Genomic DNA, 57,671 nt, shown 5'->3' on the forward strand with positions numbered 1-57,671 from the left:
TGCTCAACGACCAGTCGATCCAGATCGACAACCAGCGCAGCGTCCTGGTCACCGGGCTGTCCAGCCACGAACTGCAAGGCGAAGAACATCACCTGACCCTCGGCGCGCGCAAGACGCAGATCCTGGCGGATGACTCACTAACGGTCGTCGGCAATCAGCACATCAGCGCGGCGAATCATTTGGTCAGTGCGGCCGGGCAGGTGCATCTCAATTCGAAGATGCACATCGTCACTGATGCGGGCATGACGGCGACGATCAAAGGCGGCGGGCACTGGATCAATATCACACCCGCAGGAATCTTCACCAGCGTACCGATCCTGCTGGGTGGTGTGCCGATGCCGGGAATGCCCGCGGTACCGGGTTTACCTACGGCCTTGATGGCAAAGGCAGCATTGCCCGCAATCCCGTCCGCGCCGCTCGCCATGATCCCTTCCAAACAGCAAACAGCTATTGCGGGAGGTGCCCCATTTTGTCGTCGCTGCGCCGAAGCAAGGCAGGAGTCGGTATGAACAAGCCATCGATGTCGCCTGTCACTCAACTGCCCGACGATTTTCCCTGGGATCAAACTGTCGGGCTTCTGCTGGATGCGCTCCAAGTCGACAATTTACTTCAGCGGCTATATGAGTGGTCCGGCGCACCTCATGTGCACTTGCTTTATCACGGCACACAGTGGGATGAACTCAGTCGAATCTCTCCGTGCCTGATCCGTATGCGCGATCAAGATGATCCGGTTCTTTTGCAGTTTCTCGCCAATACAGCAAAGCTCTGGGGTTACTTGTTGGTCAGTGATGGCCCGTGGGAGGAACTATTGGCCCACATGCGCTGGCTGACCAGTTTTCAACCGCCGCAGGACGAAGAGATGTTCCTGCGCATTTCCGATCCTGCCGTGGCTCAGGCGCTGTTTGCCGCCGAGCACTATCCCGCCTCGGAGTTGTTTGGCCCCTGTCAGCAGATCATCGCCGCCAATGCGCCGCTTGAAGGGTGGACGCAATTCAGGCGAATCGGCGAAAAAACTATCGCCAAGTACGACAAGCCATATATGGCGAGCGAGGCGCAATGGACGGCCCTTAAAGTAACGACTTTTGCCAAGTCCATGAGAGCGCTTTATCAGCATATGCAACGCTTTTTCCCCGGATACCGTGCAGATTTAACTCCCGCACAACGCCTCGACCAAATCCATCAACTGGCTGGATCGGCTATCGCAGCCGGATTTGAAAGCGAACGGGAAATCTGGTTGTACGCCAATGTGTTCGGCTTTCTGGGAGATGAAGCTTTGGAACAGCATCCGGATATTCTCGAGTTGCTGACAGTCAGGTCTGAACTGACCACCCATCAACGCGTTCACCGCGCCGCCACCTTGGCTGCGGAGCGCGCTAGCCTCGTGAAATAGCATCTTTCTCTGTAGGAGCCAACGTGTTGGCGAGGCGATTTCAGCTGTGACAACCTGCGCGCCCGCTGGATTTCCGGTCAGCCTTCTGCACCTCACAAAACCGCGTGAAAATGTTCAGCTCCGGCCTTTGTTGTCTCAGGATTTTGACAGCCTCGCTGAGTCGTTGCAGTTCAGCGCTGGGTTTGGCCCATTGTTCTGGCGGCAAGGGTGCGGACCAGTTTTGCATTGCTTCGGGCACAACGGCGCGGCCGATGCTTTTGATGCGGCGGATTTCCCATTCGGTGAGGTAGTTGGGCAAGGTCCACAGCGTCAGCACGTGATACGTGTACCACCAGAACGGATAGAAAAACCCCACTTCACGGTTTTTGCGCCTGCGCCGCATACGTTCCCGAGCGTTGTAAAAGGTGTGCAAACCTTCATGAGGTGGATCGCCGGGGTTTTGCAGGTCCAGCGGGTCCTGAATTTCCTTGAGCGTATGCACCTCGTATTCCATGTACGCGCGAAGCGCCTCCCAGTTGCACACCGCCAGATCGAACCCGCTGCAAAAAAACTCCAGGCTGTAATGCTCATCGTGCGGCGCATGATAAAATCCGACGCCCATGGCGTAGCGGATATCCAGGCCGTATTGGGTGATGGAACGTGCCTGCACGACCCAGGCCGATAGCGATTCCCAGGGGACGAAAATGGGTTCGGTCTGGCCTGCGGGCACAAAGCAGACTTCGCGGCGTTGGCGGTTGAAGCGGGTGGGGACGATGTGTCTGTACTTGGCGAGGTGGTGGAAGGTGATGGAGAGGTAGATAAATAAAGCGAAGGCGGCGAGCCAGCCACCGATTTCCAGTCCTTCCGGGATAACCTGAAGCGCAAACTTGGTAGCTGGCTCAATTCCTCCTCCGTCCAGGACGGTCAGCAGCCAAGCGAGTGCAGGTGCAAAAAGACCAAAAAACCAGATAGCCCAGAAAGGCGCGCCCAACGTCATCTGCCAACCAAAGACAGACGGTAGGCCAACACCAAAATCCAGGTAGGTGCCGTTTACTTCGCCTACGGCATGGCCATAATCCTGCGCAGGCAAATCGGTAGGCAGTGGCAGCGGCGCCAGATACACCACCTGACCGGTCGGGAAGCGCTCGACCATGCCTGCATGGGGAGCATGATGAATCGGCGGTGGTGCGCCGGGGATGTCAGTCGTCATAAAATATCCGCCTGATCCATCATCGCCGGATCGACCCGGAAGAAGCGGCACTCCTCGCCCTGGCGGCTAATCGTACGCACGGGAAAATTTCCACTCTCACCGATGACGGGAAAGCTCAGGTCATAGAGGTTGGCTTCGTAGGTGCCGTCCTTGAATGTGTGGCCCAACTGGATAGACAGGACGATATCGGTATGACCGGGATAGTCTGATCGGAGCAACCCGCGAAGATCAGAAAATTCAAGTATCAACGGGCTTTGTTGTTTGATCTGCACACGCTCTTCCAGCGATTCATCCAGTCGGCTCCATTGCGCTGGCATGCCCATGCGTCCGGGGATTTCGCGTATCACCTGATAGCCACCAATATTCAGCAGGACGCTGCTGGTACTGCTGGCCAACTGCTTGGTCAGGTCAGCAGCTGACAGCGTTGGGAAGTGCAACAGGAAGCGCTGAGGTTCAGCTACTCCTGAATCATCCGTGGCAGGCAGGATTTCTATGTGCGGCGCCTGAATATGGCCGCGCAAAGTTTTTTGAAACTCGGAAAGGGCTAGTGACTCGCGTCGATCCGGGTCTGTCCCCCAAGGCGTGCTGAGCAACCAGCGATCATGGGCGCTCAGGTTATAGCGGTTATAGAGCCAGGTGCCGGACAGCTCCAGCGCGGTGAATAGAATCCCCACCACGTTGAAACGTAAAAACACCGTGGACAGCCGAACCCCCGCCACCGCCCAGGCGGCGGCGCGAGCAGGCGAGTGACGAGCAGTAGCTAATACATGTTTGAATGCAAGCCCGGACTGGATTGCTCCGTAGCTATTGCTGGCGATAAAACCGCTATTGCCCAGCATGCTCAGCGTTGCCCCGGCCTGGGCTTCGCGGTTGCCGTTGCGCCCCGCGTCCTGCCAATTGTTATAGGAACTGGCCAGGCTCATGCCAGCTGCGGCAATACCTGCAAGGTAACCGACAATCCCGAGGCTGATGTGCAACTTGCCCATCTGCACATGCACGCCCATCAATTCAGCTTTTTTGAGGTTTTTCCCGAGTTCTGTGGCATGGGCGTTAAGAGCTGTATCGGCAATGCCTTGCGCCGCGCCGAAGCCTGCCGCGACAGTCGCAGCCGATGCACTCAAGAACGGCCCTATATCTCTAGCGTGTTCCGGTTGCGAGAACACCACCCTCCGCACCTGCAAAAAATTCACCACCTGCGCCACAAACACCAACATCCCTGCCCCATCCCCCAGCAACCCGGCCTTCGGCGCGACCGTCACTCCGTGCCGATAGTTTTCCAGCAGCGAGCGCACTTCGGCGTGCTGTGGCGATGGAAATACCAGGGTCAATCCCGGCTTGCCCGACGAGGCCGCTTGCAGGTGCGTTGCATCCTCGGGCAGCGCGCCGATGGGGCTGATGAAACGCGCGAGTTGCGCTTCCTGCTCTTGCAGGCTGAGTTTGAGTACGTGCTCGCGGTCTTTGAATGATTGCGCCTGCGGGGTCAAATGCCAGAATTTGTCCTGGGCCTTGCGTTGCTTCGCGACGCTTTTTGTCGACGTCAGTTGCCTGCGTAAGCCCAGCACTTCTTGCAGGGTGTTGCTCGCGTGTTTGGCATCTTCTGCGTTGCCGACTACGAAGGTCACGCCCTCGCGCCTGGCGGCATCCAGAATCGCGACACCCGCACCTTTGGGCATGCGCCGGAATAGGTCCTCGATGTCTGGCATCTGGCCTTTATCCATGTCTTGCATAAAGTCCTGCACGGCTTGCTGCATGCCCATTTGCAGCGCCGGTGCCAGCGTGCCCCAGGCTGCGGCGGCATTGACTTGCGTGGTTGCCGACAGGTTTTCGGTGTTCAGTACCAGGCCCGCGCCCCATTGTTTGAGGCGCTCCGTCCATTCGGGTGCGTCCTTGATCAGCAGCCAGCCGGCGTTGGTGATGTAGGCAAATTGCACGCCCAGTTCGGTTTGCGCACTGCGCGGCGCGGCGTAGAACATCTGCCGAGTCATGGCGGGGTTGGCATTGAGCCAATCCAGGGTTTGCTGGATCGCGCTGTCGCTGCGGCAGATGTCTTTGAGGCAGTCGTATTCGGTGAGCAGCGCGTGGTCGACCTGCTCGCTGTTCTCGATGTCGTAATACCAGATGGCCCGATGCAGGCGGTCCTTGATCAACAGGTCGACGCGGTCCTGGGTGATCTTTTCCAACAGCTCATTCAGCGGTCGCAGCACCTCGCGTTGCCGCTGCAAAAACGCGTCCATGGCCGGGCGATCAATCAGTTCGTTGATGCCGCGCTGGCCGAATTTGGCGCCGTACAGCAACTCTTTGGTGGGCTTGTCCATCTGGCGATAGAGCTTCCAGAGGAGGCTGCGATGGCCGGCGATGAACTCAGGGCTAGTGCCGACGAAACGTTGCTCAAGGTAGTACTGCTGAAGCGTATATAGCCGGGCTGAATACCCGGCATAGATGTTTTGTCGATCTGTGTTTGGCGGAATCTTGTCGAGCCGCGCCCGCAGGTCGGCTGGCAAATCAGGGTCCTCGATCCGAGGGATATTCTGGCTATTGTCCTCCCCCATCACCTCGCGCAGGGTTTTGCGCGTCTGACTGCGCTCGGGTTCAGGCAGGGACTGCAGATCGTCGAGCAGCGCCTGCAAGGCCCAGTCACTTTTGGCCCGCTCGTTGAGTTTGTCTTCGTCGATCAACGTGATGGATTCGATGTAGCAGCCCAGCAAGTAATCGCGCTCGATTTCCCCCTCTGCGGCCCAGGCCTGAATCTGCCCCACGACGTGATTCTGATGGTTGGCCAGATCGCGCATCACGCCCACGTCATCGCGGACCGCCAGGAACAGAAAGTCATGATTTTGCGCGGCGGTGATCTGGCTGGTGAGTTCTTCGATGATGGTTTTTCGGAACTGCGGCGGATGTTCCCACGGGTAAGCGGCAGGTTCTGAGGTGTAACCCGGTTTCTCGGCTCGACTCAGACACGCTTCGGCCAGCCATACGGCCATGCTCGTGCCGTCAACCAGGTCTTGACCCTGGCCGTAGTCGATACCTTCGAAGCTGATGCGCTGCATGAAATATTCACGCTCGGCGGCAACTTTCAAAACCTGAGCGCATTTGAAGGCCGTCCACTGAACCTCTGAATATGTGACATGCAGCACGCTGGCGCGGGAGAACACCAGCGCGGGATCGCTTTCAATAACGCTGCTGCGCCGATCGAGCCTGACTTCGCTGCCCTTGAACAATAAACCGCTGACCGAACCGTCCTTGGTGGTGTACTCGTGCAGCCAGCCCGTGGCGCTGTCGATAATGTACAAAAAGCCATCGCGCAGCAGACGAAACCCCAACGGCCGCGACTGCAATGTATACGGCATGGCAAGCTCAACGGACGGATCAAGATCCTCCACCACGCCGTAGCGCACCGGCAGCAGTTGCAGGGTCTGCATCATCAGTGGGCACATACCGCCAGCGTCGGGCGCATCGGCGCTTTGGGCGTTGGCGACCAGATTGGCCATATGGCCGCGAGGTGTCATGCACGGGTTGGTCATTGCTGGCTCCTTGCCTTGGACGGCGAGTTAAAGGGCCGGGATCCAGAAGGCTGAGCACGATGTGCCTGCGCCGGTCCCTGAGCGAGGTCGGCAGATTGGCTGATGAGTGGGGCGTGCTCAATGCGCGAAAGGGCCTTTGGGAAACGGCCTACGATAAATGTCGTGAATTTCGCCATGGCGAGCGGTCATCCGCTGCTTTGCACCGTTATCAACCTCGAAGCCGGTCTGGACCTGTGCGTCCCTGAGTCAGGCGGCGTGCACAGGATTTGCTCACTGACAAGCAAATCAGCCTGTCATTACGCTATAATCCCGCGCTTTAGCTGTTCCTCGCCCGCGTGCGAGAGCACACATTTTTCTCAGGCGCCTGCCGCCTGCATGCAGACTAAAGAGGCTAGACCCTAGTGGCATTGACGATCCTTGGCCTGTCCGGCGCCCTTAGCCATGATCCTTCCGCTGCCCTGTACATCGACGGCAAGCTCGTCGCGGCAGCTGAAGAAGAGCGCTTCGTTCGCGATAAGCATGCAAAGAACCGCATGCCCTACGAGTCGGCGAAGTTTTGCCTTGAGCAGGCGGGTATCAAGCCTTCGGACGTGGATGTGGTGGCGATTCCCTTCGCGCCCATCAGCCTGTTCGGCAAGGCGCGCTGGCATTACGCCAAGCGTTATTGGTACGCCCCGGATCGTGCGCTTGATGCGCTGCTGATGGGCAACCGCCGCTACAAGCGCTATCGCAACAAGATTGTCTGGTGCCTTGAGCAACTGGGCTTCGATCCAAAGAAAATCAAGATCGAGCCGGTCGAGCACCATCTGGCCCACGCTTCCAGCGCTTACCACTGTTCCGGTTTTCAAGAGAAAACCGCGATCATGGGCATCGACGGCAAGGGTGAGTACGCCACGACCTTCTTTGGCTATGGCGAAAACGGCAAGATTCACAAGATCAAGGAATTCTTCGATCCGGATTCCCTCGGCGGCCTGTATGGCGCGATCACCGAATTCCTCGGCTTTGAAATGCTCGATGGCGAGTTCAAGGTCATGGGTATGGCGCCGTATGGCGACGCCAGCAAGTATGACTTTTCGCGTCTGGCGACCTTCGAGAATGGCGAACTGGTGATCAACACCGAGCTGGCCAACGTGATCGGCCTGCGTCGCTATAAAGAGAACGGCAAGGGCTTTTACTTCTCGCCGAAGCTGATCGAGTGGCTGGGCCCGAAACGCGTCGGTGACGTGGCCGACGAGCCGTACATCCATTACGCCGCGAGCATGCAAGCGCTGTTCGAGAAACTGGCGTTGCAGATGATGGATCACTACCTGGGCGACATCCTCAAGGAAACCGGCAAGATTGCCTTCGCCGGTGGCTGTGCGTTGAACGTCAAGCTGAATCAGAAGATCATCGCGCGCCCTGAAGTCAAAGAGCTGTTCGTGCAACCGGCTTCGGGTGACGCGGGTACGGCGGTGGGCGCGGCGGCTTATGTGTCCCACGCGCGTGGCGTGCCGGTGGAGAAGATGGAGCACGTCTATCTCGGCCCGTCCTACAGCAACGAAGACGTTATCGCTGCCTGCGCGCGTCACCCGAGCAAACCCGTGTGGCGCCAGATCGAAAACACCCCTGAGCGCATCGCCAAAATCATGGTTGAAGGCAATCCGGTGGCCTGGTTCCAGGGCCGCATGGAGTTCGGTCCGCGCGCTCTGGGTGGTCGTTCGATCATTGGCTGCCCAAGCATTCCGGGCGTGGCTGACCGGATCAACCATCAGATCAAGTTCCGCGAGCGCTGGAGGCCTTTCTGCCCGTCGATGCTCGACACCGTCGCGCCACAGATGATCAAGATCGATCACCCTGCCCCGTTCATGACCTTCACGTTTGAAGTGGCTGAAGAGTGGAAAACCCGTGTGCCGGAAGTCGTCCATGAAGACGGCACTTCCCGCGCCCAGGTGCTGAAACGCGAGTACAACCCGCGTTACTACGACATGATGAAGGCCCTGGAAAACCTGACCGGCAACGGCGTGTCGCTGAACACTTCGCTGAACCGTCGTGGCGAACCGATGATCTGCTCGCCTACCGACGCACTGAACATGTTTTTCGGTTCGGACCTGGAATACCTGATCATGGAAGACATTCTGGTGGTCAAAGACGGCGTGGAAACCTATGACACGCTCGGCTGAGCGCCATGTGCTGCAGTTCTGCCACGGCTATGATGGCCCGTTTCTGGACTGCGCCCGGCAATACGCCAGCCTGTTCGCCGGCAAGGGCTATCGTGTCACCACGGTATTCCTGACCGGCGCCGCCGATGCCGAGGTCGCGGCGGGTTGCGCCTCGGATGAAGTGCTGTTTCTGGAGCACAGCTCCAAGGCCATTCGCGGGCTGAAAATCCGCGCGATCCGCGACCTTCGCAAGATCGTCGCGTCCCGGGATTTCAGCTTCTGCATCGCTCATCGCTTTAAACCGGTATACATCGCTCTGCTGGCAACCCGCTTGCCAGTCATAGGCGTGCATCATGCTTTTGGTGATTATCAACGCCGCAGCCGCAAACTCTTCGCGCAGATTTTTCGCTGGCGCCTGAGCCTGCTCGGCGTGTCCGATGCGGTGCGCGACGACATGCGCAACAGCCTGCCGAAGTGGCCGACCGGACGCATTCAGACTCTGTACAACCGCATTGATATCGAGCAACTGCAAGCCAGCCAGTTTTCCGCTGAGCAAGCCCGTGAAGAATTGGGCCTGTCGCCATCAGCCTGGATCGTCGGCAATGTCGGGCGTCTGCATCCGGACAAGGATCAGGCCACACTGTTGCGCGGTTTCGCCAAGGCACTGCCTGACCTGCCGTCGAACAGCCAGTTGGTGATCCTCGGCAAGGGTCGTCTTGAACAGGATCTCAAGGAGCTGGCGCTGGAACTGGGCATCGGCTCCCAGGTGCTGTTTCTCGGGCAGGTCCAGGACGCGCGTCGTTACTACAAGGCCTTTGACCTGTTTGTCCTCAGCTCGGACCACGAACCGTTCGGCATGGTCCTGCTGGAAGCCATGGTCGCGGGCGTGCCGCTGCTGGCAACGTCGTGCGGCGGGGCCAAGGAAGTGGTCGAAGGCGTCGGTGTGCTGTTCCCGCTGGGTGATGACGAACGTTTGGCGCAAGGTCTGCTGCACTTGTCGGCGCTGGATGCCGAGCAACGTCAGGCGTGTGCTGATTTGATGTTGCTGCGCTTGCGTGAGCGATTCTCCGATCAGGCCGTGCGCGATGTGTTCTGGCGTCTGCCGCAAGTCATCAGTGTGACGGCGCAATCCTGATGCTCAATCGATTGCAAGGCTGGCGTGAGCGTGGCTGGAACCTGATTGATGCCGACGCTTATCAACAGGCCTGGCAGCGTTTTGGTGGCAGCGTGGCGACGCATCCTGTGGTGGTCGAGCGCCTTGCCGGACTGGCTGAAATTCCCGTGCGTTATCTGGCCTGGGCGCAAGACGGCGATATAAAGGCAGCGATTCCCACCTGGGGCCGTTCGCTGGCGCTGTCCAAGGACGTGCTGAAAAGTCGCGGCAAGAAAGGCCTGTTCGACCTGGGCAACGCCGAACTGATCCTGCCGATTGCCGCCGATGTGCAGGTGCCGGTGCGGCATCGCGGGCGCTATCTGTCAGCGCTGAATGAAGGCCGTGTCACGACCTTCAAGCCTCAGGCTGAATCCCTGGCGATGGCGCGAACCCCGGAAGAGCTGTCGAAAAAGTTTCGCTACAACCAGCGCCGCGAACTGCGTCTGCTGGAAGAGGCGGGCGGCATTGTGCGTCCGGTCAGCGAGTTCAGCAGCGCCGAAATGGCCCGCATGTACTGCGACCTGTTCCAGCGCCGCTGGGGTTTCCCGGCGACAGGTGCCGAGCGCATGAGTGAAGTCATCGAATTGCTGCGAGAGTTCCTGACCGGTTCGGTGGTATTTCTCAATGACGCGCCCATTGCGATCCAGTTGGTGTATCGCGTCGAAGCGCCCGAGTGGATCAGCGTCGAGTACGTCAACGGCGGCGTCGACCCCGAAACCCGGGATTTCAGCCCCGGCAGCGTGCTGAGTTTTCTCAATACCCAAAGCGCCTGGGAAGATGCTCGCGCGTTGGGCAAACCACTGCGTTTCTCGTTCGGTCGCGCCGACCGCGAGTACAAGGATCGTTGGTGCAACCCCGTGCCGGTATTCCAGATTTGAGCCGTAAACAGCAGCTGCTCAAGCGCCATCGCCGTAACAAGCGTGTGGCGCTGCTGATCGGCTTGCTGTTGCTGATTGTCGTCGGCGTGCTGGTGGCTTGGTGGTTGCCGCTGCTGCTGGCGTTAGTTGGTTGGATCGCGCACGAAGCCTGGTTTGCCGATCATTTGTTTTACTCGCCCAAAGACGATTATCGCTACAACTTCCCGGTCGATGCCCAGGTTGCAGGCGTCAGCCTAGAGGGAGCGCGCGTGCGCCTCGAAGCGCCGCTGTCCCTGGCCGGTGATGAAACCCTGATCCTGTCGATAAAACTCAAAAGCACCTGGCTGGGACGTTTTCTCGATCCGGTCGTTGAAATGCTGGGCACTGAAGTCGCGGACTGCCAGGCTTTCGAGCGTGGCGTCGACGGTGTGCGTTATCTGAATCTCAGCGGGCTCGGTGCTGCGCTGGCTGACGGCTCGCTGCGTCTGCAAGGGCGCTTCTGTCGTCTGCACGGCGCGCCCCGGCTTTGGGTGTTTCGTCAGCCGGATGCCCGCCAGCAAAAAGTGATGGTGATCGCGCCTCATGCCGACGATGCCGAATTGGCGGCTTTTGGCTTGTACAGTCAGGCGCAGGATGCGTGGATCGTGACCCTGACCGCAGGTGAAATCGAAGCCGAACATTATCAGCAGATGGGCATGGAGCGCGCCGAAGCCGCGCGAATCAAGGGCCGGCTGCGTGCCTGGGACAGCATTGCCGTGCCACGTTGGGGCGGGGTTCCAGAAGCGCAGTGCGTGCAGCTCGGCTATTTTTGCCTGCAACTGTCCGCCATGCAGGCCGCGCCGGATCAGCCCGTGGCGTCTCGCGAGGCGGATCTGAGCGATACCCGGCTGTTTCGTCAGTTCAATTCGCTGCCGTTGCCCGGCGATGTCGATGGCTCGCCGACCTGGAATAACCTGCTTGCCGACCTGCGGGCACTGCTCTTGCATGCTGGACCCGAGGTGCTGGTAATGCCGCATCCGGCGATTGATCCTCATCCGGACCATATCTGTGCTCAGGCTGCGGTGCTCGAAGCGTTGCAAGGCCTGGAATGGCAGCCACAGGTAATTCTGGGCTACGCCAATCATCTGCATGACAATGATCGCTGGCCGATGGGCAATGCCTATAGCGGCATCAGTTTGCCGCCGGTTTTCGACACCGAGTTGCAACTGACGCCTTACAGCCTGCAATTGACGGCCACACAGCAACGCGACAAAGCCATGGCGCTGGGTATGATGCACGACCTGCAACCGCCCATGCCGCTCAAGCGCAAGGTGCGGCGCTGGTTGCAAGGTGCGTTGGCTGGCCGACGCTGGCCGGCAGAGGGTGAAAACGAATTCTATAGAAAGGCTGTTCGCCGCCACGAGTTGTTCTGGCGCAAGGACATCTGATTCAGCAGGCTGCGGTTCAAGGAAAATAATGAAAGTTCTACTTCTGGTCCAGAAAGAACAACGAGCCATTCTGGATCGCTTGTATGAAGGCATCGCCGCGCACTGCGAGTGTGATCTGCGCTGGTTGACGTCGGCCGACCAGAGAAATCTGCGGGCTTACTTTCGGCGCGAAGTGGATGTTACGCAGTACGACCGCATTGTCTTTTTCCTGCGCTTCAAGCAGGAAGTCCGTCAGGTTGGCTTCATTCGCACAGTGCCCAATCTGGTGATCCTCGAACACGATGCCTACCAGAACTATATTTCCTGCAAGTACACCGGAAAATTCAGCGCCCATTATCGGAAGCTGTCATGGGTACGAGTGCTCTGCTCCGGGTTTATAGTGAGCGAGCGTTTGCGGGCTGAAGGTTTCGATGCGGTGTTCGTTCCCAAAGGTTATGACCAGAGCCTGTTGCAGGATCGGGGGCGCGAGCGCGATATCGAGCTGGCTTTCGTCGGCAGCACCAACAGCGTGGCCTACAGCGGACGCAAGGCGTTGCTGGATGAGTTGGGCCAGGTGGAAAACCTGGTGGTGACGCGCACCAAGTCGGGCGAAGAATATTGCGAAACGCTCAACCGGATTCGTTTTTTCGTCAGTGCCGATGTCGGCATGGGCGAGTACATGATCAAGAATTTCGAGGCCATGGCCTGCGGCTGTGTGTTGCTGGCCTATGATCAGGGTGAAGGCGAAAATGCCGCCTTGGGTTTGCAGGATATGGAGAACGTGGTGTTCTACAGCAGCATTGCGCAATTGCAGGGGAAGCTGGCCATATTGCGTAGTGATCCGGAGTTGGCGGCGCGTATTGCCGTCAACGGCCGTAATCTGGCAATGTCGCAATTCAGTTTTGCAACGATTGGCCAACGTATTGTCAAAGAGCTTGAACCTGCGCTTCGAACGCCTTCACCTTTGACGTGGTTTGAGCGCTTGCGAGCGACGCTGGGCTTCTGAATTCAGGCACGATCCTGCTTGCGGATTGTTAATGCGGCGTGTTGTTGGTGTTGTGGTTGTACCTATTATTTTCAGGTTTCACTGAGTACTCTTGTCGGCCTTGTACTTCGTGCATTGCTCACCGGGACGAGTGAATTCCTGGGCTTACGCTGCCGTCTGGAGTGTGCATTGGCTTTACCAATATTTGATCGCGCCTTGGTGGGCGTTGGTTTGCCAACGTCGAGGCTCAACGCCAGATGAGCATCATTAATGTGATGTGGGCCAGCGGCTCGCCGTTTTCCTCGGTTCATAAGGTGCATCAGCAGATCGTGTCGCAACTCGACCCGAGCATCGAGATCAAGACCTGGTTTCTCCAAGGAGACATCAGCGACTGTTCCGAGCCTGTAAAAGACGCCCGCGAGTGGCGTCTTTCCTCACGGTTGCTCAAAGAGCGGCACGTCTGGCGTTTGCTCAAACCCTGGATGCATGCACGGTTACGCAAAGCGCTGCTGGAAAGTGGCGCGAAAGTCGTCTTGCTCGATGGCCTAGGCGTCGCCCGGGTGATGCTGCCGATCCTGAAAAATATGCCGGGTATCCGCGCTGTCGTGGTTTTTCACGGCGCCACGCGCTTGCGCGAGCAACATCGTTCCCTGTTTCGTCAATTCCCGGCCGAGCGCCTGACGCTGGCGGCAGTCTCGCAAACCCTCGCCGTAGCGTTGCAGGAAGATCTGAAACTGCCGGTGCAGGCACTGCGCAGTGCTCTTGAGCCCGAGGCGTTCTGCATTCGGCTGCTGGAACGCAAGCAAGCGCGCAAGGTTCTGGACTTGCCCGCCGATGGCGTCCGCGTGCTCGGTGCCGTGGGGCGACTGGTTGCCGACAAGGGCTTCGATTATTTGCTGGACGCTTTCGCGCAATCGCTGCCGCGCCATCCCGATCTCAATCTGGTGATCATTGGCGAAGGGCCTGACCGGGGCGTGCTGGAACGCAAGGTCAAACAGCTGGGTCTGACCGGCAAGGTCTTCATGCCGGGTCACAAACCAGGTTTGGCCAAATTGTATCGCGGTTTTGACTGGGTGGTGATTCCTTCCCGGGAAGAAGGCTTGGGACTGGTTCTTCAAGAGGCGGTCATTGCTGGCGTGCCGGTGTTGGTCAGTGATCTTGAAGTGTTTCGCGAGCAGTTGGGCGACGCTGGCTATTATGTGCCGGTCGCCGATGTTGCCGCGTGGGTCAAAGCCATCGAGATGTTGGTCGCGCAGGAAGGCGCCAATGTTTCCGCCTCCCAGTTCCAGGCCCTTGCACCGGCAGCGGCCTGGGAACGGTTCTGCGAAGATTCCCGGACGCTGCTGTCGACTCGCTGAATCGGCGGTGCAAGTGTTTCAGGCTGCGAGCAATGCCTGTTCCAGCGCTTGCAAAGGGAATTCGTCGCCCAGGTTCTCGCGCTTGATATAGCTGGAGAAATGCTGGACGTTGCGCTTGATCAAGCGCTCGGAAAGCGGAGCCTTGAAGAAACGCATATCGGCCACATCGATCAGGCCCAGCTTTTCTTCCGGCGTGACGACGATATTACCCAAGTGCAACGACCTGAAATAAATCCCCGATTGATGCAGACTGCGCACCAACTCGATAAGCGCCGGGAGCTGCTGTTGCCAGCTGAAACCTGGTTGCCGAGCCCGCTGACGCAAGGTTTCACCTGGCAGTGGGCGGTACAGAACGGCCGTCATGCCGGGTTTATCGAGGGTGTAGAAATGCGTCACCTTGAGGGTCGGAACCCCGAGATTCTCAAGCTTTGCAGCGTTGTCGATGAAGCGTTTCGAATAGGGGCGCAGCAGTGCCGATGAAAACCATCGCTTGCGGCGGAACAGTTTAAGGATTTTGCCATCCTGCAACATGTACACTTTCGCGCCATAGCTGTCGGCCTCCAGCACTTTGGCGCCGACGATCATTTGATTTAAAGCGGCCTTTGAGAGCCGTAAGCATTGCATCAGTAGAAAGCCTTGTTGGAATGCGAGCGGATTTACGCGCAATGATGCCGAAAAGTTGTCGCTTGCACCATGCCGGGCTGGTCTGGTCTGAAAATTAGGAGTCAGGATGTACGCACGCCGTTGGGCACAAGTCTGGTTATCCGCCGGGCTGCTGTGGTTTTTGCTGGCGATTGCCTTCGCTCCCTCCAACAAGATTTACCAGCAAGGCCTCGTGGCATTGGTCTGGGTGCCAGGCCTGGTATTGGCGTGGTCGGCGCGTGCGCGGCTGGGTGAATTCTGGCGTCAGCAGCGTGTCCTGTGTGTTTCCTTGCTGCTGCTCGGGCTCTGGTCGACCATCAGTCTTTATTGGTCACACGCCGAGGAACCGGGTCGCGAATTCAAACGCATGCTGTACATCGGCCTCTTCGTGCTGTTTTTCCCTGTCCTGGCCGATGCCCGACCGGATCGGCTGATTCGCCTGATGCAGTGGGCGGGGATCGGCATGGCGCTGGCCGCGCTGGTGTCGATGATCGAGTTCTTTGGTATCCGGCATAACCTTTGGCATGCCCGTCTGGAAGGCATTGGCGAACTGTCCCACCCGATTCTCGGCGCCTATGTGGTCGGACTTGCCGCCATCTGGATGCTGATGTGGCCGCCGAAACGGCTTCCGCTGCAAGGGCTGTGGTTGCTGGCTCTGGCGCTGACGGGCGGGTTTGTCGTGCTGTCCCAGAGTCGCGGCGCGGTGCTGGCGCTGTTCTTTACCGTGGTTGCGATGCCCATCTGGTGTCGCAATCGACGCGCCTATCTGGTCGCCGGTACGGCGGTGCTGTTGGCCGCTGTCGGGTTCTGGCTGCTTGAGCCGCTGATGATGGCGCGTGGCTCATCGTATCGTCCCGAGATATTTGTCGCGGCGGTCAAGATGATTGGCCAGCATCCATGGATAGGCATCGGCCTGGGAGCGCCTTACGACGTGGTGGTCGCCGATGGCCTGCGCTTTGATCACTCGCACAATCTGTTTACCCATACGGCCATTCAGTTGGGTGTCCCTGGAATGCTGCTCTGGGCGGTGGTCTGGCTGGCGGTGTTGCGTGAAGGCTGGCGCGGTCGCGATACGCCGCTGGGGCGCGGGCTGCTGGGGATGTGGCTATTCTCCACTCTGGCCATGCAGTTCGACGCGGCCAGCCTGACCGGTTCGCCGCGTGCCGAGTGGTTTATCAGCTGGCTGCCGATCGGGCTGGCCACTGTCATGGTTTGGGCCAGGGCCCAGCGCGACACCTGTGATAAAATCGCGCGTTCCTCTACTTCAGCGAGCTTTAAGATGAGCGACAAAGCGTCCGACGCCGGACAAAGCTCCAGCCTGAAAATCTATTTTCGACTGTTGAATTACGTCAGGCCCTACATCGGGATCTTCCTGCTCAGCATCATCGGCTTCGTCATTTTTGCGTCGACCCAGCCCATGCTGGCGGGCATTCTGAAGTACTTTGTCGATGGCCTGAGCAACCCGGAAGCGGTGCTGTTCCCCAACGTCCCGTACCTGCGCGACCTGCAATTGCTGCAGGCGGTGCCGCTGCTGATCGTACTGATTGCCGCGTGGCAAGGGCTGGGTTCGTATCTGGGCAACTATTTCCTGGCCAAGGTTTCCCTGGGGCTGGTGCATGACCTGCGGGTCGAGTTGTTCAACAAACTGCTGGTCTTGCCCAATCGGTATTTCGATACCCATAACTCGGGCCACCTGATCTCGCGCATCACGTTCAACGTGACCATGGTGACCGGCGCAGCAACCGATGCGATCAAAGTGGTCATTCGTGAAGGCCTGACCATTGTTTTCCTGTTCATCTATCTGCTGTGGATGAACTGGCAGCTGACGCTGGTGATGCTGGCAATCCTGCCGCTGATCGCCACGATGGTCGGCAGTGCCAGCAAGAAATTCCGCAAGCAGAGCAAGAAGATTCAGGTCGCTATGGGTGATGTGACCCACGTGGCTTCCGAGACTATCCAGGGCTATCGGGTAGTACGCAGCTTCGGTGGCGAGAAGTACGAGCAGGACCGTTTCGCCGGTGCCAGCCAGAGCAACACCGACAAGCAACTGCGCATGACCAAGACCGGCGCGGTGTACACGCCGATGCTGCAACTGGTGATCTACACCGCCATGGCGGTATTGATGTTCCTGGTGTTGTACCTGCGCGGCGATGCGACCGCTGGCGATCTGGTGGCTTACATCACGGCCGCGGGCTTGCTGCCGAAACCGATCCGACAGCTGTCTGAAGTCAGCTCGACCATTCAAAAGGGTGTTGCTGGCGCTGAAAGCATATTCGAACAGCTTGATGTCGAGCCTGAGTTCGATACCGGCTCGGTTGAACGTGAGCGCGTGACCGGCCATCTGGAGGTCAAGAATCTCAGCTTCACCTATCCGGGCACTGAGCGTCAGGTTCTGAACGACATCAGTTTTGCCGCTGCACCCGGGCAAATGATTGCTCTGGTCGGGCGTTCGGGTAGCGGCAAGTCGACACTGGCCAATCTGATTCCGCGCTTCTATCAGCACAACACCGGGCAAATCCTGCTCGATGGTGTGGAAATCAGCGATTACACCCTGCGTAACCTGCGGCGGCATATCGCCCAGGTTACCCAGAGCGTCACACTGTTCAACGACAGTGTCGCCAACAACATTGCCTACGGCGATCTGGCTGGCGCACCGCGTGCCGATATTGAAGCCGCAGCGGCGGACGCCTACGCCAAGGAGTTCATCGACCAGTTGCCGCAAGGCTTCGATACGCAAGTTGGCGAAAACGGCGTGCTGCTGTCCGGCGGTCAACGTCAGCGTCTGGCAATTGCCCGTGCATTGCTGAAAAACGCGCCTTTGCTGATCCTCGATGAAGCGACGTCGGCGCTGGATACCGAGTCCGAGCGTCACATCCAGGCAGCGCTGGATCAGGTCATGAAAGGCCGCACCACGCTGGTCATCGCGCACCGCCTGACCACTATCGAGCGGGCCGACCTGATTCTGGTGATGGATGCCGGTCGGATCGTCGAGCGCGGCACTCACGCCGAGCTGTTGGCGCAGAACGGCTACTACGCCCGCCTGCATGCCATGGGCCTGGACGAGCCGGCTCCGGTTGGGGCGATCTAGAGGCCGCGTTATTTCATAGGACCGGCTTTAGCCGGGAGAGCGTTCTCCCGGCTAAAGCCGGCCCTACGGATCCGGTCTGCCCCGGTAATAAGGGTTTGCAATGCTTCTCCAAGCCTTTCCAAACCCTGTGCTAAGATTCCGCCCCTGTTCATTTAGTCACGGGTTGTTCGATGAAGTTGTCCATGCCGCGTTTCGATCAAGCACCAGTCTTGGTAGTGGGCGATGTCATGCTCGACCGCTATTGGCATGGCGGTACCTCGCGGATTTCACCGGAGGCGCCGGTGCCAGTGGTCAAGGTCGAGCAGATCGAGGATCGTCCAGGCGGTGCCGCCAACGTCGCCTTGAACATCGCCGCACTGGGTGCTCCTGCTTCTCTGGTAGGCGTTACCGGGGAAGATGAGGCTGCCGAAAGCCTCGCCAATAGCCTCAAGGCTGCTGGCGTGCTGGCCCGTTTCCAGCGCATCGCCCACCAGCCGACCATCGTCAAGCTGCGAGTCATGAGCCGCCACCAGCAATTGCTGCGGATCGACTTTGAAGAACCGTTCGCGACCGATGCCGAAGCCTTGAGCGCTGAAGTGGATGGCCTGCTCGATGGCATCAAAGTGCTGGTGCTGTCTGATTACGGCAAGGGCGCGCTGAGAAATCATCAGGTACTGATCCGCCTGGCCCGCGAGCGCGGCATTCCGGTGCTTGCTGATCCGAAAGGCAAGGATTTCGCCATCTACCGCGGCGCCAGCGTCATCACGCCTAATCTCAGCGAATTCGAAGCCATCGTCGGCCATTGCGTCGACGAAGCCGAACTGGTCGCCAAAGGCGCGCAGTTGATGAGCGAGCTGGAGTTGGGCGCGTTGCTGGTCACCCGTGGCGAACACGGCATGACCTTGTTGCGTCCGGATCACCCGGCGCTGCATTTGCCGGCGCGCGCTCGCGAGGTATTCGACGTCACCGGTGCCGGTGACACGGTTATTTCCACGCTCGCCGCGGCTATCGCGGCGGGCGAAGAATTGCCCCACGCCGTGGCGTTGGCCAATCTGGCCGCCGGTATTGTGGTCGGCAAGCTGGGTACGGCTGCGATCAGCGCACCTGAGCTACGTCGAGCGATTCAGCGCGAAGAGGGTTCCGAACGCGGCGTGTTGAGCCTGGATCAATTGCTGCTGGCAATCGACGACGCGCGCGCGCATAAAGAAAAAATCGTCTTCACCAACGGCTGCTTCGACATCCTCCATGCCGGTCACGTGACTTATCTGGAACAAGCCCGCGCCCAAGGTGATCGCCTGATCGTCGCCGTCAACGACGACGCTTCCGTCAGCCGCCTGAAAGGGCCCGGTCGTCCGATCAACAGCGTTGACCGTCGCATGGCTGTACTTGCAGGATTGGGCGCTGTGGACTGGGTGATCAGCTTCCCCGAAGGCACTCCGGAAAACCTGCTGAGCCATGTCAAACCCGACGTATTGGTCAAAGGCGGCGATTACGGTATCGACCAGGTGGTCGGCGCGGAAATCGTCCAGGCGTATGGCGGAACCGTGAAGGTGTTGGGCCTGGTTGAAAACAGTTCGACTACGGCGATTGTCGAGAAGATTCGGCGGCAGTGACCGGGGCGGATTTAGCGCTCCCACACAAACCTCGCCAACGGGCCTACGCGATGCATTTGCGTCTACTGGAATGCCGTCTTCCCGGCTAAAGCCGGTCCCACAAATCCAGTGGGACCGGCTTTAGCCGGGAAGACGTCGGTTCAGACAATACGTCTGCGGCGCCTGTCGGTTGCCCCAAACATAGAATCTCCAAAGAGGTTCTTACTCAGCCTTTCAAACCCTTCACTAGCCGCAACAACTGCCGGGCTTTGCCGGTCAGGCGCTTGAGGCCGGTCTTTTTCGGCGGCGGGGTCATGCCCTGTTGGCGCAGCCAGTCTTTCCAGCGAATCCGCTCGTCACGCACGACCCAGCCGTCCTGAGCCGCAAAGCTCTCCGCCAGGTACAGCCCGCGTGTTCCCGCTGGCGTCAGTTTGTCGCGCTTGAGGGTGTACAGCTCGGGCAGCGGCACGCCATTTTCCAGCGGCATCAGATATAGGTCCGGCTTGCTGCGGTTGAGGCGGGCCACCAGTTGGTCGTTTTCCAGACATTCATCCACATGAAACAGGCTCAGCGGCCGTGCTTCCTTGGGTACTTCCAGGCGCATGTCGTAGATCAGTTGCAATGACGCAGTGGGCAGATGCACATAAGCGCGAGGCCGTTCAATCAGCGTCATGCTGCCGCAGCGTACCGGCCGGGCCGCGCCGGACAAGGGCGTCAGGCGAAACGGCATGGCTTCGCGATAGTGCAGGGCGGCGGAGTAGGGCGCAGGGAGCCAGGTGTCATTGAAGCGCCCGCTCAACCAGCCTTGCGGGGTTTCGATCAGGCATTCTTCGGCCACTTCCTGAATCGCGGTGTGCAGCGGCAGATTCAGTTCGTGGGCCGGAACATAACCGGAGATCAGCTTGAGCACGATGTCGCCGCGATCCTGGCGACGCTGGCGCACCAGCACCCAGTAATCGCGGTTTTGCCAATTCAGCGTCAGACGTACCGAAACCCCGAGATTGGCCAGCTCCGTATCGAAGCGCGAGCTGTCCGCCACTTCGATCTTGCGGCGGCGCTGCTGGGTCTGGGCAAAATTCAGCGGCATCCCGATGCTCTGGTAGCTCAGGCCTTCAGGGGTGGCTTCGACGAATAGCGGCAGGGTTTTGAAGTTGCTGGGGTTTTTCCGAATCAGGGTTCGCGGCATATCGGCTCCTTCTTGCGTTGGGGTCGGCCGCCTACATCAGGCTTGACGGCGAATCACGGCAGCGGCAGTGGCGACGTTGTGGACCAGATGGAGCGGATCAATGGTCCCGACAATAGCACTGGCGACCGCCGGGTGCTCAAACAGCAGCTGGAAACTGGCCTGGACCGGGTCGACGCCGGGGCTCAGGCATACGTGGCCACTGGCGAGGGCCTTCTTGACCAGAATGCCCTTGCCGTGAGCAGCAGCGTAGTCCAGCACTGGCTTTTCGCCTTGTTCGTTGAGGTTGTACGTGACCATCGCACAATCGCCTTCACGCAGCGCCAGCAGGCCTCCCTCGACGGTCTTTCCGGAAAAGCCGAAGCCACGAATCTTGCCCTCGCGTTTCAGATCGGCCAGCGCCTGATACACGCCGCTGTCGTTAAGCAATGCCAGATCGTTGCCATCGGAATGCACCAGCACCAGATCGATAAAATCGGTTTCCAGACGTTTCAGGCTGCGTTCCACCGACTTGCGCGTGTGTTCAGGGCTGAAGTCATGGCTCGACTGGCCGGCTTCGAACTCTTCACCCACCTTGCTGACGATCACCCAATCCTGCCGCTGGCCGCGCAGCAGCGGGCCGAGACGTTCTTCGCTGGTGCCGTAGGCAGGCGCGGTGTCGATCAGATTGATGCCCATGTCTCTGGCCATCTTCAACAGCATCTGCGCGTGTTGGTCGTCCGGGATCTTGAAGCCGTTGGGGTACTTGACCCCTTGATCCCGGCCCAGCTTGACCGTGCCCAGACCCAGCGGCGAAACGATCAGGCCGGTAGCGCCCAGTGGGCGATGCAAGTCGTGCAGGGTTTTTACGGTCATGGCAGCAGTTGATCCCAGACTGGTACAGCCAGCGGCGGTCGTGGCAGTCCTGCCAGCGGCGGCTGCGGCGTTGGGTGGATTTCATCATGAGACAGCGCGGCCAGCACCCGGTCGGCAAAGTCCGGGGCCAGGGCCAGCTTGGTCGGCCAGCCTGTCATCAACCGACCCTGCACATTGAGGAATGCGTTGTCAGGACGAGTCAGACCGGATTGCGCAGGTTCTGCACGGTCAACGCGCAAGGTTGCCCATTGCACCTGACTGAGATCGATCCACGGCAACAAAGTGCCCAATTCTTTTTTCACCGCAGCGATTTGCGCGGCCGGTTCGCGGGCAACGCCGTCCGCCTCGGCGACGTCGCCGCCCACGTACCACACCCACTGGCCGTCGGCGGCCGGATGAGTGGTGACCGTGAGGCGCGGTTTCGGTCCGCCGCCCAGGCAGTGCGCGTACAAGGGTTTCAGGGTTGGCCCCTTGGCCAGTACCATGTGCAGCGGACGGCGTTGCATCGTCGGTTGGGAAACGCCGAGTGTCTTCAGCAGTTCGGCAGTGCCGGCGCCGGCACTCAACACCACCCGTTGCGCAATGATGTCGCGGCCGTCAATGCACAGACCGATCAGTTGGTCACCGTCGTGCAGCGGTTCGATATTCTGCCCGGCCAGCAAACTGTCGCCCGCCAGCTCCGCAAGTCGTGCGATCAGGCTCGGCACATCGATCACCAGTTCCGCCAGCCGATATACCTTGCCCTTGAATTTCGGGTCTTGCAGCGCAGGGGGAAGGTCGCTGCCTTTGACTTGATCGACGCGGCCGCGCACCGCCTTGCTGGCGAAAAAACTGGTGAGATTGCCCGCGAGGGTGCCAGGCGACCACAAGTAATGTGCTTCGGACAGCAGACGCACGCCGGTCAGATCCAGCTCGCCCTTGCCCGACAGCGCCTCACGCCAGCGGCGCGGCATGTCGGCAATGGCTTCGGAAGCGCCGGACAGCGCGCCATGCAGCGCGTATTTGGCGCCGCCGTGAATGATGCCCTGGGACTTCAGGCTTTGCCCGCCGCCCAGTGCCGAGCTTTCTACCAGAATTGTCGAGAAGCCTTGACGACGCAGCCGGGCATTGAGCCAGAGACCGGCAACGCCGGCACCGACGATCAGAACGTCAGTGGAAATAGCAGAAGGCATGCGCACCTCAGTGGCCGGAAGAATGCGGCCATTATAGAGGATCGCGTTTTCAATGCCCGGCGGTTTTCGAGAACAACTGGATCACCACCACGCCGGCGACGATCATCGCCATGCCCAGCACCGCTGGCAGGTCGAGTTTCTGCCCGTAAATAAACAGCGCCGCGACGCTGACCATGACAATTCCCATGCCAGCCCATACCGCATAAGCGATGCCGACGGGAATGGTGCGCACCACCAGAATCAGCATCCAGAAGGCAATGGCGTAGCCGCAAATGACCAGCAACAGCGGCAGCGGGGTGCTCAAGCCTTTCACGGCTTTCATGGATACGGTGCCGATGACTTCGGCGCAAATGGCGATGGCCAGCAGGTAGTAAGCAGACATGGGATAACTCCTCTTCACAGGCTGCGCATTCTAGAGATTCCTGAAGTGCGGTAAAGTCATTACCTATCTGCAATCGAGATAGGTTGGTATGCGATGCAATGGAATATTGAGCAGATACGTTTATTCGTCAGTGTCGCCGAGCAGCGTTCGTTTTCCGCTGTGGCGCGGGACATGCGCCGGGCGCAATCAGCGGTCAGCAACGCCGTGGCGATGCTTGAGTCCGATCTCGGCGTCTGCCTGTTCGAGCGCAGCAGCGGACGTCAGCCACGCTTGACCGAGGCCGGAACGGCGCTGCTTGAAGAAGCTCGGGAGCTGCTGCGCCAGTGCGAACGCCTCGACGGCCGCGCGCTGGCCCTGGCGCGCGGGCAGGAAGCCCGATTGCGCCTGGCCCATGACGAAGCGATGCCGTATCAGCCGGTGCTGGACAGTCTTGAAGAGTTGGCCGAGCGCTTCCCGGTGGTCGAAGTGCAGCTGGCCAGCGCTGCTCAGGGTGACGTTGCACGCAAGCTGCTGGAGCGGCGCGCCGATCTGGGCCTGCTGTTTCATCACGAACAAATGCCAGAAGCGCTGGAGCGGCGCGGGTTGGGTAACGTGGAAATGGTCACGGTCTGCGCCGTGGGTCATCCGTTGGCGAATCAGGCCAGGGTCAGCCGCCAGCAGCTCGGCCGCCATCGTCAACTGCTCATCGCGCCGCAGCAAAGCGGTTATCCCGGCGGCGAGCAGCTCAGTGCGCAGGTCTGGCGGGCCGACAGTTTTTACGTCATGGCGGAATTGCTCATGCGCGGGCTGGGTTGGGCGTGGTTGCCGCGCCATGTGGTGCAGTATCCGGCGTATCAGAACCAGATGACCGAACTACTCAGCGAGTGGACACCGCCACCTTTGGTGGTGGAAATGGTCTGGCGTCGCGACGAACCCCTTGGCCCTGCCGCGCAATGTCTGGCGCAAAGTTTTGCCCGGCATTTGCAGGCAATTGGCTGATAAACTCCGCGCCCATGAATAAAACTCTATATACCCTGCTGTTTCATCTCGGCCTGCCGCTGGTGGCCTTGCGACTGTGGCTGCGCGCGCGCAAGGCGCCGGCTTACCGCCAGCGGATCGGTGAACGATTCGCCTTCGGCCTGCCACCGATGCAGCCAGGCGGGATTTGGGTGCATGCGGTATCCGTGGGTGAAAGCATCGCTGCGGCACCGATGATTCGCGCGCTGCTGGCGCGTTACCCGCAGTTGCCGATCACCGTGACCTGCATGACGCCCACCGGATCGGAGCGGATCAAGGCAATGTTCGCGGGCGAGCCACGCATTCAGCATTGCTACCTGCCCTACGATTTACCTTGGGCGGCCGGGCGCTTTCTCGATCATGTGCGGCCAGTGCTGGGCATCATCATGGAGACCGAGCTGTGGCCCAATCACATCAATCAGTGCGCCAAACGTGGCATTGCGGTGGTGTTGGCCAACGCGCGTTTGTCAGAGCGTTCAGCGCGGGGCTACGGAAAATTCGCCAGACTGACCCGGCCGATGCTGGCGCAAATGAGCTGGATCGCCGTGCAGACCGAGGCTGAAGCCCAGCGTTTTCGGGATCTGGGCGCGCGTGCCGAATGCGTGGCGGTGACCGGTTCGATCAAGTTCGACCTGAGCATTGATCCGCAGCTGCTCAAAGACGCCGCAGAGCTGCGCGAGCAATGGCAGACGACGCAACGTCCGGTATGGATCGCGGCCAGTACTCATGCTGGCGAAGATGAAAGCGTGTTGTCCGCCCATCGGCAGTTGTTGGCGAGCCATCCTGACGCGTTGCTGATTGTGGTGCCGCGCCATCCCGAGCGTTTTGCCAGCGTGCATGACTTGTGTGTGCAGCAAGGTTTTGCGACGGTTCGGCGTTCTACGCAGCAACCGGTCAGCGCGCAAACGTCGGTGTTGCTGGGCGATACCATGGGCGAGCTGCTGTTTCTTTATGCGCTGGCTGATATCGCCTTTGTCGGCGGCAGCCTGGTGCCCAATGGCGGTCATAACCTGCTGGAACCTGCGGCGCTGGCCAAGCCGGTGTTGAGCGGCCCGCACCTGTTCAACTTCCTGGAAATCGCTGCGTTGCTGCGCAATGCCGGGGCGTTGACGGAAGTATCCGACGCCGCGAGCCTGTCCGCCGCCGTGCAGCGCCTGTTCGATCAGCCGCAACAGGCGCGCAGCATGAGCGATGCCGGGTTGCAGGTGATGAAAGCCAATCAAGGCGCTTTGCAGCGGTTGCTGGACGGGATTGCAAGGTTGGTTAAAAAATAATTGATATTGCCGGCTTCTATCACTGTGGGAGATTCGGTGTTTGAGGGCAACCCACAGACTCCGCAGATGTGGTGTCTGCACCGACGCCTTCCCGGATAAATCCGGTCCCACGGGATGACCGCATTTCACCTGTGGGAGCAAGCTTGCTTGCGAAGGCAATATTTCAGGCAGGGAAGGTTGATGGGCTTCACCGGCCTCTTCGCGAGCAAGCTCGGCTCCCGCCAGGGTGTGGTGACCGCGATGGCGATGTATCAGATATCAGAGACGTTGAAGCTCACCGCTCCGCCGGCCTTTCAAAATTCTTGCGCGCAGCCGCTGCCAGATCCGGCGGCAGGAAGTCCTTGTCCGGGTTGTAATCCGGTTTGAGGTAGCGCGACAAATCCTGCAAGTCGCCAGGATTCAAGGTGCCTGCCGCCTGTTTCAAACGCAGGTTGTCGAGGATGTAGTCGTAGCGCGTGTTGTTGTAGTCGCGCACCGAGGCATACAGCTGGCGTTGCGCGTCCAGCACATCGACGATATTGCGTGTGCCGACCTGATAGCCGATTTCCGTGGCTTCCAGCGCGCTTTGGTTGGAGATGATCGACTGCTTGCGCGCCTGGACCTGCTCGACGTCGGTGTTCACCGCGCGGTGCAGGTTGCGGGTGTTTTCCACCACCTGACGGCGCAGTCCTTCGCGACGTTGTTCGCTCTGGCTCAGGCGTGAATAGGCTTCGCGCACCTGTGAGCTGGTCAGTCCGCCGCTGTAGATCGGAATATTCAGCTGCACGCCAATGCTGCGTTGTTCCACATCGCCGCTGTAGCTCTGTCCGGTGTAGTTCGGGTTGCTGAAGCCCAGCGCATCGTTGTCGCCACGCTTGTAGGTCGCCACCGCATCCAGCGTCGGAGCGTGTCCGGCCTTGCGCTGGCGCAGGGTTTCTTCGGCTGCGTTGACGGCGTAGTTACTGGCCAGCAGATTCAGGTTCTGCTGCGCGGCAGTGTCGACCCAGGCCTTGGCGTCATTGGGCGTCGGCGCGAGCACCGGCAACGTATGGACGATGCCTTCGATAGCGTTGTATTCGCGATTGGTCAGCGTTCCCAGAGCCTGAAACGCATCGTCCACCTGACGCCGGGCGATGATCCGGTTGGCCCGCGCGGTGTCGTAACTGGCCTGGGCTTGCAGCACGTCGGTCTTGTCCGACAGGCCGACGTCGAAGCGCTCATTGGCTTGATCCAGCTGACGTTTGAACGCGGCTTCTTCAGCTTTGGTCGAGGCCAGATTGTCCTGGGCGCGCAGCACAGTGAAATAATCCTCGGCGCTTTGCAGGATCAGGTTCTGTTCCGTGGCCGAGAGTTCCAGCGCGGCTTGTTCGTTGACTGCTTCAGCGGCCTGCAACTGGAACCAGCGGTCGGCACGGAAGATCGGCTGGCTGAGTGTTGCCTGATACACCGTACCGCTGCGGGTCGCAGTGATATTGGGCTGGTTGATGCTGGTGCGAGTGTTGTTCACATCGGCTCCGGCCGACAGATTGGGCAGCAAACCGGCGCGCGCCTGCGGCACGATCTCCTTGCGGGCGGCGTAATCAGCGCGGGCAGCCGCCAGATCGGCGTTGTTGTTGACCGCTTCCTGATACACATTGACCAGTCCGGTTTTGGTCGGAAGAGGCAAGTCCGCTGCCCAGGCCACTGCGTTGCACGTACACGACACGGCGATGGCCAATGAAAGTTTGCGCAGCATGAGGCATTCCCTGTTGGTAATTGTTCTGCAGGTTCGCAAGTCAAACCAGCCTGCGAGTGTAGAGGCTGGCCTCGTTTGCAACAATCCGGCATATCAGCCATTTATCGAGCGTTTGAAAACGGGCTTGGTAATCCGGGCGCGTCCCGACTAGACTGGCGACGTTCTTGTCGGGGTGCCTTGTTTAGAGGCTGAGATCGGTTAATCCGGATCCCGTTGAACCTGATCAGGTTAGCGCCTGCGTAGGGAACAAGATTTCTCGTCTCCCGGCGAGTCCTCTTGAGTGTCGTCCGGGGTCGTTGGTTCAGCATGAACCGCAACACCTTCGCTCGACACTCAGCACCGCTCCAGGTGCGTCTTCTCGTTTTCAGGTTCGCTCCGACAATTAATCCGCCGCTGGATGATGTCAGGAGAGCCCGTGATGAGTACAAATCTAAAAAACGCCGCCAATTTGAGTGAATCCGCCCAGGTCGACTCCGGATCGGTGCAGCCGTTTACCCGCTCGCAAAAAATCTACGTCGAGGGCTCGCGCCCTGACATCCGCGTGCCGATGCGCGAAGTCCATCTGGACGTGACGCCGACTGACTTCGGCGGCGAAATCAATGCGCCGGTGACCGTGTACGACACGTCCGGCCCGTACACCGATCCCAATGTCGTCATCGACGTGCGCAAAGGTCTGGCCGACGTTCGCTCGCCCTGGATCGACTCGCGCAATGACACCGAGCGCCTGCCGGGCCTGAGTTCCAGCTTCGGCCAGCAGCGTCTTGGCGATGCCGAGTTGACGCGTCTGCGTTTCGCCCATGTGCGCAATCCGCGTCGGGCCAAGGCGGGCGCCAACGTCAGCCAGATGCACTATGCGCGTCAGGGGATCATTACCGCCGAGATGGAATACGTCGCCATCCGCGAAAACATGAAGTTGCAGGAAGCCCGCGCCGCTGGCCTGCTGACCCAGCAACACGCCGGTCACAGCTTCGGCGCCAGTGTGCCGAAAGAAATCACCGCTGAATTCGTCCGCGAAGAAATCGCCCGCGGTCGCGCGATCATCCCGGCCAACATCAACCACACCGAACTTGAGCCGATGATCATCGGCCGCAACTTTCTGGTGAAGATCAACGGCAACATCGGCAACAGCGCGCTGGGTTCCTCCATCGAAGAAGAAGTTGCCAAGCTGACCTGGGGCATTCGCTGGGGTTCGGACACGGTCATGGACTTGTCCACCGGCAAACACATTCACGAAACCCGCGAATGGATCATCCGTAACTCGCCGGTGCCAATCGGTACCGTGCCGATTTATCAGGCCCTGGAAAAAGTCGGCGGCGCGGCCGAAGACCTGACCTGGGAGCTGTTTCGCGACACGCTCATCGAACAGGCCGAGCAAGGCGTCGATTACTTCACCATCCACGCCGGTGTGCTGCTGCGCTACGTGCCGCTGACTGCCAAGCGCGTGACCGGCATCGTCAGCCGTGGCGGTTCGATCATGGCCAAGTGGTGCCTGGCGCATCACCAGGAAAACTTCCTCTACACGCATTTCGAAGACATCTGCGAAATCATGAAAGCCTACGACGTCAGCTTCTCGCTGGGCGATGGCTTGCGTCCGGGCTCGATTGCCGACGCCAACGATGCTGCGCAGTTCGGCGAGCTGGAAACCCTCGGCGAGCTGACCAAGATCGCCTGGAAACACGACGTGCAGACCATGATCGAAGGCCCCGGCCACGTGCCGATGCAGCTGATCAAAGAGAACATGGACAAGCAGCTGGAATGCTGTGACGAGGCGCCGTTCTACACCCTCGGTCCGCTGACCACCGACATCGCGCCGGGTTACGACCACATCACGTCCGGCATCGGCGCGGCGATGATCGGCTGGTTCGGTTGCGCCATGCTGTGTTACGTCACGCCGAAGGAACACTTGGGCCTGCCGAATAAGGATGACGTGAAGACCGGGATCATCACCTACAAGATCGCCGCTCACGCCGCCGACCTCGCCAAAGGCCATCCCGGTGCGCAGATTCGCGACAATGCGTTGAGCAAGGCGCGTTTCGAGTTCCGTTGGGAAGACCAGTTCAACCTCGGCCTGGATCCGGACACCGCGCGTTCGTATCACGACGAAACCCTGCCCAAGGACTCGGCCAAGGTCGCGCATTTCTGCTCCATGTGCGGCCCGAAATTCTGCTCGATGAAAATCACCCAGGAAGTTCGCGAATACGCGGCCAATCAGCGGATTGAGACGGTGGATGCGGACGTTGCCAAGGGTTTGGCGGAACAGGCTGAGCGCTTCAAGCAGGAAGGTAGTCAGCTTTACAAGAAGGTTTGATTGCTGAAAACCAGGGTTCCTGTGGGACCGGCTTTAGCCGGGAAGGGGACGGCACTGGCGATGAACCTGCTTCGCCAGGAATGCCGCTTTCCCGGCTGAAGCCGGTCCCACGGTTTCGTCGATTCTATAACTGATGTTTTTCCCCGAGATAACAAAGTGAACACCCCCAGCACCTATTCACCCGATATCCCCGTTCCCCAAGGCAAGCGTGTCTTCGGTGGGCGGGATTTGTTTTCCCTGTGGTTTTCCCTCGGCATCGGCCTGATGGTCCTGCAGACCGGGGCCTTGCTGGCGCCGGGGCTGGGCATGGCGGGTTCGCTGCTGGCGATTTTCCTTGGCACGCTGGTCGGCGTTTTGCTGCTGGCGGCCGTTGGCGTCATTGGCAGCGACACCGGTCTGTCGTCCATGGCTGCGCTCAAACTCAGCCTGGGCAGCAAAGGTGCGTCGTTGCCGGCAGTTCTGAACCTGCTGCAATTGGTGGGTTGGGGCTCGTTTGAAATCATCGTCATGCGCGACGCAGCGAGTCTGCTCGGCGCGCGGGCTTTCGGTGAAGGTGCTGTGCTGACCAGCCCGCTGCTGTGGACGCTGGTCTTCGGCACGCTTGCCACTTTGCTGGCAGTCAGCGGTCCGTTGACCTTCGTGCGGCAGATCTTGCGCAAATGGGGCATCTGGCTGTTGTTGGCGGCCTGTATCTGGCTGACCTGGAATTTGTTCACCAAGGCCGATCTGTCCGCGCTGTGGTCCCGAGCCGGGGATGGCTCGCTGCCGTTTGCGGTGGGCTTTGATATCGCTATTGCCATGCCATTGTCGTGGTTGCCGCTGATTGCCGACTACTCGCGCTTCGGCAAACGCGCGAAAAACGTGTTCGGCGGTACGGCGCTGGGCTTTTTTATCGGCAACTTCTGGCTGATGAGCCTGGGCGTTGCGTACACGCTGGCGTTCGCACCGAGCGGCGAAGTCAATGCGCTGCTGCTGGCGCTGGCCGGGGCTGGCCTGGGGATTCCGCTGTTGCTGATTCTGCTCGATGAGTCGGAAAACGCCTTTGCCGATATTCACTCGGCGGCGGTATCCAGCGGGATGTTAGTGCGTGTGAAGGTTGAACACCTGGCGTTGGCCATTGGCGTGATCTGCACGCTGATCGCCTGTTTTGCACCGCTGGCGCAGTACCAGAACTTCCTGCTGCTGATCGGCTCGGTGTTCGCGCCGCTGTTCGGCGTGGTGCTGGTGGATCACTTTATTCTGCGTGGGCGCAGCAGTCAGGTTGCAGCAGTCGGTTTTCGCTGGCTGACGCTTCTGGCCTGGCTGGGCGGGGTCAGCACGTATCATTTGCTGGCCAATCTGTATCCGGATGTTGGTGCAACACTGCCAGCGATCATCGTCGCTGGCGTGTTGCAATTGCTGTTGGGGAAAACCCTCAACCGCGGCCGGGGAACAGTTCCGGCTTGAGGATGCCATTGAGCTGCGGATAAGGAATCTTCAGCTCGATGTGGCCCATGGAGTAGGGCGCGATGGTCGTCACCGGATACTTGAGGATCATCGCGCCATAGGTCAGGGCGATGTTCGGCGTTTTCTTGAACGGCCAGGTTTTGATGAACTCGGCATCTTCGTTCATCTTGGTCGAGACCAACCAACCCTGGTGCGACAGCTCGGCTTTCTGCCAGAACTCGCTTTCCTTGCCGGGAATGATCATGTCGGCAAGAGTCAACACGCGCTGTTGTGGCCGCGAATAGTTGATAAACGCCCGACCTGGCTCGCCGTGGGCGCCGCCGCCCTCGAGATAACTCGACAGCTCGATCACCACGATACCGTCATGCTGCTCGCGTACCTTGGCTTGCAGATAGCTGGCGTTGTGGCCTTCGGTGTCGCGCAGGTATTGCTCCTGATACGCCTTGAGCGTCGGTGCGACGGGTGCGCCTGAATCGGTGCGCGTCAGTTGCAGCAGGGTTTTCTGCACGATGGCATCGAGTTTCGGCTCGTCGGCAAAATGCACGGTGTCGATATTGACCAGCGGGCATTCAGCCGTGGTGCAGCCCGGCTTGATCAGCTCGGAAGCGTCGCGCTGGACTTGCAGCGGGGCACGGTAGTTAGGTTGGAACAGACTCTGGCAAGCGCCCAGCATCAAGGCCAGGCAAGCCAGTGAAGCGATCCTCAGTAACGACATGTTGATCCTTTGCGATGGCAATTAAGGCGGCTACGTTGTTCGTATGCAGCCTGCTTGGACTGCAAACAGGCCCATCGGTTCGCCGCTTGGCGGATTAGAGTTCGTTTCGCTACCGCGCGTCTACCCTGCATATTTGAGGGGGCTGCGACGCGGCTTGTGTTGAAACGGCATCAGACTCTAGGATGGCACGAAGCCAAAGATTGCCTTAAGCGAGAACTGTATGACTGAATCGACCCGATCAACCCCGACGGCTTATGAAATTACCCAGCGCGATAACTGCTTCCAGGGTTTCTACAAACTGGACAAGCTGTTCCTTCGCCATGAGCTGTTCGCTGGCGGGATGAGCAAGCAGATCAGTCGCGAACTTTTCGTGCGCCACGACGCCGTTTGCGTGCTGCCATACGACGCCAAACGCGACGAAGTGGTCCTGATCGAACAGTTCCGGGTAGGTGCCGTGGAGAAAACCGGCAACCCGTGGCTGATCGAATTGGTGGCGGGTCTGATCGACAAGGCCGAGGAACCGGAAGAGGTTGCCCACCGCGAAGCAGAAGAGGAAGCTGGACTGGTCTTCAGTGCGTTGTGGCCCATCACCAAATACTTTCCTTCGCCCGGCGGCAGCGATGAATTCGTTCATCTTTACCTGGGTCGTTGCGAAAGTGAGGGCGCCGGGGGATTGCACGGACTGGAGGAGGAAGGTGAAGATATCCGCGTGACGGTCTGGGCATTGGACGATGCGCTGCAAGCCGTACGCGACGGAACAATCAAGAACGCTTCGACGATCATTGCCTTGCAATGGTTGGCGTTGAATCGCATTGAAGTCAGGGGGTTATGGTCGTGAATCTTGTGCGCGAGCGCTATCGAGTTGATCTGGTGGGCCTGCAAGCGGCCTGCGAGGCCAACTATGCGCGCTTGATGCGATTGCTGCCGGACATGCGCAACGAGCAACGCTCGCGGCGCGTGGCTGTCACTCAGGGCGACCAGATGCTGGGCGTACTTGCCGTTGAAGTGCTGCTTGACTGCCCGTACACCACCACGTTGCAGGTCCGCCAGGAACATAGCCTGCCGTGGCTGCCGGTGCCAAAACTGGAAGTGCAGGTCTACCACGACGCACGCATGGCCGAAGTCATCGGCGCCGAACACGCCCGCCGCTTTCGCGGCATCTACCCGTACCCCAACGCCGACATGCACCAACCCGACGAAAAGGCCCAGCTCAACCTGTTCCTCGGCGAATGGCTCAGCCATTGCCTGGCGTGCGGGCATGAGTTTGAAGCGGTGCGCTAAGCGATGTCGGCACATTTGTGATCCAGGCCCGTCTTGCGGGTTTACCCGCCTTCATCGTCGCCACATAATCGCGCTGAATCCGCTCAAGGAGACGGCCTTTGCCGCGCCCATCCGAAAACAGTTCTTCGGTCCTGATGGTCCAGCTGTCCGACAGCCATTTGTTCGCCTCGGCGGACGGCACGCTGCTGGGCATGAAAACCCGTGACAGCCTGCAAAGGGTCATCGAACAGGTGTTGGCTGAGCAGTCGCAGGTTGATCTGGTGGTTGCCAGTGGCGATGTCTCGCAAGACGGCAGCGTTGAGTCCTACGAAGCGTTTCGGCAGTTGAGTGGGCAGATTCAGGCACCCAAACGCTGGTTTCCCGGCAATCACGATGAATCCCTGGAAATGCAGCAGGCGGCGCAACACAGTGATTTGCTCGACCCCATCATTGATGTCGGCAACTGGCGCGTTACGTTGCTGGATTCGTCGGTGCCCGGCTCGGTGCCCGGTTTGCTCCGGGACAGCCAATTGCAGCTGCTGGCGCAGTCGTTGCGCGCGGCGCCCGAGCGGCATCACCTGATTTGCCTGCACCACAATCCGGTACCGATTGGTTGCGCATGGATGGACCCGATTGGTTTGCGCAATCCAGACGCGCTGTTTGCGGTGCTTGAGGGTTTCCCACAAGTGCGCGCGGTGCTCTGGGGACATGTGCATCAGGAATACGATCAGCTGCGTGGCCATATTCGCTTGCTGGCCTCGCCATCGACCTGCATCCAGTTCGCGCCGGGCAGCACGGACTTCAAGGTCGATACCGCCGCGCCGGGTTACCGCTGGTTGCGTCTGCATGATGACGGACGGCTTGAAACCGGGGTTTCCCGGGTGGTTGGCATGCAATTCGAGGTTGATTATGGTGGCGACGGTTATTGACCATTTCACCTGGAAACACCTGCGCACGAGTCTTCTGACGCTAGTCCCTGTAAACTGCGCGGCTTTGCACGGCTCAGTGTTCCAGGAGGGGACAACGTGAACAGCGAAAAACCCACACTGTTGTATATCCATGGCCTGAACAGCTCGGCTCAGTCGAAGAAAGCCAGCCAGTTGATCGCCTTGATGCAGTCACTTGGCTTGAGCGAGCAATTGCGCGTGCCGGAACTGCATCATCATCCGCGCGAAGCCATGCTCCAGCTGGAATCCGCTGTTGCGGCACTGGGTCGGCCGCTGCTGGTCGGCAGCTCGCTCGGCGGCTACTATGCGACTCACCTGGCGCAGCGCCATGGACTGAAGGCCGTGCTGATCAATCCGGCGGTCAATCCGCACCAGTTATTCGACGGATTTGTCGGCACTCAGCAGAATCTTTACACCGGCGAAACCTGGGAATTGACTCACGATCACGTTGTGGCCCTGAGCGAGCTGGAAGTCCCCGCGCCGCAAGACCCGCAGCGTTTTCAGGTCTGGCTGCAAACGGGCGATGAAACCCTGGATTACCGCCGTGCCGAGGCGTTTTATCGCGCTTGCGCCCTGCGCATCCAGGCCGGTGGCGACCACAGTTACCAGGGTTTTGCCGCACAATTGCCCGCGCTGTTGAGTTTTGCCGGGTTCGCGCCTGAATTGTTGCAGGCGATTGATGTTTCGAAGTTGTAACCGGCTTCATGACACCGTGGGACCGGCTTCAGCCGGGAAAGCTGTGTTCCAGGCACTGCAGTTACAGGGATATGACGACCTCTTCCCGGCTAAAGCCGGTCCCACAGCGACCGAAATTTAATGCACAACTGATGACGAGACCCCATGGCCACTCCCAGCGCTAGCTCTTATAACGCCGACGCCATCGAAGTCCTCTCGGGCCTCGACCCGGTTCGCAAGCGGCCGGGCATGTACACCGATACTTCGCGGCCGAACCACCTTGCCCAGGAAGTCATCGACAACAGCGTCGACGAAGCCCTGGCCGGTCATGCGAAGTCGGTGCAGGTCATCCTGCACGCCGATAACTCCCTGGAAGTGTCCGATGACGGGCGTGGCATGCCGGTGGACATTCACCCGGAAGAAGGCGTATCCGGTGTCGAGCTGATCTTGACCAAGCTCCACGCGGGCGGCAAATTCTCCAACAAGAACTACCAGTTCTCCGGCGGCCTGCACGGCGTGGGTATTTCGGTGGTCAACGCGCTGTCGACCTTGGTCAAGGTTCGGGTCAAGCGTGATGGCAATGAATACGAAATGACCTTCGCCGATGGCTATAAAGCTTCGGAGCTGGCGGTTGTCGGCACGGTCGGCAAGCGCAATACCGGCACCAGCGTGTACTTCGCGCCGGACCCGAAGTATTTCGACACGCCGAAATTCTCGGTCAGCCGCCTCAAGCATGTGCTCAAGGCCAAGGCGGTATTGTGTCCGGGCCTGCTGGTCAGTTTTGAAGACAAGGCTTCAGACGAGAAAGTCGAGTGGCACTACGAAGACGGCCTGCGTTCGTACCTGCAGGATTCGGTCAGCGATTTCCTGCGCCTGCCGGACGAGCCGTTCTGCGGCAGTTTTGCCGGTAATAAAGAAGCCATTGACTGGGCCTTGTTGTGGTTGCCGGAAGGCGGCGACAGCGTGCAGGAAAGCTACGTCAACCTGATCCCGACCCAACAAGGCGGCACTCACGTCAACGGTTTGCGTCAGGGCCTGCTGGATGCGATGCGCGATTTCTGCGAATACCGCAACTTGCTGCCGCGAGGGGTGAAACTCGCTCCGGAAGACGTCTGGGAACGCATTGCCTTCGTCCTGTCGATGAAGATGCAGGAGCCGCAATTCTCCGGCCAGACCAAAGAGCGACTGTCTTCCCGTGAAGCGGCGGCGTTTGTGTCCGGCGTGGTCAAGGATGCGTTCAGCTTGTGGCTCAATGCCAACTCCGAGCTTGGCGTGCAACTGGCCGAGCTGGCGATCAACAACGCCGGTCGCCGCCTCAAGGCCAGCAAGAAAGTCGAGCGCAAGCGCATTACCCAGGGTCCGGCATTGCCGGGCAAGCTGGCGGACTGCGCCGGGCAGGACCCGATGCGTTCCGAGCTGTTCCTGGTGGAAGGTGATTCCGCAGGCGGTTCGGCCAAGCAGGCGCGGGACAAGGAGTTCCAGGCGATCCTGCCGTTGCGCGGCAAGATCCTCAATACCTGGGAAGTCGATGGCGGCGAAGTGCTCGCCAGTCAGGAAGTGCATAACATCGCGGTCGCCATTGGTGTCGATCCGGGCGCGGCGGACATCAGCCAGTTGCGCTACGGCAAGGTCTGCATCCTCGCCGACGCCGACTCCGACGGCCTGCACATTGCGACGCTGCTCTGCGCGCTGTTCGTCCAGCATTTCCGGCCGCTGGTAGATGCTGGCCATGTGTACGTGGCCATGCCGCCGCTGTATCGCATCGATCTGGGCAAGGACATTTATTACGCGCTGGATGAAGCCGAGCGTGACGGGATTCTTGATCGTCTGGTCGCTGAAAAGAAACGCGGCAAGCCGCAGGTCACGCGATTCAAAGGCCTGGGTGAAATGAACCCGCCACAGTTGCGCGAAACCACCATGGACCCGAACACTCGGCGTCTGGTGCAACTGACGCTGGATGATTTCGACGCGACCTCGGAAATGATGGACATGCTGCTGGCCAAGAAGCGCGCCGGTGATCGCAAGTCCTGGCTGGAATCCAAAGGCAACCTGGCCGAGGTTCTGACTTGATGCGAGGCTGGCTTGCCGGTCTGTTATTGATGGTTGCTGTACCGGCTTCGGCAGTCCCGCTGGAAGAGCTGACCCTGGTTTCCGAGCATCCGGTCGATGGCATGGTCGGCGGCAATCTGTCCGGTCTGGCTGTCTGTGGCGGCCAGTTGTGGACGGTTTCCGACCGTGATGATGACGTGCTGTACAGCCTGGATGTAGCCGCCACCGTCTGGCAAGCGCAGGCCAATGCACTGCAAATCCCGCCGGTTCCCGAAAGCTATTTGCCGGGTACGTTGCAGTCGATGGCCAAGGTGTCTGCCCTGGTTCGTGGCGGCAGCCTGGACTTTGAAGGCGTGACCTGTGACGCAGCGGGCAATCGCTATCTGGTCAGCGAAGCGTTCGCGTTGGTCCTCAAGGTGCCAGCACAAGGTGCGCCGGTCTGGCTGGACTTGCCCGCCGCAGCGGTGGAGCAGGCTCGCGCCAAAGGCATGTTGCAGCACTTCAACGGTATTTTTGAAGGCATAGCGATCAACCCGGCCGGAGACCGGCTATGGCTGGCGGCCGAGCGCGAGCAGCGCGGCTTGCTGGTTGTCAGCCGGGAAAACGACACTTGGCAGTGCAAGGGCAGCTGCGTATTGCGCACTGAACCGGGCAAAGACGTGCTGCCGACACAAGTGGGCGGCAAAACGGTTTCCCGGGATTTTTCCGACCTGTCGCTGTTCGACGGCAAGCTGTACGCGCTGGAACGCTCGGCCTATCGCATTTGTCGACGCACGCTGGAAACTGGCAAGACCGAGCGCTGCTGGTCGTTTGCCAGGGAAGCGTTGCGGCCTGATCGCCTTTATAGTCAACGTTATGGCCTGACCGAGGCGCTGGTGGTTGATGCAACCGGGGCGTGGGTCGGCACCGACAACAATTTTGGCGAGCGCGCCGATGGCGAAAAGCGCCCGGTGGTATGGCGTTTCGCAGCCCCCAAAGGTGGCTGGAGTGAGAAACGATGAGTCAACAGCCACCCGGCAAGCGTGCGGGCAAGGTGTTGATGTTGCTGGCGTGGGGCGCCGGGCTGTTTCTGGCGACGCGTTATTTTGGCGAGTGGGAGCAGCGTCAGGAAAACCCTAACGCGGTGGTCACTTCGCAACACGGCAACGGTTATATAGAAGTGCAGCTGGTGGGCAACCGTCAGGGGCATTTCGTCAGCACGGGCAAGATCAATGGTCGAAGCGTGCAATTTTTGCTGGATACCGGCGCCACCGACGTGGCAATTCCGGGCAAGGTGGCGGACATCTTGCAACTGCCGCGAGGCGTGCCGTTGGTGGTGAGTACCGCAAACGGGCGTACCGAAGGCTTTCGAACTTCGCTGGAGCGCCTGCAAATCGGCGATATCGTCCTGCACAATGTGCGCGCCCTGGTGGTGCCCGGGCTGGACGGTGAGCAAGTGCTGCTGGGCATGAGCGCTATGAAACAACTTGAATTCACCCAGCGCGGCGGCAATATGCTGCTGCGCCAGACGACGAAATAATGAGGCCCGCATGAGCGACATCCTTGCAGACAGCTTAGATGGCGTAGAACGCCGATCACTGGCTGACTTCACCGAACAGGCCTACCTCAACTACTCCATGTACGTGATCATGGACCGGGCCTTGCCGCACATCGGCGACGGCCTCAAGCCCGTACAGCGGCGCATCATCTACGCCATGAGCGAGCTGGGCCTGGACGCCGATTCCAAGCACAAGAAGTCGGCGCGTACCGTCGGTGACGTGCTCGGCAAGTTCCACCCGCACGGTGACTCGGCCTGTTACGAAGCCATGGTCCTCATGGCGCAGCCGTTCAGCTATCGCTACACACTGGTGGACGGGCAGGGTAACTGGGGTGCGCCGGATGATCCCAAGTCCTTCGCGGCCATGCGTTACACCGAAGCGCGGCTGTCGCGTTATTCCGAAGTGCTGCTCAGCGAACTGGGCCAGGGCACGGCGGACTGGGTGCCGAATTTCGACGGCACCTTGAACGAGCCTGCGGTTTTGCCGGCGCGTTTGCCGAATATCTTGCTCAACGGCACCACCGGCATTGCGGTCGGCATGGCCACCGACGTGCCGCCGCACAACCTGCGCGAAGTGGCCACGGCCTGCGTGCGGTTGCTGGACGAACCCAAGGCGACGGTCGCCGAGCTGTGCGAGCACATCCTCGGCCCGGATTACCCGACCGAAGCAGAAATCATCACGCCCCGCGCCGATCTGCTGAAAATGTACGAAACCGGCAAAGGCTCGGTGCGCATGCGCGCCGTCTACCACATCGAGGATGGCGATATTGTCGTCACCTCGCTTCCGCATCAAGTGTCCGGCGCCAAGGTCATCGAACAGATCGCCGGGCTGATGCAGGCCAAGCCGTCCAAGGCGCCACAGGTCGCCGACCTGCGTGACGAATCGGACCACGAGAACCCGTGTCGTCTGGTCATCATCCCGGTCAATAGCCGGGTCGATCATGACGCGCTGATGCAGCACCTGTTTGCGACGACCGATCTGGAATCCAGCTATCGGGTCAACATCAACATCATTGGCCTGGACGGCAAGCCGCAGCTGAAAAACCTGCGCGCCTTGCTGGTGGAGTGGCTGGAATTCCGCACCAATACCGTCCGCCGCCGCTTGCAGTTCCGCCTCGATAAAGTCGATCGCCGCCTGCATCTGTTGGACGGTTTGCTCATCGCTTACCTCAATCTGGATGAAGTGATTCATATCATCCGCACTGAAGAGCATCCGCGCGCCAGGTTGATCGAGCGCTTCGAGCTCAGCGAAATCCAGGCCGATTACATTCTCGACACGCGCTTGCGTCAGTTGGCGCGCCTCGAAGAAATGAAGCTGCGCAACGAACAGGATGAACTGAACAAGGAGCGCGCCAAGCTCATGGCTTTGCTGGGCAGCGAAGCCAAGCTGAAAAAGCTGGTGCGCAGCGAAATCATCAAAGACGCCGAAACCTATGGCGACGACCGCCGCTCGCCGATTGTCGAGCGTGCCGAAGCCAAGGCGTTGACCGAACACGATCTGCTGCCCAACGAGAAAGTCACTGTTGTTCTGTCGGAAAAAGGCTGGGTGCGTTCGGCCAAAGGTCACGATATCGATGCGACCGGTCTTTCCTACAAGGCGGGAGACGGTTTCCTGACCGCCGCTGCGGGCCGTTCCAATCAATACGCGGTGTTTATCGACTCCACCGGGCGCAGCTATTCCCTTGCGGCTCACACCCTGCCGTCGGCGCGGGGCCAGGGCGAACCTTTGACCGGCAAGCTCCAGCCGCCGCCGGGTGCGACCTTCGAATGCGTATTGCTGCCCGAAGATGACGCGCTGTACGTGATCGCCTCGGATGCCGGTTACGGCTTCGTGGTCAAGGGCGAGGACTTGCAAGCCAAGAACAAGGCGGGCAAGGCATTGTTGAGTCTGCCTGCCGGGGCCAAGGTGATTCTGCCGCGCGCAGTGCCGGACCGTGAGCAGAACTGGCTGGCGGCGGTGACCACCGAAGGCCGCTTGCTGATCTTCAAGATCAGCGACTTGCCGCAACTCGGCAAAGGCAAGGGCAACAAGATCATCGGTATTCCGGGCGATCGGGTGGCGAGTCGTGAAGAGTATGTGACTGATCTGGCGGTGATCCCGCAAGGGGCGACATTGGTCCTGCAAGCGGGCAAACGGACGCTGTCGCTGAAGCCTGATGACCTCGAACATTACAAGGGCGAACGCGGTCGGCGGGGTAATAAGCTGCCAAGGGGCTTCCAGCGCGTCGATGCGCTGTTGGTGGAAAACGCCGGATAATGGCGGTTTAGAGCTATTAGTCTTCGTTTTGCCATGAAGATCGCCGCATAATCGCTGGAGTCATAGCGCATATTCACGGATGATATGACGTCTTGTGGTGTCGGCGTGGCTGAATGCCTTCATGATTTGTGAGTATTTGCACTGTGGTTCGCCTCGCGGCCGCCACCTGGATGGGACGATGAATCTTCTACGCCTTCCCGTTGTTTTGTTGATGACCAGCGTTTTGGGTCTGGCTGGTTGCAGTGTGCATCAGCCGACTGCGCTTTATCAGTTGGACAGTGGTACACCTGGGCAGCCTACTCGCAGCACAGGGTTGGCTGTTTTACTTGGCCCGGTAACCGTGGCCGATTACCTGCAACGCGAGACGCTGTTGCAGCGTCAGCCGGATGGCAGCCTGACTGCTTCCGAGGAAGGACGCTGGGCTGGCAGCCTGTCTTCGGACATTGATCAGCTTCTGCTGCGCCAATTGGCCTGGAAGCTGGACAGCCAGCGCGTGGTACTTGCGCCGGCCGTCACTGATTTCACGCCTGACGTGCAGGTGGTGCTTTCCATCACCCGTCTGGATTCCGGTGCCAAACAGCCTGCAATCCTTGATGCACAATGGCGCCTGCTGGATCGCAAGGGTCAGGTGCGCGACAGCCGTATTGTCCATCTGCAAGAGCTGCATGCCGGAACCTCGGCCGATCAGGTTCGGGCTCAGGGTGTCTTGTTGCAGCGTCTGGCCGATCAGCTGAGCTCGGCGGTCAAGCCGATCTCCTGGCAGCCAGTCGAGCAGCCAAAGAAAGCCCCGGTTGCTCGCGCCAAGGAGCCTGAGAAACCCAAGATGCCGATGGCATTGCCGATCCGTACCGATCTGGAAGTGTTCCGCTTCTGACCGGCAGAATCAAAAAAAGCCCGCAGCGATGCGGGCTTTTTTTGTCTTCGGATTGGTGCCGATTCGTAGGAGAACCCCGTCGTCCAGACGCCGCGCTGTCGCGCAACAAACAGTCCAGTGGGACCGGATTCATCCGGGAAGAGGTCGGTACATCCACTGCATTCTCCTCGTCAGGAATGCCGCTTTCCCGGATAAATCCGGTCCCACGGATCCTCGTCAGACCAGATGGATATGTGTTGTTTGACGAGAGCGGCTTTAGCCGCGAAGTACGCCTTCCCGGCTAAAGCCGGTCCCACTTGGGCTTATCAAGCCTTGCGCGTCTCGTGCATGCGTGCGAGTTGGCGTTCGAGCATGGATGGATAGGGTTCCATCAGGCGTTCGACGCAGCAGGCGCCTTCCGGACTGGCGATTGGGCGGATGCGCGCACGTTGGCGAATCAGCGCGTCGTCGTTGATCTTGCGCTCGACCAGCAGCAGGTTGCGGCTGTGCTGGGAAAGGGCCAGCGCATCCTGCGCCGTTTCGGTCAGCAGCAGATCGATCTGGCTCAGGCCGGACAAGCCTTCGCCCAGGGTCAGGCCCAACTGCAATTGCAGAGTGATGCCGCTGTCGGCGACTTCGATCTGCAAGGCATGGCTCAACGCACGCAGCAATTCGCCACAGCAAATGGCATTGGTCAGGTAGTCGTCGCCGCTTTCTTCGCTGTGGAACAGCATCAGCGTGCTGCCATCGTTGAGCGTATGCAGTTCGCCTTCATACAGTGACGAAGCTTGATCCAGGCAATCGCGATAACGTTGTAGCAAATCAGTCAGGCGTGCGCGAGGCAGGCGGCGCAGTTGATCCTGGGAGCCCAGTTGCACGGCGAGCACGGCGCTCGGTTGCGGAGTGCTCGGTGCGACCGGTGCCCTGCTGACAGCGGGCGCCGGGCTGGCGTCGTCGCGCAGATCAGCGAACGGATCGTCTTCGTCCTCTTCATCTTCCTCGGCAACCAGGCGACGCTGCACGGGCGGAGCCGGCAAGCGTGGCTTGGGGGCTTCATCGAAGCCTGGCTCGCGCGCATTGCGGCCCTTGAGCACCGGCTCGGTTTCTTCTTCCTGCTCCAGATACGGATCGTCGCCTTCATCGTCGACGTATTCCGGCTCGGGTTCAGGTACAGGCTCCGGCATCGGCGGGGCGAACGATGTCTGCAACTGACGGGCCAGATCACCGATTTCGTCCTGACGCTCCACCGCAGGGGTGTACGGATCGATATCGCGCAGCCAGACGCGCAATTGCAGCAGCGGCGTGGAAATGTGCCGACCCAGGCGCAGGCTCAAGGCCAGGGCCAGCGCAAGCAGAATCCCCGCCAGAATGCCCATGCTTTGCAGGCTGATGGTCATCGGTTGCTGGAACTGGCTCATGTCCAGGCTGATGCGCAGATGCCCGGCCATCACGTCCTGGAAGGTGATCTTGATTTCATACAGGCCTTCGGCTTCGCCCAGCAGCCCGTTTTTCGGACGCTGACCGGCTTCGGCAAGGATGCGGTTGTCCACGCTGTAGATGGCGGCGTGGGCTACAAGCGGGTTCTTCACCAGATTGCCGAGCAGCACGTTGAGGCTGAGGATGTCGTTGGACACCAGCAGTTCAGTGGCTGACGTTGCGGTCTGCGTGGTGAGTGCCTGGCCAAGCGCATCGGCCTGCTCATGCATGGCCTGCTTGAATTGCAAACCCATCACGCCCGCGTAAATCACCAGCGCCAAGGCGACGAGGATCACGTTATGGCTGGCAATGCGCAAAGCAATCGGAACACGGCGGTGGCGCAGTGCACGGAAGATAAGCAGGAAGAAATTATCGGTTTTAACTGGCGTGGGCCGGTTCACAGAGCACGGCTCTTTCGGTGAAGTTGCCGCGCAGTATAACGACCGACCCAGTAGCGGCAAAGCGCTGCCTGTGCCCGATGGTCACTGAAAGTGGTTAGAATGCGGTTTTTTTCCACTGCTGGGGTGCGTCTTGCGCGAAATCGTCCTGATTAACATCACAGGTGTTGACCGTCCGGGTCTCACTGCCGCCATCACTGGCGTGCTCGCGCAAGGCGGGGTGAACATCCTCGATATCGGTCAAGCGGTGATCCACGACACGCTGTCGTTCGGCATCCTGGTCGAAATTCCCGGAACCGAGCAGGGTTCTTCAGTGCTCAAGGACATTCTGTTCACTGCCTACAAGCTCGATCAGCAGGTGCGCTTCACGGCGGTGTCCGAAGAGGATTACCAGCATTGGGTCGACGGCCAGGGCAAGTCGCGGCACATCGTCACGCTGCTGACCCGCAAGGTCACCGCCGAGCAGTTGCAGCGCGTCAGTTCCATCACCGCCAGATACGGGCTGAACATCGACCAGATTGATCGCCTGTCCGGGCGCATGCCGCTGGACACCCCCGCGGACAAGGGCAAGGGCTGCATCGAGTTTTCGGTGCGTGGTGAGCCAGCTGATCCCAAGGCAATGCAGGCGGAATTCCTCAGCGTGGCCCAGGCCCTGAATGTCGATATCGCGTTCCAGCAGGATTCGCTGTTCCGGCGCAACCGGCGTCTGGCGGTGTTCGACATGGATTCGACGCTGATTGAAGCCGAGGTCATCGACGAGCTGGCCAAGGCCCACGGCGTGGGTGAGCTGGTGTCGGAAATCACCGAGCGCGCCATGCGCGGCGAACTGGATTTCCGTGCCAGCTTCAAGGAACGCCTGGCGCTGCTCAAAGGCCTGGATGTAAGCGTGCTGGATGAAATCGGCGCATCGTTGCGTCTGACCGAAGGCGCTGAAACCCTGTTCGCAGAACTCAAGCGCCTGGGCTACAAGACGGCGATTCTTTCCGGTGGCTTCACGTATTTCGCCAAGCAGTTGCAGGCAAAGCTGGGCATCGATTATGTGTTCGCCAACGAGCTGGAAGTGGTGGATGGCAAATGCACCGGCAATGCCATCGAGCCGATTGTCGACGCTCAGCGCAAGGCGGACCTGCTGCGTGAACTGGCGATCAAGGAAGGCCTGAGCCTGGAGCAGACCATTGCCGTGGGCGACGGCGCCAATGACTTGCCGATGCTGGCAATCGCCGGCCTGGGCGTGGCGTTCCGCGCCAAGCCGTTGGTCAAGCAGTCAGCCAAACAGGCGATCTCGACCCTGGGCCTGGACGGGATTCTGTACCTGCTGGGTTTCCGTGATCGGGATGGGCGTAACTGAGGCGAATCCTGTTGGAGTGAGGCTTGCCCGCGAAGCCTTCGCGAGCAAGCTCGCTCCCACAGTTGTTCTTGTCCAGTGTTATAGCGACGACCAAAGCGAATCGAATTCCTGGTCCGCCTTGGGTTGATCGCCGCCGGTTTCCTTGGGCGCTTCGAAAGTCTCGTATTCGAACTGGTTGTAGCTGCCGCTGCTGGCGCGTCGGTTGTTGAGGACGCCGCCAAGTTCTTCACCGCCGATGTTGATCATCACGCTGTTGCCTTCCTGGAAAGGCAGGCGTGGGGCGAGGATTGTCGCAGGCTGTTCGACGGCGCGCACTTCCGGTAGCAGCAGCGAGCGCATGTAAGGGCTGTTCTGTCCGGGCCTGATCATCTGCAAGCCGCAGGGTTGCGCGAATGGCGCGATCAGCTCGATCCCCATTTGCGTGCCGCCGCTGCGCACTTGTCGTACCCAGCGTACAACCGCAATGCTCCAGCCCTGACAGGCGTCATCCTGAATGCCGACCAGTTCGCCGGCCTGCAATTGCGGCGGCACTTCCTTGGGCCATGCCAGGCAATAGCCGCCAGGGCTGTGATTGACAATGTGCAGGTCGTAGGTCGCAAAGGTCTGCTGGGCATTGGACGCCGCTTCGCCGCCGTCGGCCTCGGTTTGCTGATACTGGATCTCTTCAAAGGGCAACAGCACCGAAGAAGTATTGCCGCGCTGGGTATCGAACGCGCTGGCCCAGGGATCGTCCGGCTTGTCGCCGACCAGTTCCATCTTGAATTGCGCGGCCTTGCTGACGACCGGCAGTTGCAGCATGTCGCTGAATGATCGCTGGCCACCGAGGTAATAGTGCAGCGCGCTCATGCCGATGCACAGATTCAGCGTGCCCTGGCCCGGCGTGCGCTGAAACGTGCGCTCGGCCACATCGCCCCAGGCCGCCGCCAGATGCTGGAGCAGATCGGTGGTGACGCCATGGGGGATCAGCAGCGGCAATTGCGCGCGAAGTTCGGCAGGCGTTTCTAGATAGCGATTGATCATCGCCGCCAGCGCCTGGGTATGCATGCCCACCAGCTGCGGGATCTGTTGTTCGGTGAACAGCGAGGTGTAGAGCGGCGGCTTGTCCTGGTCGGGCGCCAGTGCGAACAGGCTGTTGTCGTCGGCCGGAAGCTGCAGGCGGACCAGCGAACTCCACGAATCCAGGACCTCGGCGAGGCGGCCGATATTGAGCTGACGCATCTGGTTGCAGCGTGAACAGCCCATCAACAAGGCCACGATGTAGGTCTGTTCGACGGTCAGGGTCTTGACGTTATGAGCCAGCTCATCGTTCACCGCAACCAGATGCAACTGGTGCTGGCGAGCGATCTGATAAATCTTGTGCATCTCCAGCCACAGACCTTCCTGGACCGGGCAGTACAACTGGTTGGCGCGAATCAGCGGACCGTTAAGGCAATGCAGCGCCCGTTGTAAGGCGGTGCTCAGCAGCGGGATGCGGTCTTTGGTCAGGCGCGCAGCCACGCGCTGGATGATCAACTTGTAACCCACGGCGAGATGGTTTTGCAGGGCCTGGCAGAGGTTGGCGACCTTGCGCGGGCGCTCGTCGAGCACGATGGCCTGGTTGAGAAAGTGCCGCTCCAGGTGCTTGCAGACGAAGTACACCTCGGGCCGCAGCAGCTCAAGCATTTGCAGGCGGTTGTCGCTGGGGGTGAGTAACTGGTTGAGTTCGCTGAGGCCCTGATAGAGCTGGCGCGCCATCTCGCCCAGGTTGGCTTTGGGCAGGGTCGAGATCCAGCGTTTCAGGTCGCGAGGGGTTGCTTCACAGAATGTCAGGCTCGACTGCGTCGGCGTGGGCACACGCAACAACACGGGAAGGCTTGAAATACTCATGTGACAGGCTAACTCCAACTGCTTATTGGCCCGAGCGGCGGCATTTGATTCACGCGTTAATAGCATTTACTCATTGAGAGTCGTGCAATTTGCGTCAATAAAACGCTAGGTTTCCTACAGCGCCGATGCCGTGACTTTAACAGCATCGGCCTGTAGTCGCAGCCCGTGTTGCACAAATGCGAAGGAAGTCAGGATCGCTTCCATTCGCCACTGTTCAGCACGGGCTGTGTTTTGTACTCAGAGCGCTACAGGCGATGCCAGCATTTCACCCATTTTGACGGGTGAACCGGCCGCCAGTTCCTCGGCCCACTTAATCTGGTTGGGTCCGAACAGAACGATGGCAGTGGAACCCAGTTTGAAGCGGCCCAGTTCGGCGCCTTTCTCCAGATGGATCGGCGCCCGGGCGGCTTCGTCGTAGCGAAAGGTTTTCAGCTCGCGTTTTGGTGGGGTAACCAAACCCGCCCAGACGGTTTCGATCGATGCAACGATCATCGCGCCGACCAGCACCACGGCCATCGGACCACGCTCGGTGTCGAACAGGCAGACCACGCGCTCGTTGCGGGCGAACAGTTCCGGCACGTTCTCGGCAGTGGTCTGGTTGACCGAAAAAATCCGCCCCGGCACATAGACCATCTCGCGCAGCGTACCGGCGAGCGGCATGTGAACCCGGTGATAGTCCTTCGGCGACAGGTAAACCGTTGCGAACTCGCCACCCATGAACGGCGCTGACAGGCTGGCGTCGCCACCCAACAGTTCAAGCACGCTGAAGCTGTGGCCTTTGGCCTGGAAGATGCGGCCGTGATCGATCGGGCCTAGCTGGCTGATCGCGCCATCGGCCGGGCAGAGAATCGCGCCCGGCGTGATGTCCAGCGGGCGAGCGTCGGGTTTCAATGCGCGGGTAAAGAACGCGTTGAAGTGCTCATAAGCAGTGAGGTCTTCCACCAGCGCCAGGGACATATCCACCTGATAGCGACGAGCGAACCATGCGGTAAAGGCGTTCTTGAACCAGCGCACCCGGCATTCGGCAACGCAGCCAGCCAGACGCGACAGCAAGTGGTGCGGCAATAAATACTGGCTGAAGATAAACAGACGCTTTTTCATCAAAATTCCTAAAACGATAAAGGTGTGCTGAACGTGATTTTACAGTCGGCCCGCTGTCAGCGTTCGACCGGTGTGTCCGGGTGGTTGCCCCATTCACCCCAGGAGCCGGCATAGCCTTTGACTCGCGGGTAGCCCAGCGCCTTGGCCACCAGATAGGTGAAGCCGGAGCGGTGGTGGGTCTGGCAATGGGTGATCACTTCCTTGTCGGCAGTGATACCCAGGCTGTCGAGGATTTCGCCGATGTCTTCGCGGATGCGCAGATTACGCGCCGGGTCCATGCCTGCGGTCCACTCGAAGTTGACTGCGCCGGGGATGTGCCCGGCTTTCGCGGCCAGGACTTTTTCCCCTGAATATTCCGTAGGACCGCGAGCATCCCAGATGGCCAGGTCGGCAGCGCCGAGGCGGCTTTGCAGGTATTCGCGGGTGGCGGTGGGTTCACTGTGCAGCGTCAAAGGCACCGGCTGACCGGCCGATGGCGGGACCTCGGTGGAGAGCTGCAAGCCGGCGGCCTGCCAGGCGAGAAGGCCGCCATCGACATAGTGATACTGATGATGGCCGATAACATCCAGTAACCAAATAAATCGCCCGGCCCAGCCGCCGCCTTCGTCGTCATAGACCACGTAGACCGCATTCGGGTTATGGCCCAGCTCGCCGAACAGCGCTTCGAGCTGTGCTTGTGCTGGCAACAGACCGGGGGCCGGAGGCTGGCCCAGTTGCGTGCGCTTGGGATCGACAAAGCGTGCGCCGGGGATGTGTCCGGCGTCATACCGGGCGCTGCTGGTCAGATCCACCAGAATCAGCTCCGGCGCGTCGAGGCGTGCCAGCAGGTCGCTGGGCTCGATGACCAGCGGCAGGCTAGAGAAGACGGACATGTGCAGCCTCCAATATCGGAAAAAGAGGCGAATTGTAGCCCAGCTGTCAGGCTTTGCGACCACTAAAGCTGGTCATCGCCCGCTCGATGCACTGACAGGTTTTTCCGAAAGCTTGTACGGATATCTCCGAAAGCGGCCCGCCGCCCTGGTCGGCGAACACCAGCATCACCACTTTGCCATTGCTGCTCAGGGAGCGAATCAACCAGTGCTGACCCTTGAACAAGCCCCTGATACTGCCCGGCAGCAACGCCGAAAACTGATCGATGTTGGCTGGCGTCATGCGCAGTTGAGTGGGTTGCGCGAGCAAGCGCTGCAACACCGTGCTCTCCTTTATATACAGCACGGTTTCTGCGGCTTCCTTCTGCAAGCCACCGATCTGGTGAACCCGCAGCATGGTTGCCGTCTTGTCCGTCATCATCAGCATGACTCGCTGCATGCCGCAGGACAGCAAGGCGTCGCGCGAAGAAGTGGTCAAGTGCATGGCGTTGTTGAACGGGCTCGGCTCGATCAGCAGCTCGGCACAGTGTTTGCGCCAGACTTGCAGGGCTTCGGCAGACGGCGGCGGGGCCGGCAGCATGCCGCGATGGACCCGACGCGCGTCCCACGGCCAGAGCAGCGCTTCGGCCGGATGCCATGTTCCCGGAGCCGCGTGATGCAGGGCACTGCTCACGGCGTTCTGATGCACCTGTTGTTGCACGGTATCCAGCGGTTGTTGCAGATACAGGCTGGTCAACAGCTCCCAGCGCAGGCAATGCGGGCTGTCCCAGGCTTGCTGGGCCGCGAGCGCCAGACCGTTGCCCAGCAACACCGTATTGGCGGGCTGATTCAGCCAGCGATGCAAATGAGGATCGGCGTCCATGAGCTGTTGCTGGAGCAGCGGGTCATCATTGTTGCGGGCGATGCGCATGGCTTTCACCAGTTGACGCCGTTCGCTGATCAATAGGCGATAACCCAGTGTCACCCACAGCGGCAGGTGCCAAAGCTCGGCCATGGCGACGCACAGCTCCAGCAGGCTGACGCCAAACAATTGCTTTTCCACGAGGCGAGACGACTCGCCTTGATGGATGACGCGCATTTCCCATTCATCGAGCAGCTTGGGATACGTCAGTGCCATCGGCCACAAAGGCGAGAGAAACAACAGGCTGCCCAGGTGAATATCCTGCCAGAGCCGCGCCAGACGTCCGGCGAACAGACCGTTGGCCTGCTGCGTAGCGTGCTGGCTGACCAGCAGCAGCTGGCGAAACGTGGCGGGCATCTCATCTGCTTCCAGCGTCGGCAGGCGATTGAGCAGCACTTCGGTGCGCGCCAGGCCCAGACGATTGATTGCTACCTCAAGACTTTCCGCCGGCTCCGCCAGTTTGTTGGTGTGGTGATTGGCCTCGCGCATGACGCTCAGGACCAGCGCCGGGCTGTCCTGGACCATGTCGGCGATATCACGCAGGGAACGGCGGCTGTCGTTGAGTGCCGAGCGCACGCGTTTGTGATTGGCCGCAGGCACCGGCAATGCAACGCCATCGAGCTGTTTGACCCAGGCGTCGAGGGTCTTCGGAACGGGTAGCGGTGTCGAGGTATCTGGAGGCATGCATCAGGCCTGTACGACTGGATATTTTAGGCAGTATGGACTGCGAAATTTCAGGGTAAGACATCAGGTCGCGGGCCGCCGTTCAAGGCCCGGCTGGCTTTTCCTCATAGCGGCCTATAGTCTGGCCCACATATGCCGATAAGTAGAAGAAGAGTTTCACGAACTTCCGCAACATGTCCCTGAATCCGACTTGGTAAGTAGTTTCTACCTATGGCTAAAATTATCGGCATCATTGTCGTTTTCGCGAGCGTGCTCGGCGGATACGTTCTCTCCCACGGCAAGATTGCAGCACTGATCCAGCCCTTCGAGGTTCTGATCATCGGTGGTGCGGCATTGGGCGCGTTCCTGCAAGCCAACCCCGGCTACATGACCATGCACGTGTTCAAGAAGTCGCTGAAAATGTTCAGCACGCGCTTCACTCACGCGTATTACCTTGAAGTCCTGGGCCTGGTGTACGAGATCCTCAACAAGAGCCGCCGCGAAGGCATGATGGCGATTGAAGGGGATATCGAAGATGCAGCGGCCAGCCCGATCTTTGCCAAATATCCGGGCGTGCTCAAAGACGAGCGGATGACGGCGTACATCTGTGATTACCTGCGCATCATGTCCTCGGGCAACATGGCTCCCCATGAACTGGAAGGCCTGTTCGACATGGAACTGCAAAGCATCAAGGAAGAGCTCGGGCATCCCTCCCACGCCATTACCGGCATCGCCGACGGTATGCCCGGTTTCGGTATCGTCGCGGCGGTACTCGGTATCGTGGTGACCATGGCCTCCCTGGGTGACGGCGACAAGGCTGCCATCGGTAACCACGTAGGTGCGGCACTGGTCGGTACGTTCTTCGGTATTCTCGCGGCCTACGGCTTTTTCGGCCCGCTGGCCACGTCCCTGGCCCACGATGCCAAGGAAGAGCTGAACGTCTACGAAGCCATCAAGGCATCGCTGGTGGCTTCGGCGTCCGGCATGCCGCCGTCGCTGGCCGTCGAGTTTGGTCGTAAAGTCCTGTACCCCGCGCACCGGCCCAGCTTCAGTGAGCTGGAGCAAGCGGTTCGCGGTCGTTAAGCCATGGAAAATAATCAGCCGATAATCATCAAGCGCGTCAAGCGCTATGAAGGCGGACACCACGGCGGGGCATGGAAAATCGCCTTCGCCGACTTTGCTACCGCGATGATGGCGTTCTTCCTGGTGCTGTGGCTGATGTCGTCGGCCACGCCCGAACAGTTGCTGGCCATTGCCGGTTACTTCAAAGACCCGGTGGGGTTTTCCGACAGTGGTTCGCCTTACGTGATCGACCTCGGCGGTTCGCCGGAGATGTCGCCAGACCAGACCCTGAACCCCGAGATCAAATCCACGCCGACCCCCGATAACGTACCCATCGAATCCGACTCGGCAGAAGCCAAGGCCGAAGCGGTCGAGCAGGAACGCCTGGAAATGCTTCTGCAAGAACTGCAGAACAAGGTCAACGAGAACCCGGAACTGCAGAAATTCAAGGATCAGATCCATTTCGAGATTACGCAGGACGGTCTGCGCATCCAGATCACGGACGCGGACAATCGGCCAATGTTCGATCTGGGCAGTGCGCGTCTCAAGCCATATTTCGAAGATATCCTGCTGGCGATGGCCGACACCATCAAAGCGGTGCCGAACAAGATCAGCATCAGTGGTCACACCGACGCCAAGCCTTTCGTGGGCAATGGCGATTATGGCAACTGGGAATTGTCGGCCAACCGGGCCAACGCGGCGCGTCGAGCGTTGATCGCGGGCACCTATCCGGAAAACCAGGTCGCCCGGGTCGTGGGTTATGCATCCTCTGCGTTGTATGACCGCAACCAGCCGTTCAATCCGGTGAACCGCCGGATCGACATCGTGGTGATGACCAAAAAGGCACAGCAGCGTATCGAAGGCACGCACGGCGTGGGTGATGGCAATACCACGCCGAAGCCGACCGTGCCCGCAACGCCGCCCGGCGCGTCGAATACGACAGCGCCCGATCCGCAGGCGTACGCCCAGCCTCATGAGCTTCGGCAAAAGCTGAATATCTTCGAGGATGGCACGCTGAAGATGGATGAGACGAAGAACTAGCAGGCGGCAAAAAAAGCCTGTAGGAGCGAGGCTTGCCCGCGAATCAGGCGCCTCGGTGGGCAGGCCTGCCGCGTTATCGTTCTTCGCGGGCAAGCCTCCAACGGGTGTCACTGAATCAATAACTGTTTTCAGGCAAGCTGGCGATGATCGAGCGATAGCTGTTCATGCGTTGCTGCTGCACGCGGCCTTCTTCGAGGGCGATGATCAATGCGCAACCCGGTTCGCGGTCGTGTTTGCAGTCGCGGAACCGGCAGTGGCCGATCAGTTCGTGGAACTCGATAAAGCCCGCTTCGACATCGGCGCGGCTCACGTGGCCGAGGCCGAATTCACGAATCCCAGGGGAGTCGATCAGTTCGCCGCCACCCGGAAAGTGGAACAACCGCGCCGTGGTGGTGGTGTGCGTGCCCTGGCCGGACCACTCGGACAGCGGCCCGACGCGGGTGTCGACTTCCGGCAGCAGGCTGTTGACCAGCGAAGACTTGCCGACACCGGACTGGCCGACAAACACACTGATGTGCCCATCGAGCTGGGTTTGCAGCTGTTGCATGCCATCGCCTTGATGCGCCGACACTTCCAGCACCGGATAACCCAGTGTGCGATAAACCGCCAGCAGCGCATTCAGCGCGGGCGCGTTCTGCTCGTCGATCAGGTCGAATTTATTCAGCAGCAACAGCGGACGAATCCCGGCGTGCTCGGCCGCGACCAGGTAGCGGTCGATCAGGTTGGCATGCGGTTCAGGCGCTGGCGCGAACACAATCACGATCAGATCGACGTTGGCAGCAACCGGCTTGAGTTGCCCACGGCTGTCCGGGCGGCACAGTTCGGTGGTGCGCGGCAACTGGGCGACGATAACGCCGATGCCCTGATTGCCGGCGCGCCAGACGACGCGGTCACCGGTCACCAGTGCGGGCAGGTTGGCGCGCAAATGGCAGCGGAACACTTGTCCGTTCAGATCGCCTTCCTGCGCTTCGACCTCGACCTGAATGCCAAAGTGAGCGATCACCAGGCCGGTCTGCTCGGGGCCCAGATCGCCGCCTTCAAGGGTTTCCAGCGTCAGTGACTCACGTTTGGCGACGCGGGCAGCGCGCTCGCCCTGGATCTTTTCGATGCGCCAGTTCTGACGACGATTGAGTTGGCGTTTGGCCATGGGTGTTCCGAGTAGATAAAGCAGCTGATTAGATAAAACGCGATGGAGTCTAGCATGCCGGGGTGAGCTAAACTGCGCGCCTACGCTGAGGAGTCGACATATGCAGAACAAGCAGAACCTGATCTGGATCGATCTGGAAATGACCGGTCTGGACCCGGACACCGACGTCATCATTGAAATGGCGACCATCATCACGGACAGCCAGCTCAATACCCTGGCTGAAGGTCCGGTCATCGCCATCCATCAGAGCGACGAGACACTGGCCAAAATGGACGAGTGGAACACCCGTCAGCACGGCGGCTCGGGCCTGACTCAGCGGGTTCGCGAGAGCACCATCAGCATGGCGCAAGCCGAAGCCGAGACGCTTGAGTTCATCAAGCTGTGGGTGCCGGAACGCAGCTCGCCGATCTGCGGCAACAGTATTTGCCAGGATCGCCGTTTCCTTTATCGCCACATGTCAGCCCTGGAAAACTACTTCCACTACCGCAACCTTGACGTTTCAACCCTCAAGGAGCTGGCCGCGCGCTGGTCGCCTGAGCTGAAGTTCAAGAAAGGCAGCACGCATCTGGCCCTGGACGACATTCGTGAATCCATCGCCGAGCTGCGCTTCTACCGTGAGCACTTCATCAAAGCGTAACGCTTCTCCCGCCTTGTGGGAGCGGCTTCAGCCGGGAGGCGGCAGTCCAATCGACGCGTCTTCCTGGCCGATGCTGCTTTGGTACACTGCGCGGCTTTGTCGCAAAGGACTGCCCCCATGTTGCTGATGCTCTATCTGATTGCCATTACTGCTGAGGCCATGACCGGCGCTCTTTCGGCGGGTCGACGCGGTATGGACTGGTTCGGCGTGGTGTTGATCGCCTGCGTGACGGCTCTGGGCGGCGGCTCGGTGCGCGACGTGCTGCTTGGGCACTACCCGCTGACCTGGGTGAAAAATCCGGAATACCTGATCCTGACCAGCGTCGCCGCCTTGCTGACGATTTTCATCGCGCCGCTGATGCGTCATTTGCGCTCGCTGTTTCTGGTACTTGATGCGCTGGGTCTGGTGGCGTTCACGCTGATTGGCTGCATGACTGCACTGGAAACCGGCAACGGCATGTTGGTCGCGTCGGTGTGCGGCGTGATTACCGGCGTGTTCGGCGGCATCTTGCGCGACATCTTCTGCAATGACATCCCGCTGGTGTTCCGTCGCGAGTTGTATGCCAGCGTGTCCTTTCTGGCTGCGTGGTGTTTCCTGCTGTGCCTGCATTTCCAGTTGCCGTCCGATCAGAGCGTGCTGATTACCCTGTTCGGCGGCTTGCTGCTGCGGCTGCTGGCGATTCGCTTCAACTGGAACATGCCGAAGTTTGTCTACAAGGATGAACATTGAGCAGGCGCTGTCATTTGTGGGAGCGAGCTTGCTCGCGAAGGATGTCCATACGACACATCTTTATGGCCTGATGAAATGTCTTCGCGAGCAAGCTCGCTCCCACCTGAATATCAACGGCCGTGCTGTTTCAGTGCCCATTCCACATGTTCCCTCACCAATTCCGACGGATAATCCCGACGTGCTTCCAGTGCCTGCAATACGGGAATCGTCGACGGCGCGTTACCCAGGCCGACCGCCAGATTGCGCAACCAGCGTTCATACCCCGCGCGCCGCAGGGGCGAACCTTCGGTGCTGCTGAGGAATTTCTCTTCATCCCACATGAACAGCTCGGCCAGCCCGGCGTTGTCCAGGTTGTGGCGGGGCTGAAAGTCGCTCTGGTCCGTCGGGCGGGCGAAGCGGTTCCACGGGCAGACGATCTGGCAGTCATCGCAGCCGAACACCCGATTGCCGATCAGCGGCCGCAACTCTTCCGGAATTGCCGTCTTCAATTCAATGGTCAGGTACGAAATGCAGCGGCGGGCATCCAGCACGTACGGCCCGACGAACGCAGCGGTCGGGCAAATGTCCAGGCACGCCGTGCAGCGCCCGCAGTGTTCGCTGGTGTGCGGCGGGTCAACCGGCAACGGCAGATCGACGAACAGTTCGCTGAGGAAGAAAAAGCTGCCAGCCTTGCGATTCAGCACCAAGGTGTTCTTGCCGATCCAGCCCAGCCCGGCTTGCTCGGCGATGGCTTTCTCCAGCACCGGTGCGCTGTCGACGAAAGCGCGGTAGCCGAACGGGCCAATGTCCTGCTGAATGCGTTCGGCCAGTTGCTGCACGCGCTTGCGGATCAACTTGTGATAATCGCGCCCCAAGGCATAGCGCGACACGTAGGCTTTTTCCGGTTCTGCCAGGCGCTGGGTCATCTCGGTATCGCCGGGCAGGTAATCCATGCGCAGCGATATCACGCGCAACGTTCCGGGCACCAACTCCTCCGGGTGCGAACGTTTGCTGCCATGCGCTGCCATATAGTCCATCTCGCCGTGATAACCCTCGTCGAGCCAGCGCTGCAGATGCTGCTCGTGCTCGGCCAGATCCAGCCCGCAAATGCCGACTTGTTGAAAGCCCAGCTCGCGGCCCCACGCCTTGATCGATTGGGCAAGGGTGATCAAATCGGCAGTATTGAGTGGATCTACAGTAATAGCAGGCATGCGCAGAGAGAAACCGGGCGGAGGTGCGTATAATTCTGCCAGACATCGGAGCCCAGAGACGCATGGTCGACACTAAACCGCAATTACCCGACGCGCTGTATGACGCTGCACAGGTACGTGACCTCGATGCCCGGCTGATTGCCGCCGGTACGCCTGGCATGGAATTGATGCAGCGCGCCGCCCACGCCACCTGGCGCGCGGTGCGTCGTCGCTGGCCGGATGCAGGCACATTGACCGTGCTGGCCGGGCGCGGCAACAACGCTGGCGATGGCTATCTGATTGCGTCATTGGCGCTCAAGGCCGGCTGGCAGGTTCAGGTGTTGGCGGTTGGCGATGCCGGCGCGTTGGCTGGCGATGCGGCCGCAGCTCATGCTGGAGCTGTTTCAAGCGGTGTGAAGGTCGCGCCATGGGCCGGGCAACCGTTGACCGGCATCGTGCTGGATGCGCTGCTCGGCACCGGTTTGAGCGGCGATGTGCGTCAGCCTTATCTGGAAGTCATCGAAGCCATCAATGCCTGCAACGCGCCTGTTGCCGCCGTGGATATCCCGTCCGGACTCAGCGCCGACAGCGGGCGAATTCTCGGGGTCGCGGTACGTGCAGACCTGACCGTGACCTTTATTGGTCTGAAGCTGGGGCTTTTTACCGGTGATGCCGCGGATCTGGTCGGCGAACTGGTATTCGATGACTTGCAGGCCGATCCGGCTATCGTTGCGCAAACGCCGATCAGCGCCATTCGCCTGAACAGCTCGAACCTGCCGCATCTCGCGCCACGGCCGCGCACGGCTCATAAAGGCCAGTACGGCCGGGTCCTGGTGATCGGCGGTGATCACGGTTTTGGCGGCGCTGCGCTGTTATCAGCAGAAAGCGCCCTGCGTAGCGGCGCGGGCATGGTCACTTTGGCTACCCGTGCCGAGCATGTTCCCGCTGCGCTGGCGCGTTTCCCCGAGGTGATGAGCGCGGGCATCAGTTCCGCCAATCAATTGCGCGCCTTGATCGATCCGGCCAGCGTGCTGGTGATTGGTCCTGGCCTGGGCAAGGCCAGCTGGGGGCGCAGTCTGCTGTCGGCGGCTGCCAGCGCGGACCTGCCGCAAGTCTGGGATGCCGACGCCCTCAATCAATTGGCCGAAGGGTTGGCGAGCCTGCCTGAAGGCTGCGTGATCACTCCGCACCCCGGCGAAGCTGCGCGGCTGCTGGGCATCAGCACCGGGGATGTTCAGGCGGATCGTCCAGGCGCTGCGCGCGCGCTGGCAAAAAAATTCAATGCAGTATGTGTCCTTAAAGGCGCCGGCAGCCTGATTGCAGACGCCGATGGCACTCTGGCCTTGTGTGATCGCGGGCATCCCGCCATGGCAACCGGCGGGCTGGGCGACGTGCTGGCGGGTCTGATCGGTGCGCTGATGGCGCAAAAAATGAAGCCGTTCGATGCGGCATGCCTTGGCGTATGGCTGCACGCCAGTGCTGGCGAACAGATGGGCAAGATCGGCCGTGGGCTGGCGGCCAGCGATGTCATCCCAGCCATTCGTCTGTTATTGGAGGAGCAACAACCGTGTCTGCACTAACGCTGAATGTCGCAGGCGAAGAGGCCATGACTGACCTCGGAACGCGCATTGCCAAGGTCACGCAAGGTGCCGGCCTGATCTTTCTGGAAGGTGATCTGGGCGCCGGTAAAACCACGCTGTCACGGGGCATCATCCGTGGTCTGGGGCATGTGGGGGCGGTCAAGAGTCCGACCTTCACTTTGGTTGAGCCCTACGAGATCGGCTCGATTCGCGCGTTCCATTTCGACCTATACAGGTTGGTCGATCCGGAGGAGCTGGAGTACCTGGGGATCCGCGATTACTTCGAAGATGACGCCCTTTGTCTGATCGAGTGGCCCCAACGTGGTGCAGGCTTTTTGCCAAAGCCTGACCTGACCATTACCATTGGCCCGCATGCGGAAGGTCGATCCCTGACTTTGAGTCCTGGTGGCTCGCGTGGCGAGACCTGGTGTGCCGCTTTGGCTTTGGAATTCAAATAGATATGGGGTTAGGTATGCGCATGCGCGCGCTGGTTACTGTAGTGGGTCTGCTATTGACGGCCTTGTCTGTCAATGCGCTGGCCGAAACACAAGTACGAAGTGTCCGCTTATGGCGTGCACCGGATAACACGCGGCTGGTTTTCGATCTTACCGGTCCTGTTCAACACAGCGTTTTTACCCTGACTTCCCCTGATCGTCTGGTGATCGACATCAATGGTGCGACCCTGGGCGGACAGCTCAACGTTCCCATGGCCAACACGCCGATTACCAGCATGCGCTCGGCGCAACGCACGCCCACCGATTTG

46 protein-coding genes, 2 pseudogenes and 1 riboswitch (1 of these 49 running past the window's edge) are annotated in these 57,671 nt (G+C 60.0%); of the genes and pseudogenes, 32 read left to right on the forward strand and 16 right to left on the reverse strand.

Annotated features, from left to right (window positions below; genetic code table 11):
- Positions 1–509 (forward strand): annotated as a pseudogene (locus ACP7E4_RS21490) (type VI secretion system tip protein VgrG); the annotation flags it as partial.
- Positions 506–1,390: a DUF4123 domain-containing protein gene (locus ACP7E4_RS21495; protein WP_426117665.1), complete on the forward strand. Its 885-nt coding sequence runs from the start codon at positions 506–508 to the stop codon at positions 1,388–1,390. The pseudogene ACP7E4_RS21490 and the gene ACP7E4_RS21495, both read left to right, overlap by 4 nt.
- Positions 1,391–1,430: 40 nt before the next feature.
- Here the strand turns inward: ACP7E4_RS21495 and ACP7E4_RS21500 are convergent, their stop codons facing one another.
- Both ACP7E4_RS21500 and ACP7E4_RS21505 read right to left on the reverse strand, forming a co-directional pair.
- Positions 1,431–2,630 carry a hypothetical protein gene (locus tag ACP7E4_RS21500; protein WP_426224900.1) on the reverse strand — a complete coding sequence of 400 codons (1,200 nt, stop codon included), beginning with the start codon at positions 2,628–2,630 and terminating at the stop codon, positions 1,431–1,433.
- Positions 2,576–6,100, reverse strand: coding sequence for a toxin VasX (locus ACP7E4_RS21505; protein WP_426117663.1), 3,525 nt, complete (start codon positions 6,098–6,100; stop codon positions 2,576–2,578). The genes ACP7E4_RS21500 and ACP7E4_RS21505 overlap by 55 nt, the downstream gene beginning before the upstream one ends.
- Positions 6,101–6,501: 401 nt before the next feature.
- Here ACP7E4_RS21505 and ACP7E4_RS21510 point away from each other — a divergent pair, with 401 nt between their 5' ends.
- The 6 genes from ACP7E4_RS21510 to ACP7E4_RS21535 all read left to right on the forward strand — a co-directional run bounded on the left by ACP7E4_RS21510 (position 6,502) and on the right by ACP7E4_RS21535 (position 13,997).
- On the forward strand, positions 6,502–8,259 hold the full coding sequence (locus ACP7E4_RS21510; RefSeq protein WP_426117662.1) for a carbamoyltransferase family protein: 1,758 nt from the start codon (positions 6,502–6,504) through the stop codon (positions 8,257–8,259).
- Positions 8,243–9,373: a glycosyltransferase gene (locus tag ACP7E4_RS21515; RefSeq protein WP_426117661.1), complete on the forward strand. Its 1,131-nt coding sequence runs from the start codon at positions 8,243–8,245 to the stop codon at positions 9,371–9,373. Before ACP7E4_RS21510 ends, ACP7E4_RS21515 begins: the two co-directional genes overlap by 17 nt.
- Positions 9,373–10,269, forward strand: coding sequence for an antimicrobial resistance protein Mig-14 (locus tag ACP7E4_RS21520; RefSeq protein ID WP_426117660.1), 897 nt, complete (start codon positions 9,373–9,375; stop codon positions 10,267–10,269). Before ACP7E4_RS21515 ends, ACP7E4_RS21520 begins: the two co-directional genes overlap by 1 nt.
- The gene (locus tag ACP7E4_RS21525; protein WP_426117668.1) at positions 10,266–11,675 is read left to right on the forward strand and encodes a PIG-L deacetylase family protein; all 1,410 of its coding nucleotides are present in this window, start codon (positions 10,266–10,268) and stop codon (positions 11,673–11,675) included. The genes ACP7E4_RS21520 and ACP7E4_RS21525 overlap by 4 nt, the downstream gene beginning before the upstream one ends.
- Before the next feature lie 28 nt (positions 11,676–11,703).
- Complete coding sequence (locus ACP7E4_RS21530) at positions 11,704–12,660, forward strand: glycosyltransferase family protein (protein WP_426117659.1); 957 nt, start codon at positions 11,704–11,706, stop codon at positions 12,658–12,660.
- 236 nt (positions 12,661–12,896) lie between these two features.
- Positions 12,897–13,997: a glycosyltransferase gene (locus ACP7E4_RS21535; RefSeq protein ID WP_426117658.1), complete on the forward strand. Its 1,101-nt coding sequence runs from the start codon at positions 12,897–12,899 to the stop codon at positions 13,995–13,997.
- A gap of 18 nt (positions 13,998–14,015) precedes the next feature.
- Here ACP7E4_RS21535 and ACP7E4_RS21540 read toward each other — a convergent pair whose 3' ends face one another.
- Positions 14,016–14,621, reverse strand: coding sequence for a toluene tolerance protein (locus tag ACP7E4_RS21540; RefSeq protein WP_426117657.1), 606 nt, complete (start codon positions 14,619–14,621; stop codon positions 14,016–14,018).
- 625 nt (positions 14,622–15,246) lie between these two features.
- Here ACP7E4_RS21540 and ACP7E4_RS21545 point away from each other — a divergent pair.
- The 3 genes and pseudogenes from ACP7E4_RS21545 to hldE all read left to right on the forward strand — a co-directional run.
- Positions 15,247–15,654, forward strand: a pseudogene (locus tag ACP7E4_RS21545) (O-antigen ligase family protein); the annotation flags it as partial.
- 264 nt (positions 15,655–15,918) lie between these two features.
- Positions 15,919–17,727 (forward strand): lipid A export permease/ATP-binding protein MsbA, encoded by a 1,809-nt coding sequence (msbA, locus tag ACP7E4_RS21550; RefSeq protein ID WP_426117667.1) that lies wholly within the window; start codon positions 15,919–15,921, stop codon positions 17,725–17,727.
- Positions 17,728–17,897: 170 nt separating this feature from the next.
- On the forward strand, positions 17,898–19,319 hold the full coding sequence (gene hldE / locus ACP7E4_RS21555; RefSeq protein WP_426117656.1) for a bifunctional D-glycero-beta-D-manno-heptose-7-phosphate kinase/D-glycero-beta-D-manno-heptose 1-phosphate adenylyltransferase HldE: 1,422 nt from the start codon (positions 17,898–17,900) through the stop codon (positions 19,317–19,319).
- A gap of 205 nt (positions 19,320–19,524) precedes the next feature.
- On the opposite strand, the gene ACP7E4_RS21560 is transcribed toward hldE, so the two are convergent.
- From ACP7E4_RS21560 to ACP7E4_RS21575, 4 genes are read right to left on the reverse strand one after another with little or no spacing between them, the layout of a single operon-like run.
- Positions 19,525–20,484 (reverse strand): metal ABC transporter ATPase, encoded by a 960-nt coding sequence (locus ACP7E4_RS21560; protein WP_426117655.1) that lies wholly within the window; start codon positions 20,482–20,484, stop codon positions 19,525–19,527.
- Between the two features lie 36 nt (positions 20,485–20,520).
- Positions 20,521–21,336 (reverse strand): aldo/keto reductase, encoded by an 816-nt coding sequence (locus tag ACP7E4_RS21565; protein ID WP_426117654.1) that lies wholly within the window; start codon positions 21,334–21,336, stop codon positions 20,521–20,523.
- Positions 21,333–22,508, reverse strand: coding sequence for an NAD(P)/FAD-dependent oxidoreductase (locus ACP7E4_RS21570; protein WP_426117653.1), 1,176 nt, complete (start codon positions 22,506–22,508; stop codon positions 21,333–21,335). The genes ACP7E4_RS21565 and ACP7E4_RS21570 overlap by 4 nt, the downstream gene beginning before the upstream one ends.
- Before the next feature lie 49 nt (positions 22,509–22,557).
- Entirely contained in the window at positions 22,558–22,890 is a 333-nt protein-coding gene (locus ACP7E4_RS21575) for a DMT family transporter (RefSeq protein WP_426117652.1), read from the reverse strand.
- 93 nt (positions 22,891–22,983) lie between these two features.
- Here ACP7E4_RS21575 and ACP7E4_RS21580 point away from each other — a divergent pair, with 93 nt between their 5' ends.
- Complete coding sequence (locus ACP7E4_RS21580) at positions 22,984–23,868, forward strand: LysR family transcriptional regulator (protein WP_426117651.1); 885 nt, start codon at positions 22,984–22,986, stop codon at positions 23,866–23,868.
- Between the two features lie 14 nt (positions 23,869–23,882).
- Positions 23,883–25,160 carry a lipid IV(A) 3-deoxy-D-manno-octulosonic acid transferase gene (waaA, locus tag ACP7E4_RS21585; protein WP_426117650.1) on the forward strand — a complete coding sequence of 426 codons (1,278 nt, stop codon included), beginning with the start codon at positions 23,883–23,885 and terminating at the stop codon, positions 25,158–25,160.
- A 274-nt stretch (positions 25,161–25,434) separates the two neighbouring features.
- Here the strand turns inward: waaA and ACP7E4_RS21590 are convergent, their stop codons facing one another.
- Positions 25,435–26,874 carry a TolC family outer membrane protein gene (locus tag ACP7E4_RS21590; protein ID WP_426117649.1) on the reverse strand — a complete coding sequence of 480 codons (1,440 nt, stop codon included), beginning with the start codon at positions 26,872–26,874 and terminating at the stop codon, positions 25,435–25,437.
- A 158-nt stretch (positions 26,875–27,032) separates the two neighbouring features.
- Positions 27,033–27,137, forward strand: a riboswitch (TPP riboswitch).
- A 155-nt stretch (positions 27,138–27,292) separates the two neighbouring features.
- Between ACP7E4_RS21590 and thiC the strand changes: the two genes are divergently transcribed.
- Both thiC and cytX read left to right on the forward strand, forming a co-directional pair.
- Positions 27,293–29,182: a phosphomethylpyrimidine synthase ThiC gene (gene thiC / locus ACP7E4_RS21595; protein ID WP_426117648.1), complete on the forward strand. Its 1,890-nt coding sequence runs from the start codon at positions 27,293–27,295 to the stop codon at positions 29,180–29,182.
- A 156-nt stretch (positions 29,183–29,338) separates the two neighbouring features.
- On the forward strand, positions 29,339–30,628 hold the full coding sequence (gene cytX, locus ACP7E4_RS21600; RefSeq protein ID WP_426117647.1) for a putative hydroxymethylpyrimidine transporter CytX: 1,290 nt from the start codon (positions 29,339–29,341) through the stop codon (positions 30,626–30,628).
- Here the strand turns inward: cytX and ACP7E4_RS21605 are convergent.
- Complete coding sequence (locus ACP7E4_RS21605; RefSeq protein ID WP_426117646.1) at positions 30,597–31,343, reverse strand: RsiV family protein; 747 nt, start codon at positions 31,341–31,343, stop codon at positions 30,597–30,599. The genes cytX and ACP7E4_RS21605 overlap by 32 nt on opposite strands.
- Before the next feature lie 220 nt (positions 31,344–31,563).
- Here ACP7E4_RS21605 and ACP7E4_RS21610 point away from each other — a divergent pair, with 220 nt between their 5' ends.
- The 9 genes from ACP7E4_RS21610 to ACP7E4_RS21650 all read left to right on the forward strand — a co-directional run bounded on the left by ACP7E4_RS21610 (position 31,564) and on the right by ACP7E4_RS21650 (position 40,942).
- On the forward strand, positions 31,564–32,181 hold the full coding sequence (locus tag ACP7E4_RS21610; RefSeq protein ID WP_331149110.1) for an NUDIX domain-containing protein: 618 nt from the start codon (positions 31,564–31,566) through the stop codon (positions 32,179–32,181).
- Positions 32,172–32,624: a DUF1249 domain-containing protein gene (locus ACP7E4_RS21615; protein WP_065833909.1), complete on the forward strand. Its 453-nt coding sequence runs from the start codon at positions 32,172–32,174 to the stop codon at positions 32,622–32,624. Before ACP7E4_RS21610 ends, ACP7E4_RS21615 begins: the two co-directional genes overlap by 10 nt.
- Positions 32,625–32,722: 98 nt before the next feature.
- Complete coding sequence (gene cpdA, locus ACP7E4_RS21620) at positions 32,723–33,532, forward strand: 3',5'-cyclic-AMP phosphodiesterase (RefSeq protein ID WP_426117645.1); 810 nt, start codon at positions 32,723–32,725, stop codon at positions 33,530–33,532.
- A 96-nt stretch (positions 33,533–33,628) separates the two neighbouring features.
- On the forward strand, positions 33,629–34,246 hold the full coding sequence (locus ACP7E4_RS21625; protein WP_426117644.1) for a YqiA/YcfP family alpha/beta fold hydrolase: 618 nt from the start codon (positions 33,629–33,631) through the stop codon (positions 34,244–34,246).
- 144 nt (positions 34,247–34,390) lie between these two features.
- Complete coding sequence (gene parE / locus ACP7E4_RS21630; protein ID WP_426117643.1) at positions 34,391–36,295, forward strand: DNA topoisomerase IV subunit B; 1,905 nt, start codon at positions 34,391–34,393, stop codon at positions 36,293–36,295.
- Positions 36,295–37,275, forward strand: coding sequence for an esterase-like activity of phytase family protein (locus tag ACP7E4_RS21635; protein WP_426117642.1), 981 nt, complete (start codon positions 36,295–36,297; stop codon positions 37,273–37,275). Before parE ends, ACP7E4_RS21635 begins: the two co-directional genes overlap by 1 nt.
- Entirely contained in the window at positions 37,272–37,793 is a 522-nt protein-coding gene (locus tag ACP7E4_RS21640) for a retropepsin-like aspartic protease family protein (RefSeq protein ID WP_426117641.1), read from the forward strand. The genes ACP7E4_RS21635 and ACP7E4_RS21640 overlap by 4 nt, the downstream gene beginning before the upstream one ends.
- Positions 37,794–37,803: 10 nt before the next feature.
- The gene (gene parC, locus ACP7E4_RS21645) at positions 37,804–40,068 is read left to right on the forward strand and encodes a DNA topoisomerase IV subunit A (RefSeq protein WP_426117640.1); all 2,265 of its coding nucleotides are present in this window, start codon (positions 37,804–37,806) and stop codon (positions 40,066–40,068) included.
- A 178-nt stretch (positions 40,069–40,246) separates the two neighbouring features.
- Positions 40,247–40,942: a PqiC family protein gene (locus ACP7E4_RS21650; protein ID WP_426117639.1), complete on the forward strand. Its 696-nt coding sequence runs from the start codon at positions 40,247–40,249 to the stop codon at positions 40,940–40,942.
- A gap of 305 nt (positions 40,943–41,247) precedes the next feature.
- On the opposite strand, the gene ACP7E4_RS21655 is transcribed toward ACP7E4_RS21650, so the two are convergent.
- Positions 41,248–42,798 (reverse strand): histidine kinase, encoded by a 1,551-nt coding sequence (locus tag ACP7E4_RS21655; protein WP_426117638.1) that lies wholly within the window; start codon positions 42,796–42,798, stop codon positions 41,248–41,250.
- Between the two features lie 130 nt (positions 42,799–42,928).
- On the opposite strand from ACP7E4_RS21655, the gene serB reads away from it, so the two are divergent.
- Positions 42,929–44,143 (forward strand): phosphoserine phosphatase SerB, encoded by a 1,215-nt coding sequence (serB, locus tag ACP7E4_RS21660; RefSeq protein WP_426117637.1) that lies wholly within the window; start codon positions 42,929–42,931, stop codon positions 44,141–44,143.
- A 78-nt stretch (positions 44,144–44,221) separates the two neighbouring features.
- On the opposite strand, the gene ACP7E4_RS21665 is transcribed toward serB, so the two are convergent.
- From ACP7E4_RS21665 to ACP7E4_RS21680, 4 genes are all read right to left on the reverse strand, one after another.
- Positions 44,222–46,009 (reverse strand): molecular chaperone, encoded by a 1,788-nt coding sequence (locus ACP7E4_RS21665; protein WP_426117636.1) that lies wholly within the window; start codon positions 46,007–46,009, stop codon positions 44,222–44,224.
- Between the two features lie 237 nt (positions 46,010–46,246).
- Positions 46,247–47,116: an archaetidylserine decarboxylase gene (asd, locus tag ACP7E4_RS21670; protein ID WP_426117666.1), complete on the reverse strand. Its 870-nt coding sequence runs from the start codon at positions 47,114–47,116 to the stop codon at positions 46,247–46,249.
- A 50-nt stretch (positions 47,117–47,166) separates the two neighbouring features.
- Positions 47,167–47,982: a thiosulfate sulfurtransferase gene (rhdA, locus tag ACP7E4_RS21675; protein WP_426117635.1), complete on the reverse strand. Its 816-nt coding sequence runs from the start codon at positions 47,980–47,982 to the stop codon at positions 47,167–47,169.
- 46 nt (positions 47,983–48,028) lie between these two features.
- Positions 48,029–49,564 carry an HDOD domain-containing protein gene (locus tag ACP7E4_RS21680; RefSeq protein ID WP_426117634.1) on the reverse strand — a complete coding sequence of 512 codons (1,536 nt, stop codon included), beginning with the start codon at positions 49,562–49,564 and terminating at the stop codon, positions 48,029–48,031.
- A 210-nt stretch (positions 49,565–49,774) separates the two neighbouring features.
- Here ACP7E4_RS21680 and motA point away from each other — a divergent pair, with 210 nt between their 5' ends.
- Together motA and motB are read left to right on the forward strand one after the other, a co-directional pair.
- Positions 49,775–50,626 carry a flagellar motor stator protein MotA gene (gene motA, locus ACP7E4_RS21685; RefSeq protein WP_020293643.1) on the forward strand — a complete coding sequence of 284 codons (852 nt, stop codon included), beginning with the start codon at positions 49,775–49,777 and terminating at the stop codon, positions 50,624–50,626.
- 3 nt (positions 50,627–50,629) lie between these two features.
- Positions 50,630–51,646, forward strand: a complete 1,017-nt coding sequence (motB, locus tag ACP7E4_RS21690; protein WP_426117633.1) for a flagellar motor protein MotB — start codon at positions 50,630–50,632, stop codon at positions 51,644–51,646.
- 115 nt (positions 51,647–51,761) lie between these two features.
- Here the strand turns inward: motB and rsgA are convergent, their stop codons facing one another.
- Complete coding sequence (rsgA, locus tag ACP7E4_RS21695) at positions 51,762–52,793, reverse strand: small ribosomal subunit biogenesis GTPase RsgA (RefSeq protein ID WP_341522417.1); 1,032 nt, start codon at positions 52,791–52,793, stop codon at positions 51,762–51,764.
- 100 nt (positions 52,794–52,893) lie between these two features.
- Between rsgA and orn the strand changes: the two genes are divergently transcribed.
- Positions 52,894–53,430 (forward strand): oligoribonuclease, encoded by a 537-nt coding sequence (orn, locus tag ACP7E4_RS21700; protein WP_065833894.1) that lies wholly within the window; start codon positions 52,894–52,896, stop codon positions 53,428–53,430.
- Positions 53,431–53,547: 117 nt separating this feature from the next.
- Complete coding sequence (locus ACP7E4_RS21705) at positions 53,548–54,159, forward strand: trimeric intracellular cation channel family protein (protein WP_020293647.1); 612 nt, start codon at positions 53,548–53,550, stop codon at positions 54,157–54,159.
- Between the two features lie 110 nt (positions 54,160–54,269).
- On the opposite strand, the gene queG is transcribed toward ACP7E4_RS21705, so the two are convergent.
- Complete coding sequence (queG, locus tag ACP7E4_RS21710; protein WP_426117632.1) at positions 54,270–55,349, reverse strand: tRNA epoxyqueuosine(34) reductase QueG; 1,080 nt, start codon at positions 55,347–55,349, stop codon at positions 54,270–54,272.
- A 62-nt stretch (positions 55,350–55,411) separates the two neighbouring features.
- Between queG and ACP7E4_RS21715 the strand changes: the two genes are divergently transcribed.
- The 3 genes in view from ACP7E4_RS21715 to ACP7E4_RS21725 are tightly spaced (at most 14 nt apart) and all read left to right on the forward strand, a layout consistent with a single transcriptional unit that may run on beyond the window.
- Positions 55,412–56,908 (forward strand): NAD(P)H-hydrate dehydratase, encoded by a 1,497-nt coding sequence (locus tag ACP7E4_RS21715; RefSeq protein ID WP_426117631.1) that lies wholly within the window; start codon positions 55,412–55,414, stop codon positions 56,906–56,908.
- Positions 56,896–57,366 (forward strand): tRNA (adenosine(37)-N6)-threonylcarbamoyltransferase complex ATPase subunit type 1 TsaE, encoded by a 471-nt coding sequence (gene tsaE, locus ACP7E4_RS21720; RefSeq protein ID WP_331149701.1) that lies wholly within the window; start codon positions 56,896–56,898, stop codon positions 57,364–57,366. The genes ACP7E4_RS21715 and tsaE overlap by 13 nt, the downstream gene beginning before the upstream one ends.
- A gap of 14 nt (positions 57,367–57,380) precedes the next feature.
- Positions 57,381–57,671: the beginning of an N-acetylmuramoyl-L-alanine amidase gene (locus ACP7E4_RS21725; RefSeq protein WP_426117630.1), read on the forward strand. 1,128 nt of this gene lie beyond the right edge of the window; 291 of the gene's 1,419 nt are visible here — the first part of the coding sequence; it begins with the start codon at positions 57,381–57,383; its stop codon lies off the right edge, out of view.

Origin of the sequence: Pseudomonas sp. DSP3-2-3, assembly GCF_049898225.1 — a bacterium.
Lineage (GTDB): Bacteria > Pseudomonadota > Gammaproteobacteria > Pseudomonadales > Pseudomonadaceae > Aquipseudomonas.

Coding starts and splice junctions, on each gene's coding strand:
- ACP7E4_RS21705 (WP_020293647.1), top strand. CDS start 53,548: ATGTTGCTGATGCTCTATCTGATTGCCATTACTGCTGAGGCCATGACC.
- ACP7E4_RS21535 (WP_426117658.1), top strand. CDS start 12,897: ATGAGCATCATTAATGTGATGTGGGCCAGCGGCTCGCCGTTTTCCTCG.
- ACP7E4_RS21540 (WP_426117657.1), bottom strand. CDS start 14,621: ATGCAATGCTTACGGCTCTCAAAGGCCGCTTTAAATCAAATGATCGTC.
- queG (WP_426117632.1), bottom strand. CDS start 55,349: ATGCCTGCTATTACTGTAGATCCACTCAATACTGCCGATTTGATCACC.
- ACP7E4_RS21575 (WP_426117652.1), bottom strand. CDS start 22,890: ATGTCTGCTTACTACCTGCTGGCCATCGCCATTTGCGCCGAAGTCATC.
- ACP7E4_RS21570 (WP_426117653.1), bottom strand. CDS start 22,508: ATGCCTTCTGCTATTTCCACTGACGTTCTGATCGTCGGTGCCGGCGTT.
- ACP7E4_RS21580 (WP_426117651.1), top strand. CDS start 22,984: ATGCAATGGAATATTGAGCAGATACGTTTATTCGTCAGTGTCGCCGAG.
- ACP7E4_RS21590 (WP_426117649.1), bottom strand. CDS start 26,874: ATGCTGCGCAAACTTTCATTGGCCATCGCCGTGTCGTGTACGTGCAAC.
- motA (WP_020293643.1), top strand. CDS start 49,775: ATGGCTAAAATTATCGGCATCATTGTCGTTTTCGCGAGCGTGCTCGGC.
- ACP7E4_RS21615 (WP_065833909.1), top strand. CDS start 32,172: ATGGTCGTGAATCTTGTGCGCGAGCGCTATCGAGTTGATCTGGTGGGC.
- ACP7E4_RS21605 (WP_426117646.1), bottom strand. CDS start 31,343: ATGTCGTTACTGAGGATCGCTTCACTGGCTTGCCTGGCCTTGATGCTG.
- ACP7E4_RS21665 (WP_426117636.1), bottom strand. CDS start 46,009: ATGAGTATTTCAAGCCTTCCCGTGTTGTTGCGTGTGCCCACGCCGACG.
- ACP7E4_RS21505 (WP_426117663.1), bottom strand. CDS start 6,100: ATGACCAACCCGTGCATGACACCTCGCGGCCATATGGCCAATCTGGTC.
- ACP7E4_RS21610 (WP_331149110.1), top strand. CDS start 31,564: ATGACTGAATCGACCCGATCAACCCCGACGGCTTATGAAATTACCCAG.
- ACP7E4_RS21565 (WP_426117654.1), bottom strand. CDS start 21,336: ATGACCGTAAAAACCCTGCACGACTTGCATCGCCCACTGGGCGCTACC.
- ACP7E4_RS21650 (WP_426117639.1), top strand. CDS start 40,247: ATGAATCTTCTACGCCTTCCCGTTGTTTTGTTGATGACCAGCGTTTTG.
- ACP7E4_RS21530 (WP_426117659.1), top strand. CDS start 11,704: ATGAAAGTTCTACTTCTGGTCCAGAAAGAACAACGAGCCATTCTGGAT.
- orn (WP_065833894.1), top strand. CDS start 52,894: ATGCAGAACAAGCAGAACCTGATCTGGATCGATCTGGAAATGACCGGT.
- hldE (WP_426117656.1), top strand. CDS start 17,898: ATGAAGTTGTCCATGCCGCGTTTCGATCAAGCACCAGTCTTGGTAGTG.
- ACP7E4_RS21520 (WP_426117660.1), top strand. CDS start 9,373: ATGCTCAATCGATTGCAAGGCTGGCGTGAGCGTGGCTGGAACCTGATT.
- thiC (WP_426117648.1), top strand. CDS start 27,293: ATGAGTACAAATCTAAAAAACGCCGCCAATTTGAGTGAATCCGCCCAG.
- ACP7E4_RS21560 (WP_426117655.1), bottom strand. CDS start 20,484: ATGCCGCGAACCCTGATTCGGAAAAACCCCAGCAACTTCAAAACCCTG.
- parC (WP_426117640.1), top strand. CDS start 37,804: ATGAGCGACATCCTTGCAGACAGCTTAGATGGCGTAGAACGCCGATCA.
- ACP7E4_RS21680 (WP_426117634.1), bottom strand. CDS start 49,564: ATGCCTCCAGATACCTCGACACCGCTACCCGTTCCGAAGACCCTCGAC.
- ACP7E4_RS21715 (WP_426117631.1), top strand. CDS start 55,412: ATGGTCGACACTAAACCGCAATTACCCGACGCGCTGTATGACGCTGCA.
- msbA (WP_426117667.1), top strand. CDS start 15,919: ATGAGCGACAAAGCGTCCGACGCCGGACAAAGCTCCAGCCTGAAAATC.
- ACP7E4_RS21495 (WP_426117665.1), top strand. CDS start 506: ATGAACAAGCCATCGATGTCGCCTGTCACTCAACTGCCCGACGATTTT.
- rhdA (WP_426117635.1), bottom strand. CDS start 47,982: ATGTCCGTCTTCTCTAGCCTGCCGCTGGTCATCGAGCCCAGCGACCTG.
- ACP7E4_RS21640 (WP_426117641.1), top strand. CDS start 37,272: ATGAGTCAACAGCCACCCGGCAAGCGTGCGGGCAAGGTGTTGATGTTG.
- parE (WP_426117643.1), top strand. CDS start 34,391: ATGGCCACTCCCAGCGCTAGCTCTTATAACGCCGACGCCATCGAAGTC.
- ACP7E4_RS21515 (WP_426117661.1), top strand. CDS start 8,243: ATGACACGCTCGGCTGAGCGCCATGTGCTGCAGTTCTGCCACGGCTAT.
- motB (WP_426117633.1), top strand. CDS start 50,630: ATGGAAAATAATCAGCCGATAATCATCAAGCGCGTCAAGCGCTATGAA.
- waaA (WP_426117650.1), top strand. CDS start 23,883: ATGAATAAAACTCTATATACCCTGCTGTTTCATCTCGGCCTGCCGCTG.
- ACP7E4_RS21635 (WP_426117642.1), top strand. CDS start 36,295: ATGCGAGGCTGGCTTGCCGGTCTGTTATTGATGGTTGCTGTACCGGCT.
- rsgA (WP_341522417.1), bottom strand. CDS start 52,793: ATGGCCAAACGCCAACTCAATCGTCGTCAGAACTGGCGCATCGAAAAG.